General features: G+C 71.1%; 32 protein-coding genes (1 of these 32 running past the window's edge). 7 read left to right on the forward strand and 25 right to left on the reverse strand.

Annotation, left to right across the window (positions count from 1 at the left end):
• The first annotated feature begins 184 nt into the window (after positions 1–184).
• Both ABZ795_RS25090 and ABZ795_RS25095 read left to right on the forward strand, forming a co-directional pair.
• Positions 185–1,750 (forward strand): hypothetical protein, encoded by a 1,566-nt coding sequence (locus ABZ795_RS25090; RefSeq protein ID WP_357532110.1) that lies wholly within the window; start codon positions 185–187, stop codon positions 1,748–1,750.
• Positions 1,747–3,438, forward strand: a complete 1,692-nt coding sequence (locus ABZ795_RS25095) for a response regulator (RefSeq protein WP_357532111.1) — start codon at positions 1,747–1,749, stop codon at positions 3,436–3,438. Before ABZ795_RS25090 ends, ABZ795_RS25095 begins: the two co-directional genes overlap by 4 nt.
• A 172-nt stretch (positions 3,439–3,610) precedes the next feature.
• Here ABZ795_RS25095 and ABZ795_RS25100 read toward each other — a convergent pair whose 3' ends face one another.
• A complete protein-coding gene (locus ABZ795_RS25100) occupies positions 3,611–4,933 on the reverse strand; it encodes a helix-turn-helix domain-containing protein (protein ID WP_357532112.1) in 1,323 nt (440 codons plus the stop codon).
• Between the two features lie 209 nt (positions 4,934–5,142).
• Positions 5,143–8,154 carry a BTAD domain-containing putative transcriptional regulator gene (locus tag ABZ795_RS25105; RefSeq protein ID WP_357532113.1) on the reverse strand — a complete coding sequence of 1,004 codons (3,012 nt, stop codon included), beginning with the start codon at positions 8,152–8,154 and terminating at the stop codon, positions 5,143–5,145.
• 352 nt (positions 8,155–8,506) lie between these two features.
• Here ABZ795_RS25105 and ABZ795_RS25110 point away from each other — a divergent pair, with 352 nt between their 5' ends.
• Complete coding sequence (locus ABZ795_RS25110; protein ID WP_357532114.1) at positions 8,507–8,890, forward strand: nuclear transport factor 2 family protein; 384 nt, start codon at positions 8,507–8,509, stop codon at positions 8,888–8,890.
• A gap of 97 nt (positions 8,891–8,987) precedes the next feature.
• On the opposite strand, the gene ABZ795_RS25115 is transcribed toward ABZ795_RS25110, so the two are convergent.
• From ABZ795_RS25115 to ABZ795_RS25215, 21 genes are all read right to left on the reverse strand, one after another.
• Positions 8,988–10,391: an MFS transporter gene (locus ABZ795_RS25115; RefSeq protein ID WP_357532115.1), complete on the reverse strand. Its 1,404-nt coding sequence runs from the start codon at positions 10,389–10,391 to the stop codon at positions 8,988–8,990.
• The gene (locus ABZ795_RS25120; protein ID WP_357532116.1) at positions 10,388–10,861 is read right to left on the reverse strand and encodes a hypothetical protein; all 474 of its coding nucleotides are present in this window, start codon (positions 10,859–10,861) and stop codon (positions 10,388–10,390) included. Before ABZ795_RS25120 ends, ABZ795_RS25115 begins: the two co-directional genes overlap by 4 nt.
• Positions 10,858–11,697 (reverse strand): 4'-phosphopantetheinyl transferase superfamily protein, encoded by an 840-nt coding sequence (locus tag ABZ795_RS25125; RefSeq protein WP_357532117.1) that lies wholly within the window; start codon positions 11,695–11,697, stop codon positions 10,858–10,860. Before ABZ795_RS25125 ends, ABZ795_RS25120 begins: the two co-directional genes overlap by 4 nt.
• The gene (locus ABZ795_RS25130) at positions 11,681–12,835 is read right to left on the reverse strand and encodes an acyl-CoA dehydrogenase family protein (protein ID WP_357532118.1); all 1,155 of its coding nucleotides are present in this window, start codon (positions 12,833–12,835) and stop codon (positions 11,681–11,683) included. The genes ABZ795_RS25125 and ABZ795_RS25130 overlap by 17 nt, the downstream gene beginning before the upstream one ends.
• Complete coding sequence (locus tag ABZ795_RS25135) at positions 12,832–13,506, reverse strand: hypothetical protein (RefSeq protein ID WP_357532119.1); 675 nt, start codon at positions 13,504–13,506, stop codon at positions 12,832–12,834. Before ABZ795_RS25135 ends, ABZ795_RS25130 begins: the two co-directional genes overlap by 4 nt.
• Positions 13,503–14,408 (reverse strand): hypothetical protein, encoded by a 906-nt coding sequence (locus tag ABZ795_RS25140; protein WP_357532120.1) that lies wholly within the window; start codon positions 14,406–14,408, stop codon positions 13,503–13,505. The genes ABZ795_RS25135 and ABZ795_RS25140 overlap by 4 nt, the downstream gene beginning before the upstream one ends.
• 2 nt (positions 14,409–14,410) lie before the next feature.
• On the reverse strand, positions 14,411–14,677 hold the full coding sequence (locus ABZ795_RS25145) for an acyl carrier protein (RefSeq protein WP_327025671.1): 267 nt from the start codon (positions 14,675–14,677) through the stop codon (positions 14,411–14,413).
• 86 nt (positions 14,678–14,763) lie between these two features.
• Positions 14,764–16,032: a type III PLP-dependent enzyme gene (locus tag ABZ795_RS25150; protein WP_357532121.1), complete on the reverse strand. Its 1,269-nt coding sequence runs from the start codon at positions 16,030–16,032 to the stop codon at positions 14,764–14,766.
• Positions 16,025–17,407 carry a hypothetical protein gene (locus ABZ795_RS25155; protein ID WP_357532122.1) on the reverse strand — a complete coding sequence of 461 codons (1,383 nt, stop codon included), beginning with the start codon at positions 17,405–17,407 and terminating at the stop codon, positions 16,025–16,027. The genes ABZ795_RS25150 and ABZ795_RS25155 overlap by 8 nt, the downstream gene beginning before the upstream one ends.
• Before the next feature lie 34 nt (positions 17,408–17,441).
• Positions 17,442–18,365 carry a 3-oxoacyl-[acyl-carrier-protein] synthase III C-terminal domain-containing protein gene (locus ABZ795_RS25160; RefSeq protein WP_357532123.1) on the reverse strand — a complete coding sequence of 308 codons (924 nt, stop codon included), beginning with the start codon at positions 18,363–18,365 and terminating at the stop codon, positions 17,442–17,444.
• Positions 18,362–19,657, reverse strand: coding sequence for a glutamate synthase-related protein (locus ABZ795_RS25165; protein WP_357532124.1), 1,296 nt, complete (start codon positions 19,655–19,657; stop codon positions 18,362–18,364). The genes ABZ795_RS25160 and ABZ795_RS25165 overlap by 4 nt, the downstream gene beginning before the upstream one ends.
• Positions 19,654–20,670, reverse strand: a complete 1,017-nt coding sequence (locus ABZ795_RS25170) for an asparagine synthetase A (RefSeq protein ID WP_357532125.1) — start codon at positions 20,668–20,670, stop codon at positions 19,654–19,656. The genes ABZ795_RS25165 and ABZ795_RS25170 overlap by 4 nt, the downstream gene beginning before the upstream one ends.
• Before the next feature lie 311 nt (positions 20,671–20,981).
• Positions 20,982–21,188, reverse strand: a complete 207-nt coding sequence (locus ABZ795_RS25175; RefSeq protein ID WP_357532126.1) for an MbtH family protein — start codon at positions 21,186–21,188, stop codon at positions 20,982–20,984.
• 34 nt (positions 21,189–21,222) lie between these two features.
• Positions 21,223–34,770, reverse strand: a complete 13,548-nt coding sequence (locus tag ABZ795_RS25180) for an amino acid adenylation domain-containing protein (RefSeq protein WP_357532127.1) — start codon at positions 34,768–34,770, stop codon at positions 21,223–21,225.
• 220 nt (positions 34,771–34,990) lie between these two features.
• Positions 34,991–39,799 (reverse strand): condensation domain-containing protein, encoded by a 4,809-nt coding sequence (locus ABZ795_RS25185; protein WP_357532145.1) that lies wholly within the window; start codon positions 39,797–39,799, stop codon positions 34,991–34,993.
• A 142-nt stretch (positions 39,800–39,941) separates the two neighbouring features.
• Positions 39,942–41,750, reverse strand: coding sequence for a non-ribosomal peptide synthetase (locus tag ABZ795_RS25190; protein WP_357532128.1), 1,809 nt, complete (start codon positions 41,748–41,750; stop codon positions 39,942–39,944).
• Positions 41,751–41,757: 7 nt separating this feature from the next.
• The gene (locus tag ABZ795_RS25195; protein ID WP_357532129.1) at positions 41,758–42,792 is read right to left on the reverse strand and encodes a TauD/TfdA family dioxygenase; all 1,035 of its coding nucleotides are present in this window, start codon (positions 42,790–42,792) and stop codon (positions 41,758–41,760) included.
• Between the two features lie 29 nt (positions 42,793–42,821).
• Positions 42,822–43,658 (reverse strand): alpha/beta fold hydrolase, encoded by an 837-nt coding sequence (locus ABZ795_RS25200; RefSeq protein ID WP_357532130.1) that lies wholly within the window; start codon positions 43,656–43,658, stop codon positions 42,822–42,824.
• Between the two features lie 27 nt (positions 43,659–43,685).
• On the reverse strand, positions 43,686–50,018 hold the full coding sequence (locus ABZ795_RS25205; protein WP_357532131.1) for an amino acid adenylation domain-containing protein: 6,333 nt from the start codon (positions 50,016–50,018) through the stop codon (positions 43,686–43,688).
• A 143-nt stretch (positions 50,019–50,161) separates the two neighbouring features.
• Complete coding sequence (locus tag ABZ795_RS25210) at positions 50,162–50,398, reverse strand: acyl carrier protein (RefSeq protein WP_357532132.1); 237 nt, start codon at positions 50,396–50,398, stop codon at positions 50,162–50,164.
• Positions 50,399–50,496: 98 nt separating this feature from the next.
• Positions 50,497–51,549, reverse strand: coding sequence for a beta-ketoacyl-ACP synthase III (locus ABZ795_RS25215; RefSeq protein WP_357532133.1), 1,053 nt, complete (start codon positions 51,547–51,549; stop codon positions 50,497–50,499).
• A gap of 309 nt (positions 51,550–51,858) precedes the next feature.
• Between ABZ795_RS25215 and ABZ795_RS25220 the strand changes: the two genes are divergently transcribed.
• The 3 genes from ABZ795_RS25220 to ABZ795_RS25230 all read left to right on the forward strand — a co-directional run bounded on the left by ABZ795_RS25220 (position 51,859) and on the right by ABZ795_RS25230 (position 54,375).
• Positions 51,859–52,026: a hypothetical protein gene (locus tag ABZ795_RS25220; protein ID WP_357532134.1), complete on the forward strand. Its 168-nt coding sequence runs from the start codon at positions 51,859–51,861 to the stop codon at positions 52,024–52,026.
• 85 nt (positions 52,027–52,111) lie between these two features.
• Positions 52,112–52,969 (forward strand): hypothetical protein, encoded by an 858-nt coding sequence (locus ABZ795_RS25225; RefSeq protein WP_327025686.1) that lies wholly within the window; start codon positions 52,112–52,114, stop codon positions 52,967–52,969.
• A 53-nt stretch (positions 52,970–53,022) separates the two neighbouring features.
• Positions 53,023–54,375, forward strand: a complete 1,353-nt coding sequence (locus ABZ795_RS25230; protein WP_357532135.1) for an aldehyde dehydrogenase family protein — start codon at positions 53,023–53,025, stop codon at positions 54,373–54,375.
• A 33-nt stretch (positions 54,376–54,408) separates the two neighbouring features.
• Here the strand turns inward: ABZ795_RS25230 and ABZ795_RS25235 are convergent, their stop codons facing one another.
• Positions 54,409–56,133 (reverse strand): sigma-70 family RNA polymerase sigma factor, encoded by a 1,725-nt coding sequence (locus ABZ795_RS25235; protein ID WP_357532136.1) that lies wholly within the window; start codon positions 56,131–56,133, stop codon positions 54,409–54,411.
• Positions 56,134–56,199: 66 nt separating this feature from the next.
• Between ABZ795_RS25235 and ABZ795_RS25240 the strand changes: the two genes are divergently transcribed.
• The gene (locus ABZ795_RS25240; protein ID WP_357532137.1) at positions 56,200–57,144 is read left to right on the forward strand and encodes a hypothetical protein; all 945 of its coding nucleotides are present in this window, start codon (positions 56,200–56,202) and stop codon (positions 57,142–57,144) included.
• 228 nt (positions 57,145–57,372) lie between these two features.
• On the opposite strand, the gene ABZ795_RS25245 is transcribed toward ABZ795_RS25240, so the two are convergent.
• Positions 57,373–57,671, reverse strand: partial view of a hypothetical protein gene (locus tag ABZ795_RS25245; RefSeq protein ID WP_357532138.1) — the 3' end only. The gene runs 763 nt beyond the window's last position; only the last 299 of its 1,062 coding nucleotides appear in the window; its start codon lies beyond the right edge, outside the window — the gene reads right to left on this strand; it ends in the stop codon at positions 57,373–57,375.

Raw genomic sequence — 57,671 nt, forward strand, 5'->3', positions numbered from 1 at the left:
AACGGGCCGCACCCGTCCTACATGGACCCCCGAGCCTGCCCTCCTCCAAAAGAACCCAGCTCAGCCAACCCGCAACCGACTACGCAACAGCCCTGCCCGCACGGCGATGAGTAGCCGAAACAGCAGCAACTGCGCCGTCTGTGCGCTGCGCGAGCAGTATTCTTCGCTCGCTCTCTACACTCCCGTGCCCGAACTTCTGGACAAGCACCGCACCTGGCTGCTGGGCCTGCTGGCGCCGCGTACCAAGCAGGACCTGTTCGCAGAGCAGACCGCAGACCTGTTCGGCGCAAACCTCAGCCAGCCGGAGTGTGCGGAGTATCTGCGTTGGCGACTGCGCCTGCGTGACGCCGAGGTCAACACCAGGCGCCGACAGCGGGTGGTCCACTGGCTGGACATCGCTCGGACTGACCGGCGGTTCCGCGATCCATTGATACGGCTGCTGGTCGCTGAGTCGCACTGGCTCTCCTCAGCGCCGTTGGTGTTCCCGGAACACCGCGCGAAGATCGAGGAGATGGCGGTTGCGATGCTGGCGGGCAACGCCGCGTTGCTCGTCGAAGCGCGGCTGCGAGTGCAGGCTGCCGTTCTGCTGGCTCGCATAGCGCCGGACCGCTTCGCCCGCGAGTTGGGCCGGATCGTGCGCGTCAATCACGGCGAGGGTCTGGTGATCCCGCAGGTGTTTCTCGAGGCGTTGATCCTGCTTGCAGGGCCGCACAGCGCTGCTCCTCATTCACGGCAGCGGATCGCCCGGCGAATCGCCGATAGCCTCGAGCATCTCCTGAACGGACTCCGGGACAAGGACGATCTCACGACGACCCAGTCCGACTATGTCAACCTGCCGCTGATCCGCTACCTGCTGCTGCACACTCGCCGGCCACTGCAGGAGCCGCTGGCTGGCAAACAGGAGGCATGGTCACGGCTGCGCCATGAGATCAACTCCGCCGGCCATGACTTCTCCGATCCATGGTGGGCAGTCCGCACCGACATCGACCTTGCCGATGCGGGACAGCATGATCTCGATCCGGAGAAGATCTGGGAGAACTGGGCTCGCTGCGAGAGTCACCTTCAAGAAGCAGTCCTACCTTGCCTAGAGCCCATTCGCGACATTTTGATCAGTCGCAGCGTCATCGGCGACGTGGCGCGAAGCGAGGTGCCGCGCTGGGACGAAACCCTTTCCGCGGAAGGTCCTCAGGCCGTAGAGAAGACCACCGCGCGCATCTTCGATGTGGTCGAACAGCTCAGGCAGGGCCACCTCCCCCGGCCAGAACAAGCCGCGGTGTTACGCGCCGACCTTGAATGGTGGGGGCGATTCGCCCTTGATGCCAGGTCGGCACTGCTGCGCCGAATCATCTCCCGTGGCCCGGTGGATATCGTCGAGGCTGTCCGGGAATTCTTCCACGAAACCGATGACGAGATCGAATATCAAGATCTTCCAAGCCCTCTGGTCTTCTGCACCGACCGGCTGATCCGTCAGGTCTTTGAACACATCCGGCACAACGCCCGACAGACCCACCGGGACAGGGATGCCGAACAGCAGAGGTATCGGGTGGAGCTTGGCTTCGAGTCGAACTTGACGGTCGTCACGGTTCGGAACACCGCCAGCAGACCACAGGCCGGCGGCGGTGGCAGAGGCATGGAGACGCTCCGGCACCGGTTGGAAAGGTTCGGCGGGACGATTGAACCGGCGGCATCCGAACGACCCTGGACTTACGCGGTCACGGTGAAGCTAGAGAGGTGGAGGATGCCCGCATGACCAGGAAGCCACGTGGGCTGATCGTCGACGACAAACCCGACGTGGTCCAACGGGTCCGGAAGATCCTCGACTACGGCTTCTCGAAGCTTGGCGATGATTGGGAAGTTCAGTGGCACAGCGCCGGCGATCCGGTCGAGGCACTGAAGCTGGTGCGCGAGGTCAAGTTTGATTTCGCGTTGATCGACTTTGAGCTCCAGGAAGGTGAAACCGGTCTGAGCGTGGTGGAGGAACTGCGCCATCTGCGTAAGAACGAGTGCTACATCCTGGTGACGACTGCGGAGGCGAACCGCAACCCAGATTTCGAGCGCGTCTCGAGGAACGCTGGAGCGGACCACGCGATCATACGCACCAATCGACTGACTGTGAACCCTGCCCGCGGTGATGATGAGGGGTGGGACGCCTACAGCCTGGCACGCAAGATCCGCCGCCGGTTACGGGTCCTGGACCGTGCAGACGAATTCAAGATTGTCTTTGCGGAAGAGGCCGGTGTCCAGTCGATGCTGCACAGCCTGGGAGACCCGCCGGGCGAGCACCACAATGCTCGTACGCGCGGTGAACTGATCGCGCGTACCCTGATCCTGGAATGTCTCGAGAGCGAAAGCGATAATGACGCCACGCTGACCGTCCGGCATCTCGCAGCCGGTCGGTCTGGAGCCTACGTCTGCAAAGTTGTCCGGGAAGAGCCGGGCGAAGCCGTCGAGTCGTTCGTGTTGAAGATCGGGCTGGACCGAGCGGCGCTCGAGGCGGAGAAGGCCGCCAACCGTGCGGCGGCTCGAACGCTCAGGTCGCACGTGCTGGTCCGGCTCGACCGCGATCTCAAGCGCGACGAAGCGTCCGGCTACAGCGCGATCGCGGCGGAACTGGTCGACGACGCCGTAACGCTCGGCGAATGGCTGCAGCGGCCGGGAACGACTGTCGAACAGGTGATCACATTGGCCGACGAGCTGCACGGCCACCAACTGATCCATCTGCTGCAGAAAAACCTGTGCCGTGAGGCGCTCACCGCAGACTGGCTGACGATGTCTCCGGTACTTCGTCTACGAGTGTATGACGCGCTGAACGCATATGCAGAGGTGTGGAAGGACGAGCGCGGCGCGGGCCAGCGTGACACGGAAGAGATGGCGGCCGTGATCCGGGCGTTCGTCGAGTCCGGTGTGCTACCGGCAACGGCCAAGGAGCGTCTCGGTAACCGCGTCATACACGCACACGGCTTCGGCGATCTCCACTCGGCGAATGTACTGGTCCAGGTCACTGACTCCCCCCGGGCGCTGCTGGTCGACGCATCCAACTACGCCGTGCATCACTGGGCCACTGACGTGACCCGCCTGCTGGTCGATCTCGTTCTGCGGGTTCGCCGTCCCGGCATTGAGTCGATGCTGTGGTCCGAGGTGTCCGTTGAGGCCGACTTCGCCAGCGGGCTCTGCCACTGCACCGGCGAAGTCGCGGTAGGCGACGCCGCGCTTGTCGACGCCTACATCGCCCGGGTGGTGGCCGAGCGGAGCCGATATCTGAGCCTCGACACACTTCAACCCCGCGAGGTGGACTGGCATTGGCAATGGCACGTAGCGCTGGCTCGTGAATTCCTACGACAGGGATCGCGGCCCGGCCTGATACCGACACGGGCCGTTGTGGCGTTGACGGCGGCCGCGCGTCATCTCGATCAGGCAGCCGCGTCCCTGCGCGACTAGACCATGTGCCTGGTTCAGTGAGGGCTAGGTGGCGGCGGAAGGACGGAATGCGAGCGCGGGTGTCGGAGGGGTGCGAGTTCGGTACCGGTGATGCGACCCGCGACCGCAGGCCGGGGTGCGGGGAGCCGGGGGGCACGCCGGAGGGGCGTGCCGCCGCGGCCGCACCGCACCGTCAGACCCGGACGTCCAGAGCGCAGAGCTGAGCCGCGCGTACCAGGTGCAGGATCCGGAACCGGGACTGCCCGGCGGTGTACGTGGGGCGTACCAGGCCACGCAGCACCAGGGAGCGGACGGCCCGGCCGCTGTCGGGCAGGCTGTGGCCGGTCAGGGTCATCACCTCGGCCAGGTCGAAGGTCTCTCCCCGTACGCAGAGGGCGTCGAGCAGTTCGCGTTCGGGGGCGGGCAGGGTGGCCAGCCGGCGGTCCAGGGCGTCGCGCAGGTTGATGCCGCCGTCGGGGCCGGCGAGGTGGTGCAGCAGTCCGGCCGGGCCGTCGTGCAGGCACTGGTGCAGGGTCGCGATGTCGTAGACGACGAGCCAGGACGCGGCGGCGTGGATGGCCTGGGGTACCCCGTCCAGTCGCCGGCAGATGTCCGCGATCAGCGCGGCCTCCCGGATGTCGGGGTTGACGTCGGGACGGAACCGGCGGGCCCGCTCCATGAAGATCCGGACCGCGGGGACGTCCACGGTGAACGGTTCGCCTTCCGCGGGTACGGCCAGCGGGTTGAGCAGGAAGTGTCGTTCACCGGGTGCCCCCAGGGGGAATGCGGCGGTGACCAGGATCCGTAGGCCCGGGCAGTCGCGCAGCAACTGCCCGATGCGGTGGGCATGAGCGGCCTCGGTCACCCCGTCCAGCACCAGCAGCGGCGGCCGGTCGGCGACGATCTCCATGAAGGCGGCCAACTCGTCCGGCCCGTTCGCCGGGGGTGCACCACCCCCGGTGCCGAGCAGTTGATCGGCTGTGGCGCGGACCAGGGTGGAGAGGCGGTCACCGCCGGTCGGGCCGGTGAGGGGGCACCAGAGCACCGGGATGCGCTCGGCGGTGTGCAACCGAATGGCCACCTCAAGGGCCAGCCGGGTGCGGCCGACCCCGTCTATCCCGACGATGGTCACCAGCCGTTCGGCGCCGGTGCCGAGTTCGTCGACGATGACGGAGGTCTCGGCCTCCCGCCCCAGTTGTACGTCCACGGCCAGGGGTGGGGACGGCGGGTCGGCCTCGTAGCCGGCCTTCACCGCCCAACTGGTCCGTCCTTCCCCGGCGGCGGACTCCAGATCGGCGCGGGCCCGTGTTCCGAGTCGCAGGCCGTCGGCGATCAGCCGTACGGTGTCCTGCCGTGGTCGGCGGGCCCGGCCCTGTTCGAGGTCGCGGATCGCCCGGACGCTGACGGTGGACAGGTCCGCCAGTTCCCGCTGGGTCAGCCCGATGCGGGTGCGATGCCGGCGGACCAGCGACCCGAACAGCGGCACGTTATCGGCGATCGGCACGTCGATGCTCATCTGTTGTCCCACTCCCTATCACGATTGCGTGGTGACGGGGGTGGCGCGCCAGGAAGCGCCGCCCGGCGGATCTGGGACACCGGGACAACCGCCGTCACGACCCATCGTCCCGATCTCACTATCGGCCGACCATCATGGCGCCAATCGTCAGTGCGGATCTGGGCAGCGCCGTCGCCCCGGCGTGGTGATAGCGGTGATAGCGGCGCGGGTCAGGCGGTGGCGAGCTCCTGCGCCAGCCGCTCCGCCTCCCGTAGTTCCGGGCGCATGCCTCGGGCCCGGAAGGTCTCCGTGGCCTGCTCCAGCAGCCCACCGGCCTCGACGAACTGACCACTGTGGTATGCCAGCCGAGCCAGGTCGAGGCGTACCACGGCGGCGCCCCCCAGGTCGATGATCTTCTCGCGTACGGTCAGGGCCTGGGTGTAGGCCTCCCGGGCCTGGTCGTGGCGTCCGCTGGCCTCGTGGACCTCACCGAGGTTGCGCAGCAGGTGGCCCTCGCCGATGATGTCGCGGCCCCGACGGACCATCTCCAGCACCTTCGACAGCACCTGTTCGGCCTGGGCGTGCTCGCCACGGCACAGCAGCACCTGCCCCGCGCGGCGCAGGGCGTGCGCCTCTCCGTGGGCGTACCCGACGGAACGGAACACCGCCAGGGCCTCGTCGAGCTGCTCCTGGGCCATCGCGGTGTGGCCTCGGCGCATCCACACGTATGCGCTCTGGGTCAACACCGTGGCCCGACCGATCACGTCCCCGACCTGATCGAAGTCCCGGGCCGCCTGCTCGTAGCGCCCGAGCGCCCGGTCATCCTCTCCGCTCTGCCGGTCCAGCAGGGCGAGATCCCGACGGCACAGGGCCAGGCCGTGCAGATCGTTGAGCTCGTCGAAGATCTCCAGGGCGGCGTCGAGGGACTGCCGGGCCTGGTCCGGTTGCTGTCGGCTCAGGTGCATGGTGCCCAGCGAGGCCAGCACGGCCGCCGTACCCCGGCGGTTGCCGGCCTCCCGGACGGCCTCCAGGGCCCGCCGGTGGGTCCGTTCCCACTGGTCGAAGTAGCCGCGCGCCTCGAAGAGGGTGACCAGGGTGGTCGCCAGGTTCCAGGAGAGTTCGTGCAGACCCATCCGGGCGGCCTGCTCGACGGCCAGGCAGAGGTTGGGCTGCTCGTTGTCGAGCCATTCGAGCGGCTCGGTCAGCAGGTTCTCGACATACGCGGGCGGCGGAGGCCAGCGCAGGCCGTCACCGTGCAGCAGGGTGTAGGCGCCGCCGTAGATGCGGGCGTGGGCCTGCTCGGCGATCGACAGCCAGCCGCCGATCATCCGCTCGGTCGCGGCCAGTTGGACGGCTTCCCCGTCGTGCAGGGTGAGCTGTTCGCGGGCGAACAGGCGGATCACCTCGTGGAACCGGTAGCGGAACTCCCCGGTGCGCTCGATCGCCACCGCGTCCAGCATCTGCACGTCCACCAGGGGTTCCAGCAGGTCGGACGGGAAGGGGCGGTCGTCGTCGAGCAGGGCGCCCGCGATCCAGCCCGGCACGGTCGGCCCCTCCGCCAGGCTGAACAGCCGCAGCAGCCGCCGGTCCGGGCGGTGCAGGCCGTCGTGGGTCAGGGAGAGGCTGGCTCGAATGGTCATCTCGCCGTGGGCCAGTTCGTCGAGCCGGTGCCGCTCGTTGGCCAGCCGGTGCACCATCGAGGCGAGATTCCAGTGCGGCCGGGCGGCCAGCCGCGCGGCCACGATCCGCAAGGCCAGCGGAAGACCGCCGACGGTACGTACCAACGCTATGGCGGCCTCCGGTTCCTGGTTCACCCGATCGGCGCTGATCACCCGGCTCAGCAGTTGCAGGGCCTGGGCCTGGTCGAGCACGTCCAGCTCGACCAGTTGGGCGCCGGGCAGGGCGGTCAGCCGCGACCGGCTGGTGACCAGGACCGCGCAGCTGTTGCTACCGGGCAGCAGCGGCATGATCTGGGCCTCGTTCGCGGCGTCGTCCAGGACGACGAGCATCCGACGCGCGGCCAGCAGGGTCCGGTACATCTCGGCGCGTTCGTCCGTGCTGTCCGGGATGACCGGGCCGGGTATGCCGAGCGCCCGCAGGAACCGGCCGAGGGCGTCCTTCGCGCTGACCGTGTCGGCGCCGACCCCACGCAGGTCGCAGTAGAGCTGGCCGTCGGGGAACCGCTGGGCACCGAGGCGGTGGGCCACATGGGTGGCCAGCGCGCTCTTGCCGATGCCGGGCTTACCGGCGATGACCACGAGCCCCAGGGCTCGCCTCCCGTCGCCGCCGACCAGCGCCGCCTCGATCGTGTGCAGGACCGGCTCGTTGACGACGAAGTCCGCCGTGTCGGCGGGGAGCTGGTGCGGGTGCTCCTCGCCGTACGGAGACAGCGGCGCGGTGGGGACGGCGGGGACCCGCGGCGAGGCCGTCACCGGAGCCGGTGTTGCCGGCAGGTGCAGGGCGGGGTCTCGGGTGAGGATGGCGGTCTCCAGCTGGCGCAGCTCCTCACCCGGCTCCAGCCCCAACTCGTCGTTGAGCAACTGCCGGCCGGAACGGTAGACCTCCAGCGCCTCCGCCTGACGGCCGCAGCGGTGCAGGGTCAGCATCAGCTGCCCGCGCAGCCGCTCGCGCAGCGGATGTTCGTGCAGCAGTTGGCTGATCTCGCCGACCAGTTCGTGGCTGCGCCCGAGGTTCAGTTCCAGCCCCAGGTAGGTCTCGATCGCCGTCAGCCGCTCCTCGTCCAGCCGTAGGCCACGGGTGCGCAGGGTGTCGCTGGGCACCCCGCTGAGACAGGGGCCCCGCCACAGTGCCACGGCGGCGCGCAGGGTCTCGGCCGCCTCGGCCAACCTGCCCTCCTTGACCAGCACCCGGGAGGCCATCACCTGCCGGTTGAAGACCTGAAGGTCCACCGCGTCCTCGTCGGCCTGCAGCAGGTAGCCGGGGGCGCGGGAGACCACGGAGGCGTTGACTCCGGCTTCGGTGAAGCTCTTGCGCAGTCGGGACACGCAGATCTGGATCTGGGTGCGGGCGGTGTCCGGTGCCTCCTCCGGCCAGACGAGGTCGAGTAACCGGTCGGTGTCGACGAGTCGGCCCGCCTCCATGAGCAGGCAGGCGAGGATGATTTCCTGACGCCCCGGTGGGATCCGGACTGTCCGGGTCGGCCCGTCCACCTGTAGGGGACCGAGGACTCGGAAGACGATTCCAGCCTCGGCGGCCGGGCTGGTGAGGGTCAGGTTGCGCATGGTACTCCCAGGCCGACAGCGTGCTTTGTCGGAACAGTGGACTCCATTGGGGACGGATTGTCCAGCAGGCGAAAACGAATGGGACAGTATTCCATGGCTATCGATAGAAATTGCCCGTTTCATTGTATTCCTGCATCTGTGCAGGCTGTTGCCCTACGGAACTGCCGGAAGATGCAACTCCCGCCACCGCGGGCCGCCGCTGTTCGGCGCAGGGGAACCGTCCTGAAAATCTCGGCACGGATAGGCGCGTCGGTGAAGAAAGCGCCGTGATAGGCGGGAGTTGTCCGTCTCGTGGAGATTATCTTCGCCGGCCGCACACGGGTGGGGCCAGCTAGACGGAGGAGACCGCGGGATGACCTGCCATGGGGGTTCGCTGAATCACAGTGCCGCCACTGCGGTCGGGGTCGACCACGTGCGCCTGTCGTACCACTATCTCAACATCGGCGACATCGACGGATACGGCTCACTACTGGATGAGAACGTGCAGGTCCAACGACCGGACATGGCGCACGGCAGCGGGCGCAACGAGGTGTTGCGTACCCATGTCCGGGTTGCCGGGCCGCCGAGCCACCACCAGATCTACAAGGTGATCGCGGACGGTGACGGTGTCGCCGTCACCGGTCGGTACACCGATCTGCCGGGCAAGCGCGGCCAGGACTTCGTCGACGTGTTCACCCTGACCGACGAGGGGATGCTGCTGGGTTATCGGCGTTTCTACTACGTCGCGCCGGACTGACTGACAGGGCAGCGGCCGGGATCCGGGGGGTCAGCCCACGGATCCCGGCCGCTGCACCCATATGGGGGGCACCGGGTCAGGGTGCACCGGTCTGGGGTCACACGTTGCGGCTCGCGGTGACCAGAACCTGGTCGGCGGCCGGCGCGGGATCGGACCCCTCGAAGGCCGCCGGCACCGGCTGCGCCTCGACCGTCGGCTGCGCCTCGGCGGGGGCCGGAGTCGGCTCGAGATCGGTGGTCGGTGCCGCCGGGTCGGTGCCACCCAGGCTCTCCGGCCCCGGGGGCGGCTGGCGTAGCGCCTGCAGCGCCGCCACCGGCGCGGCCAGGGCGACCACCCCGCACACGAACCAGGTGGCGGTGACCCCGATCACGGCGGAGAGCGCACCGAAGACGACGATCGACACCGGAGTGGTGCCGATGCCGGCCAGCGTCAGCATCGACATCGCCGTTCCCAGCCGGGCGCGAGGAGACGCCTGCTGGTAGACGGTGACGATGGCCGGGCCGTTCAGGCCGGCCATCAGACCGACCAGCGTGCCGACCGCGGCGAGGGTGAACACCGAGTTCATCGCCGCCATCGCCAGGATGCCGAGACCGATGCCGACGCCGGTGACGACCAGGCGCACCATCAGCGGGATGCGGTGGGCGAGTAGGGCACCGGTCAACCCGGCGGCGATCGCGCCGCAGCTGAACGCGACCACGACCACGGCCACCGAACCGACACCCCAGCCCCGCCCGTCGACGATCAGCGGCAGGGCCACCTCGATCGGCCAGCCGAAGGCCATGTCGAGCAGGAACGCGCAGATGAACAGCCAGCGCAGGCGGCCGTACGTGCGCAGCAGGCGGATGCCGTCGCCGGAGCGTCGGAGCATGTTCTCGCCCGGAGTCCGGTCACCACCGGCCATACCACGGGTGACCACCCACATCGCGGCGAACGAGACCCCGCAGGTGGCCGCCACCACCGCCATCGCCTCCCACAGCTCACCGGTGGCGATCAGCCAGGCGCCGATCGGGGTCCCGATGATCGGCGCGAGCCGGGTGACCAGGGACGACAGTGAGTTCGCCCGGGCCAACTGCTCGCCCTGGGCCAGCCGGGGCATCAGGGTGCTGGCGGCCGGGCTGCCGATGCCCAGCAGCACCCCCTCGATGGCGGCGATCACCACCAGCGGCCAGAACCACGGCGTGGTGAAGACGACCACCGCGCCGGCGGTGAGCAGCACGGCGCGGGCGGAGGTGGTGCGCAGCAGGACGAACCGGGCTCCCAGCGTGTCGGCGATGGGGCCGGAGAAGATCAGGGTCAGGGCGCGGGGGACGGTGCCGGCCAGCATCAGGGTAGTGATCGCGCCGACGCCGCCGAGTTGGACCGCGGTCCAGGCCAGGGCGACGAGCAGGACGTAGTCGGCGGTCAGCGACAGGCCCTGGCTGGCGGTCAGGGTGATGACCTTCCGCCACTGGACCGCCGCCTGGACCCCGTCGGGGGCCTGGGACTTCTGCGTGGAGGTCATCGGAGTTCCTCACTCTGAATGGGGGTCGCGGGTGGGGGAGCGGACGGGTTCGGGGTGTCCGGGCGGTTGCGGTGCCGTGTGGACGGAGGGCGAGGTGGCGGGAGCAGGACGGTGCCGCAGCCGCCGTGCAGGGCGTTCTCGACGGCCCGCCGGGCGGCTAGGCGTTCGGCGGCGGCGTCGGCCGAACCGGGTGCGCTGACCCGCAGAATGCCGCCCAGATCCGAGCGGCCCAGGCGGGCCAGGGCCTCCGCCGCACCGCGTAGCGCCGCTTCATGCCGGGCGGGCACACAGCTCAGGACGGGTATCGCCGAGGGGGTGAAACGCATCCGTGGCACCGCATCGGGCGGGTACGGTCCGCCACCGCCTGGCCGTTGGGCGATGCACCGGTCGTCCGGCCCACCGCCGCGGCCCCGGCCCGGTCCGGTGGGGCCGGCCGGGCGGCGGCCGGTGGGCTCCGGATGGTGTCTCATGCGGCTCTCCTCGCTACGTGGGGCGGGGACGAGTCCTCGTCTCCGGGTGGTGGGGTCGCCTCGGGTCGCTCCGGTGGCCGGCCGGTCGGTGCCTCGGTGTGGCCGCCGTACGGGTAGGTGTGCCAGTCCCACTCGAACATCCGTAGCCGCGGGGGCCGGTCACCGATGGTGGCCAGGGTGGCTACGAAACCCGGCGGGGCGGGCAGGTCCCGCAGCGACCAGCGCTGCCCGGCGAAGGCGCCGGTGCCCTCGACGGTCCCGGGCACCAGGACGCCGAGGCGCAGCCCGTCCAACAGCCGTCCGCCGCTGGCTTTCACGCACGACTCCTTGCGCGACAGCAACCGGTGATAGGCGGCGTTGCGGGCGGCGTCGTCGGGCTGTCCGGCGACCTCGGCGGCCTCCTCGGGCGGCATGAATCGGGCCGAGAGGGCGTTGGCCTGGACGTCGTCTCTGATCTGTTCGATGTCCACCCCGACCGGGTCGTGCAGGCGGACGGCGAGCAGGGCGTGGCCTCCGGACCGGCTGAGGCTCCACTGCCACCGGCGCCACTCGCCGTCGAAGTACGGCTTGCCGTTGGGGCCCCGGGCCCAGTGCAGCGTGTAGCCGGCGACGTCGAGATAGCTGCCCAGTACCGACCGCACCGCCCCGTGCGCCGCCACGAAGCGGTGGGCCGCCTGCTCGTCGCGCAGCCGGCGCGCGCGACGCAGCTCGCCGGCGTCGAGCAGCGCGGTGAACGGGTCGACGGTCTCGCGTGCGACGTCCAGCACGATGTGCCAGACGTCGGTGCCCGGCGGCACTCCGACGTCGACCCAGACCGGATCACGCGGCGCGGACATCGGAAAGCCGTCCTTGCAGGTAGCCCTCGGCGAGGGTGAGCCGCTGAACGTTGCCGGTGCCTTCCATGAACTCGAAGGCGCGGGCGTCGCGCAGGAGCTTGTCCAGAATCGGGTGCTCCCAACGCGCCCCCGGCCCGAGCAGCCGGACCGCCGTGGTGGTGATCTCCTCGGCGAGGCGGGTGGCACGCAGCTTCGCCGCGGCGGCGAGGGTGCCGTCGCCCGGATTCGCGTCGGCGGATCGGGCGGCGGCCAGCACCAGGGCGCGGGTGCCGGTGAGACGCTGCTCCCAGTCGGTGAGCAGGTGCCGCTCGGCGGCCCGGTATCCGCGGCGTTCCGTGACGACCAGGTCGTACGCGGCCTGGGCGACCCCCAGCGCCAGGCAGGACACCACCGGCCGGTAACGGTTGAAGGTGCGGGTGGCCGCCCACATGCCCTGCCGGGTGGCGGAGCGGTGCCGGCCGAGCATGTCGTCCTCGGTGACCGGTACGTCGGCCATCCGCAACTCGCTCAGCTGCAACGCGCGTACGCCCCGGGTGGACAGGGGTGCGGCGGTGAACCCGGGCAGGTCGGTGTCGACGAGGACCGCCACCATGCCCAGCGGACCGGCGCCGCGGCGGGCGAAGACGACGCCGATGCGGGACCGTGCGCCGTTGCCGATGTACCGTTTCGTGCCGTTGAGCAGGAAGCCGTCACCGTCGCGGCGAACGGTGGTGCGCATGCCGCCCGGATCGGAGCCGTGCGTCGGCTCGGTCATGGCGAAGAAGGCCCAGGTGGGTTCGGCGGTGACCCGCTCCCAGAACCGTTGCCGCTGGTCGTCGTCGGCGAGGTCCCCGATGACGGACGAGGACATCGACGGGCCGGGCAGGGCGAGCACCGCACCGGCGTCGACGCGGGCCAACTCCTCCAGCACGACGACCCGTTCGACGCAGCTGTGCAGCAGGACGGGCCGGCCGCCGACCCGCAGCGGCTCCGGGTTGTACTCGGCGGGCAGGCCCGCGAAGGGGCGCCACGGCAGTCCGCAGCCGGGTGACGAGACCGCGAGGTCCGGGTTGCGGTCGCGGTCCAGCGCGGTGGGGCGCAGCAGGTCCGCATACGCGCGGGCATGTGCCCGCAGATCGGTGAGGAAGTCGGTGTTCATGACGCCTCCATGTCGGTCGGGGGCGGGTAGGTCTCGGCGAGCAGCTCCGACACGTGCAGGTCACCGCCGGGCCCGTCGGTCAGGAAACCGGCGGCACCGAACAGGTGCAGGCAGTTGCGGCCGCTCTCGTCGAGGGCGCGGTGCACCCGGTGCAGATCTGTCCCGTACCCGTCGGTGTTCAGCAGCGCCCGTGCCTCGGCGATCCCGGCGGCGGCCTCGGCGAGGATTCCCCGCACCATCTGCAGGTGCAGGGTGAGGACACCGCCGACGGTCCGGCCACGCAGGTGTTCGGCGGCCTGTTCGAGCAGCCGGGTGGTCAGGCCGAGCCGGATCCAGGCGATCCCGGCGGTCCAGGCCGTCGCGGTGTCCGGGTCGGGGCCGCCGCCCGGTACCCGCCAGGCGATCAGCTCTCCGTCGCCGGTGACGACGCGGTCCAGCACCGTCTGGCCGTACGGCTGGGGTCGTGGACCCTGCGGTGTGGCGTACCGGTCGCTGGCGGCGTAGACCGCGGCCGGCAGCAAGGTGTGTCCGCCCGGCCCGACCGGCACGATCCCGGGGCTGGTTTCCGCCTGGAGCGCGCCCAGCGCCGTGACCACCCCTGCGGTGTACGCGAGGCGGTGGTACCGCGCCAGGTCGGTGGCGGCGGCCGGCGTGCTGACGGTGACGGTCATCGGACCAGCTCCCTCACCTTCTGCGGACGGATGGCCAGGTGCGGCATGGCGGGTGACGCGATGTCGCCGGCCGGGTGCCGTGGTGGTTCGGGGCGCGACGCCGGCAGGGTGACGGTGACGGCGCACCGGTACGGCAGCACCGGATCGCGGTCGGCGATCAGCACCCGGCCGCCGTCCGGACGGCTGTCGAGCAGTTCGGCGAGGGCCAGCCACACCCCGGCGCAGGGGTGTCCCGGCTCGGCCCGCCGCACGGGTACCCCGGTCGGCAGGTCGGCCAGAGCGGCACCGGCGACGACCAGGTCGACCTCGCTCGTCAGCGCCCCAGCCGCCCCGGTGCGGGTGACCGTCACCGTCGGCACGTCGAGTCCGATGGTGCCCTCCGGGCCGAGCAGCAGGGCCACCGCGACGTCCCGGACGGGCCGGACCGCCGCGTCGTCGGGCGGCAACGTCGACTGTTCCATGATCAGGATCAGGGCTCGGGTGGCCGCGCCGGAGCGCAGGTACTGGTGGGCGACCCGCAGCGCGGTGTACGGGCCCGCCACCCCCTGCTCCGATACTCCGAGCATGATCGGGTCGCCGGGCAGGAGGTGTGACAGGACCGGCCCGGGAAAGCTCTGGTGCCGGCAGTCGGGACTGGCGTCCACCGTGATCGCCAGGTCGACGCCGACGAGTTCCGGGCCGAGCTCCTGGACGACCGTACGGACCATGTCGTGGTAGCTGACCATCGGACCGTCGGTCAGCCAGGACAGGTCGGTGAAGTCGCCGTAGAGCGCCTCCATGCGTTCCCGCAGGTTGATCCGGTCGGCCGGGTCGCCCGGGGTCACCGGGTGGGTGAAGGTGCGGGCGACGATGCGTTCCAGCGCCGGCCCGGCCCGTTCACCGGGTTGCCGCAGGGCCGACATGGTCAGCGGCTCTCGGCGAGGAAGGCGGCCAGGGATCCCACCGACTCCAGGTGGGCCTGTTCCAGGCTCTCCGGGTCGACCTGCGTGTCCAGGGCGTCCTCCAGGGTCATCAGCAGGGCGAGGACGCTGGTGGAGTCCAGGTTCAGATCGTCGAAGAGTCGGGTCTCGACGGTGATGTCGGTGAGGTCCTGGCGCAGCACCTCCTCGAGCGCGGTGACGATGACGGTGACGATCTGCTCGTTGCCGGTCTCGACGGTCGTGGCGTTCATTGCGGGCCTGCCTTTCGGGCGTGAGATTGGGGGAGGTGACGCGGTTGGTACGGAAGCGACGCAGGTGGTGCGGAGTCGAGCCGGGGTCAGCGGAAGTCGTGCAGGATCTGCGCGGCGAGCAGGCTCTCCACGTCGTCCCGGGTGCGGACCAGCCGGGGCTCGCCCTGGTGGATGAGCACCTCGGCCGGGTAGCCGTGGCTGAGGAAGTGCACCGGCGAGGCGGTCGGGCCGTACGCGCCGGAGCGCTCGACCCCGATCACGTCGCCGGGGCGCAGGTCGCCGGGCAGCTCGACGGCCTTGCCGATGGTGTCGTTCGGGGTGCAGAGCGGACCGGTGACGTTCCACTTCACCGGCTCGGCGGTGCTGTCCCGGTTGAGCAGCCGCATCGGGAAGTTCCGCTTGACGAAGGAGCCGATGCCGACCGCGGCCATGTGGTGGTTCGTGCCGCCGTCGGCGACCGCGAACCGCTCACCCATCGACTCCTTGACGTAGCGCACCTCGACGGCGTAGGTGCCGCTGTGCCCGACCAGGTACCGGCCCAGCTCCATCACCAGGGTGGTCTGCGGGTGGCGGTCGTGGAAGGCGGCGAAGACCGGGTTCAGCTGGTCGGTCAACGCGGGGATGTCGAGGTCCCGCTCGCCGGCGAAGTACGCCACACCGAGCCCGCCACCGACGTCGACGATCTCCAGGTCCACCCTGAGGTGCTTGCCGAGTCGTTCGGCCAGATCGAGGATCCGCCCGGTGTTCTCGACGATCGTCTGCTCGGAGAGGAACCGGGTGCCCAGGTACGCCTGGAAGCCGCACAGCCGCACCGACGGGTGCCGGCCGGTGAGGTCCGACTCCGCCAGCAGAGCTGCCTCGTCGATGCCGAACTGGCGGGGTTTGCCACCCATGGTCAGGCCGCTGCCCTTGACTGCGAAGCTCGGGTTGACCCGCAGCACCACCCGGGCGGTGGTGCCCAGCTCCGCGGCCAGCTCGTCGATGAGGGCCAGTTCGCCGAAGGACTCGCAGATCAGGGTGACCTCACCCTTGAGACACGCGGTGAGTTCGGTGCGGCTCTTGCCGGGACCGAGGAACATGATGTCCTCGGCGGGGACCCCGGCGCGTTCCGCGGTGACCAGCTCGGTCAGGGAGGAGACCTCGGCGCTGGCGCCCAGGGAGTGCAGCAGGGCGCAGACGCTGATGTTGGGGTTGGCCTTCAACGAGTAGAACATCCGCACCGCCGGGTGCAGCCGGTCACGCAGTTGCCGGTACCGCTCGGTGATGGTCGCCCCGTCGTAGACGTACAGGGGGGTGCCGAACCGTTGCACCAGCTCGGTGACGGGGACACCGCCCAGGGTGGTCGACTCAGACATGGACGGTCTCCTTGTGAACAGCCGCGACGACCGCGTCGTCGAGGTCGGTGATCTCCTGTTGGGTACGGGCCAGCAGCAGCCCGTACAGGCGCCCCACGTACGGACGGGTGTCGCCGGGTTCGGGGGTGGCCGCGTTGACGGTGGCGAAGTTGTTCACCACCAGGCCGGTGCCCCGATCCCGGTCGAACAGCAGGTCACCGAGCCAGTGGCGGAGGTCCGCGAAGGTGACCGGCCGGGTCAGCCGCAGGTCGTACTGGCGGGCCAGGGCGACGTTGTCCGGGCCCATGAAGCGCTCCTGCAGTCCGGTCTGGTACGTCGACATGTTGTTCCGGGCGTTGATCTCCAGCACCGGCAGCAGACCGCCGTCGGTGGTGGTGATGGCGTCGACCCCCACCACCCCGTGGAAGCCGTCGGCGGCCAGCCGGGCGCCGAGCCGTTCGCTGGCGATGACGAGCTGGGCGGCGTGCTCGGTGGAGAGCCGGGCGGGGAAGCGGTGTCCCTTGTGGACTCCGTTCTCGGTCAGCGCCTCCTTGACGAAGTCGAATCGGACCGAGCCGTCGCGGGCGACCGTGAAGTGGTAGTTCAGGTCCAGGGCCTTGTCCGCCCACTCCTCGATGACCAGGGCGACCCGCTGGTCGCCGGTGCGTTCGGCGCGTCGGGTGACCATCCGGACGAGCTGGTCCATCCGGCGGATGTCATCGACGACCATGATGCCCTTGCCGGATACTCCGTACGCGTCCTTGACCCCGACCCGGCGCCCGGCGGCGACGGCGCGAGCAGCCTCGCCGGCCGCGGCGACGAACTCGTCCACGGTCTCGCACTCCCAGCCCACGGCCTGGGGGAGTCCCAGGTCCGTCGCGACCCGGCGGCTGTAGATCTTGCTGTTGACCGCCTTGACCACGGACACCGCCGGCAGCGCCGGGGCGAGCCCGGTCAGCTCGCACAGCTGCTGCTCCAGCAACGACATGCCGTGCGGCAGCAGGTACGCCCCCTGCCCGGCCAACGACCGCAGCGCCGCCAGCAACCGGGGCGAGCGCAGCGCGTCCTCACTGACCGTGGCCGCTGGGTCGTGCTCGTCGGTGAGCAGGATCCCGGGAAGCTCGATCCCCAACTGCACCAGGTAGTTCAGGTAGTCGGGGTCGGGGGCGGACTTCAACACGACGTGGTCGCCGGGCCCGGCCAGCAGTACGGTGAACTCGTCCATCCGGTTGACGATCGCCGTGGACGCCCTACCGCCGAAGACCGGCAGGCCCACCTCGTCGCGGGCCCACTCGTCCTCGACCTCGAAGTTGCCCAGCAGGACGAACGGCGTGCCGGTGGCTCCGGTACAGGCACTCTTGACACCCTCTAGGAACGTCGGATCCGGAGGTGACATCGGCTGTTTCCCTTTCTGCGACGAGGTCGACGGGTCAGTGCCGCAGCACGGCGGCGGTGAACGTCGCCCCGAGCCCGACGGCCGCCATCAGGTACAGATCGCCCGGGCGCAGCCGGTCGGCCGCGCGGGCATGGACGTAGTTGATGAACGGATCGGCACCGAAGCAGTGCCCGGTGGCCGCGATGTTGTCCAGGTAGACCCGGTCCAGCGGGACGTTCAGCAGCTGACAGGTCCACGACCAGGACAACTTGTTGACGTTGTGGGGCAGCAGCAGGGCCAGGTCGTCGACGGCGACCCCGGCGTCCTGGCACGCCTGGCGGATCACCTCGGCCAGCACCTCGTTGTGGTCCTTGACGAAGTCCGGGTGCAGGGGCTGCGGCGGGACCGACTCGGCGAACTGGCCCAGGGTGCGGGTGGCCACGCCGAGCAGCCGGTCCCGATCACCGTTCGCAGTGACCAGGCAGGCGGCGGTGGCCTCCCCCATCACGGTGCTCTCCGGGATGGTCTCGAGCAGCGGCATGAAGGTCTTCTCGCCGGTGAGCACCAGGGCCAGGGCCTCCGGGTCACCGTCCGCGGCCAGCAGCCGGCCGGCGAGGTCCACGGCGAGCAGACCGGCGGCACAGGCGCGCTGGGTCAGGGTGAACGCGACCGCGTTGGGCAGGCCCAGCGTGGCGCAGACATCCTCCAGCAGGGTCTCCCCGGCCCGGTTCGCCGGAGCGATGGTCCGGCCCAGCACCACGTAACGGACCCGGTGCTCGTTTCCGCGCAACTCCGTGAGGGCTTCGGCCGCCGCGACCAGCAGCGGTCGCAGGTCCCGCCCGGGATCGCGGAGCACCTTCTTCAGCCCGAACAGCCGCCGGTAGGTCCACATCTGCTTCGGGTCGGTGTCCACACAGATGTCACCGATGTCCACGCTCAGCGCCGGCAGGTGACATCCGACGTCCAGCAAGGCGGTCATGCCGGGCTGCCGATCGAGGCGGTACGCGCCGGTGACACGGTCGTCGGGGTGGCACCCGGCCACCACAGATCCTCATCGGTCAGCGCGTCGGCGCGGTACTTGCCGACCGCGCTGACCAGCAGTCGGGCCTCCAACGCCAGCGCCTCGACCAGGCGGGTGAGGCCGTCCTCGGGATCCTCGTCGACCGCGAGCAACGCGGCCCGACCCAGACCGACGGCGGTGGCGCCCATCGCCAGCGCGCGGACCGCCCGGCCGCCCTCCCAGATCCGGCCGGTGGCCAACAGACATCCCTCGGGGCGGCCGATGCGGCGCAGGCACTCGGCCAGCGGCAGGCCGACCTGATCGAGGAACGCCCGGGGCGCCCATCCCGTGCCGCCCTGCGCGCCGTCGACGGTCACCGCGTCGCTGCCGGCCTGCCAGGCCGTGGTCGCGGCTGAGGCCACATCGCGTCCGGGGTGGAACTTCACCCACACCCGGGCCCGTGGGAAGTTGTTGCGCATGAACCGGACCTGCTGGCGCAGGATCTCCTCGGTGAAGGTGCCGGGGGTGGCGCAGCGCAGCCACCGGTCCGGGCCGAGGACCTCCCGGACGGCGAACTGACCGGCCAGCCGGGCGGCTTCCTCGGCGTCCACCGCGGTCATCCCGCCCAGTCCCGGCTTGGCGCCCTGGCCGGTCTTGAGTTCGAAGCCCAACCGACCCGAGTCCCGCAGTTCCCGCACCGAGGTGTCGCTGTAGACCAGGTTCCACACCTCGGAGTCGGCGTCCTCGGTGCTCTGCTGCACCACCACACCACCGACCCCGGGCGGGCACTCCTGCGCGTAGGCACGCAGCCGGGCCAGGATCGGCGACTGTGCGGCCTCGGCCCGCCGGTATCCGCCGACCGGCACCATGTTCTCGCCGATCACCATCGGGATGCCGAGCCGGCCGGCCTGCCGGCTGGCGGCGATCCCCGCGTCACCCGAGGCGACCCGGGTCGAGCCGAACGCGGAGACGTACACCGGCAACGGCGAGCGGAAACCGCCGATGACGGTTTCCAGGTCCACGTCGTCGTGCAGTGGTTCCCGGCCCAGATCGATCAGCTTCTCCAGCCGCCGAGGCATGAACACCGGCGGCACCAGGCGGGCCAGGTCCAGCTCGTCGGTGCACCCGGAGGGGCCGGACAGTTCCTCGTCACCGGCACCGTGCAACTGCCGGCCGTACGTGTCGACCGGCGGGAACACCGCAGCCGTGCCCTCGCGGGCCCGCTGACGGATCAGCCCCTCGGGCAGGCCCGGCGCGCAGACCCCACTCACGGGGACACCACGCCGGGAAGCTTCGGGTAGGCGCTGACCTGCCAGAGTGCGTCCAGGCCGGTCAGGAACCGGACCAGCCGCTGCAACCCCATGCCGAAGCCGGCGCTGGACGGTAGGCCCTCGCGCATCAGCCGCAGGTACCAGTCGTACTTGGCCGGGTTCTCGCCGCTCTCCCGCATCCGGGTCACGAGGGTGGCGTAGTCCGCCTCCCGCTCGCTGCCGCTGACCAGCTCCCCGTAACCGCCGTGGGCGATCAGGTCGAAGTTGCGCAGCACGCCCGGGTCGCCGGGGTTCTCCTTGTCGTAGAAGCCCCGTGATCCCTTGGGGTAGTCCGTGATGAAGAAGGGCCGGTCGGCCTCCCGGGACAGGATCTCCTCACCCGCCCAGTTGATCTCGGCGTCCGGGCTCTGCGGGTGACCCTGGTCGCGCAGCCGCTGCACCGCCTCGGTGTGGGTGCAGCTGTCGAACTTGCCGGTCAACAGTTCGGCGAAGTCGAGGGGGTCACGGCCCAGCTCCCGCAGCACGTCCGGCACGGTGTCGAACACGTGCGCGACGACGTGGGTAAGCAGCCCGGCGGCGGTGTCCATCGCGTCCTCGCGGGTTCCGCCGGCGATCTCCACGTCGATCTGGTGGAACTCCACCAGGTGCCGGCCGGTGTCCACGGTCTCCGGCGGTTCCACCCGGATGTTCGGTGCGATGTAGAACAGCTTCGGGAAGCCGCGCAGCGAGGCCTGCTTGTAGAGGATCGCGCTAGTCATGATCTTGTACGTGTGGCCGTAGAAGTCGACGTCGAGGGCCTTGGCGCCCCGGGCGCCCGGGTCGGTGACCGGCCCGATCAGCGGGGGCAGCAGCTCGGTGAAGCCCTGACCACGCAGGAACTCCCGCGCCGCGTACAACGCCTCCTGCTGGACCGCCATGGCGGCCTTGGTCTTCTCGGCGATCAGATGCTCGCCGAGGAGACCGGGGTAGGCGGCGGCTTTTCTCACCGCCACCGTTTGCTCTGCCTGGTACATCTCGCCTCCCGGGGTGGTCATTGGTCGTGTCTGGTTACGACGGCCGGCAGCGCCGACAGCACACGTGCCGGTTTTCTGAGAATCCGACCCGGTACCGCGAAGGGAAACTGCGTCCCGGTTCGCGGTCGACGTATCCGGTGGTTCCATTTCGCACAGGTCGAATATAAGAGCGGCCGATGTCGGCGGACGGTAGTTGGACGGGCAGGACGGTGGGCAGTCGGACCGGCAGTGACCGAACACCGGCACACGCCGGCGGCCCCTGCTCACGACGTGAGCAGGGGCCGCCGGCGCATGATCCGGGTAGCGGTCGCCTATGCGTACTGCTCCACCAGGCTCCGCGGTCGGATGTCGGTCCAGGAGTTCTCGACGTACGCCAGGCACTCCGCCCGGCCGGCCGGGCCGAAGGCGGTCTGCCAGCCGCCCGGCACGGCGGCGAAGACCGGCCAGAGGCTGTGCTGGGCCTCGGCGTTCACCAGCACCAGGAAAGTGCCGTCCTCATCGTCGAACGGATTCGCCATGTCATTTCCCCTCTCGAAGGTTTCCGGAGTTCTCTTATGCCATTTCGGCAAGTCTTGCGGCGAGCTTCTCGCCGATTTCCGTGAGTGGTTCCCGTTCGGTCATCCGAAGATGGGTGGTGGCCACGTCGTGCCACTCGATGGCGCCGCTGAAGTGCTCCTCCCACAGTCTCGGTGACGGGCCGTCGGCCACGCCGGCACGGCTGGCGGAGAAGAACAACAGGTCACCGGCGACCACCCCGGGCCGGTACGCGGCCATGATGTCGGCGTGGTTGACGGCGGCCCGGACCAGGGCGTGGACCTCGCCGGGGGTGAAACCGGCGAGCACCGGGTCGCGACGGCGCAGGACCTCGACCACCGCCGCCGGGTCGTACCGGTCGAGGAGCCCGTCCGGCAGCTCGCCGGTCTCTCCGTGGTCGTCGCCGAGCAGCATCAGCATGGTCTCGCGCTCGGTGCGCGGCCGGGCCGCCTCCTCGACGGACACCGGGTAGGCGTCCATCATGGCCAGCAGCTCGACCTCTTCGCCGGTCTGTTGCAGCGCAGTGGCCATCGCGTGTGCGACGACCCCGCCGAAGGACCAGCCGAGCAGCCGGTACGGGCCGTGCGGTTGCACCCGACGGATCTCCGCCAGGTACTCCTCGGCCAGCTCGGGTACTCCTGCGGCCCGGTAACCGGGCAGGCTCAGCGCCCGGGTCTGCAGGCCGTAGATCGGCTGATCCGGGCCGAGGTGCCGGGCGAGTCCGGCGTACGACCAGCTCATGCCGGCGCCGGGGTGGACACAGAACAGCGGGCGGCGTCCGCCGGACGGTTGCAGCGGCACCAGGACCTCGGAGGCCTCCCCGCGCCGCGTCCCGTCGAGCAGCCCGGCGACGGTCGGCCGGTCGAACAGGTCGCGGACCCGGATGTCGAGACCCAAGGTGTCGCGGATCCGGCTGACCAGCTTGGTGGCGAGCAGGGAGTGCCCGCCGAGTTCGAAGAAGTTGTCGTCGACGCTGACCGCTGCGACGTCGAGGGCTTCGGCGAACAGGCCGCACATGAGGTGTTCGTCGGGGGTTCGGGGGGCTCGCCCGCTGCGCTGTCCCTGCTGGGGGGCGGGTAGGGCACGGCGGTCGAGTTTGCCGTTGGCGGTGACGGGGAGTTGGTCGAGTACCACCACCGCGTTCGGCACCATGAAGTCGGGCAGGGTGCGGGCGGTGAGCTGACGTACGGTCGCCTCCCAGTCGCGTGGGGCGGCCGCCTGGGTGGGGACGATGTAGGCGACGAGTCGCTTGTCGCCCGGCCGGTCCTCGCGGACGATGACGGCGACCTGCCCGATGCCGGGGTCCTCGCCGATGGTGGCTTCGATCTCGGCCGGTTCGATGCGGAAGCCCCGGATCTTGACCTGGCCGTCGGCTCGACCGATGAAGCGGAGTCGTCCCTGGCTGGTCCAGGCGACGAGGTCGCCGGTGCGGTACATGCGAGCGCCGTCGGGGTCGTACGGGTCGGCGACGAAGCGCTCGGCGGTCAGCCCCGGCCGTCCGAGGTAGCCGCGGGCGACCTGGTCGCCGGCGAGATAGAGCTCGCCGGTGGCGCCGAGGGGTACGGGGTTGAGGTGTTCGTCCAGGACGTAGGTGCGGTTGTTGTCGAGGGGACGGCCCAGGTGGATGCCGCCGAACTCGCCCCGGTCGGTGTCGAAGCGCTGGTGGTGGGAGGCGAAGGTGACCTCGGTGGGGCCGTAGCTGTGGACGACGACCGTGTTGGGGCAGTGGTCGAGGACTCGTTGCATGGCGGCTGGTGAGGCGGTGTCGCCGCCGGTCCAGACCTCTTCGAGTCGGGCGAGGGTGTCGAGTCCTTCGTCGGCCATGATGTGGAACAGGCCCATGGTGAAGTAGGCGGCGGTGATCTGGTGCCGGGTGATGGTGTCGGCTAGTTCCGCCAGGTCGGCGCCTTCCCCGGGGGCGATGACGAGTTCCCCGCCGAGCAGCAGCGGCACCCACATCTCGTAGGTGGAGGAGTCGAAGCCGTAGTTGGAGTGGACGAGCATCCGGCGGTGGTGGTCGGCGTTCCAGCAGCGGTCGGCGGCGAGTTCGCGGACGTTGTGGTGGGTGACACCCACGCCCTTGGGTCGGCCGGTGGAGCCGGAGGTGAACATGACGTACATCAGGGACCGGTCGTCCAACGGCAGGTTCGGGTCGTCGTCGCGGCCACCGGTCGGACCGTCGAAGGGCACGATCACGGTGCCGTGCTCCCGCTCCGCGTCCAGGGCCGGGTTGGTCTCGGCGTGCCGGTCGACCAGCAGCACCGGAGCCGCCGAGTCCGCCATGATGGTGCGTACCCGGGCCGGTGGGAGGGTGGTCCCGACCGGCACGTACGCCGCACCGCACTTGAGCACCGCCAGGCTGGCCGCGATCAGGTCCGCGCCCCGGTGCATCAGGACGCCGACGGTGGACTGGGGTGTGACGCCGGCCGCGATCAGACGGTGGGCCAGCAGGTTGGCGCGTCGGTTCAGCTCGGCGTAGCTGATCCGCTGCTCGCCGAAGGTGACGGCGGTGTGGTCGGGGGTGCGCCGGGCCTGCTCCTGGAAGGCTTCGTGGACGCAGCCTCGGGTGGCGGGGACGGTGGTGTCGTTGTAGGCGACGAGGAGTTGGTGGCGTTCCTCGGCGCTGAGAAGGTCCAGTTCGCCGACGCGCTGTTCCGGGTCGGCGACGGCCGAGTGCAGCAGTCGGGTGAGTCGTCCGGCGAGGAGTGCGGCGGTGTGCTCGTCGAACAGGTCGGTGGCGTATTCGAGGGCGCCGTCGAGTCCGGCGGGTGCGCCGGTGGCGTCGGTCAGCTCACCGACGGACAGGGTCAGGTCGAACTTGACGGTACCGATGGCCAACGGGACGTCGCTGCCGGCGAAGGGTGAACCCGTGGTGTCGGTCGGAGCGGTGTTGTTGACCATCAGCATGATCTGGAACAGGGGGTGGTGTGCGGTGGTGCGGGTGGGGTTGAGTTCTTCGACGAGGCGTTCGAAGGGGAGGTCCTGGTTGTCGTAGGCGGCGAGGTCGGTGTCGCGGACGCGGGTGAGGAGTTCGGTGAAGGTGGGGTTGCCGGCGACGTTGGTGCGTAGGACGAGGGTGTTGACGAAGAAGCCGACGAGGTTGTCGAGGGCTTCGTCGGTGCGTCCGGCGACGACGGTGCCGATGGGGATGTCGGTGCCGGAGCCCATCCGGGACAGCAGGGCGGCGAACGCGGCCTGCAACACCATGAACACCGACGTACCGGTGGTGCGGGCCACCCGCAGCAGCGCCGCATGGCCGGCCGCGTCCAGGGTGAACCGGACGGCGTCACCACGGTGGCTGGCACGGGCCGGTCTCGGCCGGTCGGCCGGGAGGTCCAGCACCTGCGGCGCGTCGGCGAGGGTGGTGCGCCAGTGGTCGAGTTGCCCGGCGAGCAGGCTGTCGGGGGCGTTCGCGTCGCCGAGGAGATCGCGTTGCCAGCGGGTGTAGTCGGTGTAGCTGACCGGCAGCGGAGTCCAGTCGGGTACGTGGCCGGCGGTGCGGGCCTGGTAGGCGATGGTGAGGTCGCGCAGCAGGGGCGCCATGGAGGCGCCGTCGCCGGCGATGTGGTGCAGGACGACGACCAGCACCTGGGCAGCGCCGGTGGGTCGCAGGAGCCAGGTCTTCAGCATCGGATCGGTGCTGAGATCGAAGACGTGTCCGACAGCGGCCTCGACGGCCGCGGGTAGCTGGTCGGGGGTGAGGTCCGCAACGGTCAGTCCTGGTCCGGGATCATCGAGGATGACCTGGTGGGGTTCGCCGTCGATGGTGCGGAACACCGTACGCAGGGCGTCCTGGCGGTGCAGGACGTCGGTCAGGGCGGCGGCCAGGACGTCCGCGTCGAGGTCGTGGTCCAGTTGGAGGGCGACGGGGATGTTGTAGACAGCGCTGGGGCCGTTGAGTTCGTTGATGAACCAGAGCCGGTGCTGGGCGTACGACAGCGGCACCGGACCGGTCGACTCGGTTGCCACCAGCGCGGGCCGTACGGGCGTGCCGGCCAGCTCCCGGATGCGGTGCAGCAGTCCGGCCGGGGTCGGAGCTCCGAACACGTCCCGCACCCCGATCTCGGTGCGGAAGACCACCCGGATCCGGTTCACCAGTTTGGTGGCGAGCAGTGAGTGTCCGCCGAGGTCGAAGAAGCCGTCGTCGACGCCGACTGCGGGGACGCCCAGGGCTTCGGCGAACAGGTCGCACATGAGGTGTTCGTTGGGAGTGCGGGGCGCCCGTCCGGTGCTTTGGCCGTATTCCGGTGCGGGCAGGGCGCGACGGTCGAGTTTGCCGTTGGCGGCCAGCGGCAGCCGCTCCAGCATCACGAAGGCGGCCGGCACCAGATGGGCGGGGAGTGTCTCGGCGGCGGCGCGGCGCAGCTCGCCCTCGTCCAGCTCCGACCCCTCCGCAGCGGGCGTCAGGTACGCCACGAGCCGTTTGTCGCCGGGCCGGTCCTCACGGACGATCACGGCCACCCCGCCGACGCCGGGCTGTCGGGCGAGCACCGCCGCGATCTCACCGGGCTCGATTCGGAATCCTCGGATCTTGACCTGGTCGTCGGCCCGTCCGACGATCGCCACCGCGCCGTCGCGGGTCCAGCGGGCCAGGTCGCCGGTGCGGTACATCCGGGCGCCGGCCGGATCGAACGGGTTGGCGACGAAGCGCTCGGCGGTCAGCGCGGTCTGGCGCAGGTACCCGTCGGCCAGCCCGGTACCGGCGACATAGATCTCGCCGGTGACCCCGACCGGGACCGGCCGCAGCTCATCGTCAAGGATGTAGCAGGCGCGGTTGACCAGTGGCGCACCGACCGGGACCGGCGCATGGTCCGGCGGTGCCTGGACCTGGTGGCAGTTGGTGAAGATCATGCTCTCCACCGGCCCGTAGGCGTGGATCAGGCGCTGTCGGGGCAGCAGGCGGCGGGCCCGGGCCAGGTGCTCCACCGAGGGCGCCTCACCACCGGTCATCACCTGCCCGACGGCGGCGAGCGTGTCGGGGTATTCGTCGAGCATGACGTTGAACAGCCCGGCCGACAGCCACAGGGTGGTGATCCCGTGGCGGGTGACCAGTTCGGCGATCCGGGCCGGCTCCGGCCGCTGGCCGGGGTGCAGCACGCAGCTGGCGCCGTGCAGCAGCGGGCCCCAGAAGTCCAGCGCGAACGCGTCCCAGGAGACCGGCGCGCTCTGCAACCACACCTGATCCGGTCCGAAGTCGACGAAGTCCTGCCCGGTGAGGGTTCCGACGATGGCCCGGTGGGACGCGAGCGCCCCCTTGGGCGTTCCGGTGGAGCCGGAGGTGAACATGATGCAGGCCGGGTCGCCGGGGTCGCCGGCAGGTAGGGCGGGCACATCCGCCGGTGGCGCACCGGGGACGGCGCCCGCCTCGTCGACCAGCACGGTGACTGCGGGACGCGCGGTGCCGAGCCGACCGGCCAGGTCGTTCGCGGTGACCAGCGCGGCCGGCGCGGCGTCGTCGGCCAGGGCGGTCAGCCGGGCATCCGGAAACTCCGGATCGAGCAGGGCGTACGCGGCACCGGCGCGCAGCGTGGCGAGCACGGCGACGGCCATCGGCAGGCCACGCTCCAGCAGCACACCGACGATGTCCCCGCGCCGTACGCCGACCGTCACGAGATGCCGGGCGAGCCGGTCGGCGGCGAGGTCGAGTTCGGCGTACGTCATCCGGGTGTCGCCGTCGATCAGCGCGATCCGGTCCGGGCCGGCGGCGACCTGGCGGGCGAACACCTCGGTGACCCGCAGGTCCGGTGCGGGCGTGCCGCTGTCGTTGAAGGTGGTCAGCAGGGTGTGCCGCTGATCGGCGGTGAGCAGGTCGTGCCGCCCGACGGGGGCGTCGGGTTCGGTGGCGAGTGCGCCGAGCAGCCGGGTGAAGGTGGCGCAGAGGTCGTGGACCGTCTCGGTGTCGAAGAGGTCGGAGGCGTACTCGAGGAGGCCGTCCATCCCGTCGGGGGCGCCGGTGGGATCCTGCCGTTCGGCGACGGAGAGGGTCAGGTCGAACTTGACCGTGCCCACCTCGAAGCCGACCTCGGTGCCGGCGAACGGGGATCCGTCGGCGTCGGCCCCGACGGCGTTGCGGACCATCAGCATCACCTGGAACAGCGGGTGGTGTGCGGTGGTGCGGGCCGGGTTGAGTTCCTCGACGAGACGCTCGAAGGGAATGTCCTGGTGTTCGTATGCGGCCAGGTCGGTCTCCCGGACCCGGGCCAGCAGTTCGGTGAAGGTGGGGTCACCGGAGACGTCGGTCCGCAGCACGAGGGTGTTGACGAAGAAGCCGACCAGGTCGTCGAGGGCCTCGTCGTCCCGACCTGCCACCACAGTGCCGATGGGGATGTCGGTGCCGGAGCCCATCCGGGACAGCAGCACCGCGAAGGCGGCCTGGACCACCATGAACATCGACGTGCCGGCGGCACGGGCCACCTGCCGCAGCGCGGCATGGGTGGCCGCATCCAGCGTGAACGGCACTCCGTCGCCCTGGTGGCTGGCCCGCGCCGGGCGGGGCCGGTCGGCGGGCAACTCCAGCACCTGCGGTGCGTCGGCCAGGGTGTGCCGCCAGAAGTCGAGCTGCCGGGCCAGGAGGCTGTCCGGGTCGTCGGCCGCGCCGAGCAGATCCCGCTGCCAGAGGGTGTAGTCGACGTACCGTACCGGCAGGGGCGCCCACTGCGGTTGCTGTCCCACGGTCCGCGCTGCGTAGGCCGTCGACAGGTCCCGCAGCAGCGGTGCCATCGACATGCCGTCACCGGCGATGTGGTGCAGGACCACCACCAACACCTGGGGCGCACCGGCCGGGCGCAGCAGCCAGACCCGGACGGGGATCTGCGTGGCCAGGTCGAAGACGTGCCCGGCCGCCGCCTCCACCGCCGCCGACACCTCGTCGGGGGTCAGGTCCCGCACGGTCACCTCGGGGCGTACCCCGTCGAGAACCACCTGGTGGGGCTCGCCGTCGGTGACCTGGTAGACGGTGCGCAGCACCTCCTGCCGTTCGACGACGTCGGCGAGGGCCGCCGCCAGGACGTCCGGGTCGATCGCCTGATCCAGTCGGATGGCGACGGGGATGTTGTAGATCGCACTCGGGCCGTCGAGTTCACCGAGGAACCAGAGGCGGCGCTGCGCGTAGGACAACGGCACCGGGCCATCCGGTGCGGACGCCACCAGCGCGGGCCGCACGGGCGTACCGGCCAGCTCGCGGATCCGGTCGAGAAGCCCCAGCGGGGTCGGTGTCTGGAAGACGTCCCGGACCCCGATCTCCGCTGCGAAGACCGCCCGGATCCGATTCACCAGTTTGGTGGCCAGCAGTGAGTGCCCGCCGAGAGTGAAGAAGCCGTCGTCGATGCCGACCGTGGGAACTCCGAGGACCTCGGCGAAGAGGTCGCACATGAGCTCCTCGTTCGGGGTGCGGGCGGCACGGCCGACGCGCTGCTGCTGCTGGGGGGCGGGCAGGGCGCGGCGGTCGAGTTTGCCGTTGACGGTGACCGGTAGTTGATCGAGCACCACCACCGCCGAGGGGACCATGTAGTCGGGCAGGGTCCGTGCGGTTCGTTGCCGTACGGCCGTCTCCCAGTCGGCGTCGGGCCGGGCGGCTGCCCCGTGAGCGGGCGCGATGTACGCGACGAGCCGCTTGTCGCCGGGCCGGTCCTCGCGGACGATCACGGCGACCTGACCGATGGCCGGGTCCGCGGTGATGGTGGCCTCGATCTCGGCGAGTTCGATGCGGAAGCCGCGGAGTTTGACCTGTCCGTCCGCGCGGCCGACGAAGCGCAGCTCGCCCCGGCTGCTCCAGGCGACGAGGTCACCGGTGCGGTACATCCGCCCGCCGGCCGGGTCGAACGGGTCGGCGACGAAGCGTTCGGCGGTCAGTCCCGGCCGTCCGAGGTAGCCGCGGGCGACCTGCTCGCCGGCCAGGTACAGCTCGCCGGTGCCGCCCAGGGGCACCGGGCGTAGCCGCTCGTCGAGCACGTACGTGCGGTTGTTGTCCAGCGGCCGGCCCAGGTGCACCCCGCCGAACTCGCCTCGGTCGGTGTCGAACCGCTGCTGGTGGGAGGCGAAGGTGACCTCGGTCGGGCCGTAGCTGTGCACCAGCACCGTGTCCGGGCAGTGTGCCAGCACCCGGGCGACGGCGGCGGGGGAGGCCACATCACCTCCGGTCCAGACCTCCTTCAGCCGGGCCAGGGTGTCCAGCCCTTCGTCGGCCATGATGTGGAACAGACCCATGGTGAAGTAGGCGGCGGTGACGTCGTACCGGGTGATGGTGCGGGCGATCTCCGCCAGGTCGGCGCCTTCTCCGGGGGCGATGACGAGTTCCCCGCCGAGCAGCAGCGGCACCCACATCTCGTAGGTGGAGGAGTCGAAGCCGTAGTTGGAGTGCACCAGCATCCGCCGGTGGTGTGCCGCGTTCCAGCAGCGGTCGTTGACGAGTTCGCGGACGTTGTGGTGGGTGACACCCACGCCCTTGGGTCGACCGGTGGAGCCGGAGGTGAACATGACGTACATCAGGGACTGCTCGTCCAACGGCAGGTTCAGGTCGTCATCGCGACTGCCGGTCCGATCATCGGTCGGGTTGTCGAAGGGAACGATGACGGTGCCGTGGGCGTGTTCTTCGGCCAGTGCGGGGTTGGTGCCGGCGTGGCTGTCGACCAGCAGCACCGACGCCGCCGCGTCGGTCATGATGGTGCGGACGCGGGCCGGTGGCAGGGTGGTGCCGACCGGTACGTAGGCGGCTCCGCACTTGAGTACGGCGAGGCTGGCGATGACGAGGTCGGCGCCGCGGTGCATGAGGACGCCGACGGTGGATTGTGGTGCGACGCCGGCCGCGACGAGTCGGTGGGCCAGCCTGTTGGCGCGTCGGTTCACTTCGGCGTAGGTGAGTTGTTGTTCGCCGAAGGTGATGGCGATGTGCTCGGGGGTGGTCCGGGCCTGCTCCTGGAAGGCTTCGTGCACGCAGCCCCGGCTGGGCGGGACGGTGGTGTCGTTGTAGGCGACCAGGAGCTGGTCCCGCTCCTCGTCGCTGAGCAGGTCGAACTCGCTGACGCGTCGGCGCGGGTCGGCCACGGCGGCGGTCAGTAGCCGGGCGAACCGGTCGGCCAGCATCGCGGCGGTGTGCTCGTCGAACAGGTCGGTGGCGTACTCGAGGGTGCCGTTCAGTCCGGCGGGGGCACCGATGGTGTCCACCCCCTCGCGGATGGAGAGGGTCAGGTCGAACTTGACGGTGCCGAGGTCGAAGGGGATCTCCGTACCGTCGAAGGGCGAACCCTCGGGATCGGGCTGGGCGGTGTTGCCGACCATCAGCATGATCTGGAACAGGGGGTGGTGTGCGGTGGTGCGGGTGGGGTTGAGTTCTTCGACGAGGCGTTCGAAGGGGAGGTCCTGGTTGTCGTAGGCGGCGAGGTCGGTGTCGCGGACGTGGGTGAGGAGTTCGGTGAAGGTGGGGTTGCCGTCGACGTTGGTGCGTAGGACGAGGGTGTTGACGAAGAAGCCGACGAGGTTGTCGAGGGCTTCGTCGGTGCGTCCGGCGACGACGGTGCCGATGGGGATGTCGGTGCCGGAGCCCATCCGGGACAGCAGGGCGGCGAACGCGGCCTGCATCACCATGAAGATGGTCGTGCCACTGTCATGGACGAGTCGCAGCACCGCCCGGTGCATGTCCGCGTCGAGCCGGAACGGCACCGCACCCCCGCGGTGGCTCGCCTGGGCCGGTCGGGGCCGGTCGGCGGGCAGGTCGATGACCTGGGGGGCCCCGGTCAACGTCTCCCGCCAGAAGGTCAACTGCCGGTTCAGCAGGCTGTCGGGGTCCTCGGCGTCGCCGAGGAGGTCGCGTTGCCAGAGGGTGTAGTCGGTGTAGGTGACCGGTAGTGGGGTCCAGTCGGGTGCGTGGCCCGCCAGGCGGGCCTGGTAGGCGGTGGTGATGTCACGCAGCAGGGGGGCCATGGAGGAGCCGTCCCCGGCGATGTGGTGCAGGACCACGACCAACACCTGGGCGGCGTCGGCGGGGCGCAGCAGCCAGGTCTTCAGCATCGGGTCGGCACTGAGGTCGAAGACATGTCCGACGGCGGCTTCGACGGCTGCGGGTACCTCGTCGGCGGTGAGGTCGAGGACGGTCAGCCCTGAAGCGGGGTTGTCGAGCACGACCTGGTAGGGCTCGCCGTCGATGGTGCGGAAGACGGTACGCAGCGCCTCCTGGCGGTGGAGGACGTCGGCCAGGGCGGCGGCCAGAACCTCCGCGTCGAGGTCGTTGTCGAGTCGGATCGCGACGGGGATGTTGTAGATGGCGCTCGGGCCGTTGAGCTCGTTGATGAACCACAGCCGGTGCTGCGCGTACGACAACGGCACCCGCTCCGTCGGCGCCGCGGCCACCAGCGCGAGCCGGTCCCGACCGGTCAGCTCCCCGATCCGGTGACCCAGCGCGGCAGGGGAGGGGGCGAGGAAGATGTCGCGGATGCCGACCTCGGCATCGAGTACCGACCGGATCCGGTTGACCAGCCGGATCGCGAGCATGGAGTGTCCACCGAGGGCGAAGAAGTCGTCGCCCGGGGCCACCGTGGGCAGGCTCAGCACCTCGGCGAACAGGTCACACAGGAGCGCGGTACGGGGAGAGCCGTCGTGCCCGCCGACGAATGCGGGGACCGCGACCGGGCGGGTACGGGCGGCGCGGCGCCGCTCATCCAGGCCCGCCTGCTCGGCGGCGGTGAGCACCTCGAGGGCGCTGACCGGGGTGCTCGGGTCGGTGGCGGCGGCCCGCAGCAGCCGCAGGTACGTCTCCAGCATCAGGGCCGCGGTGTCGGCGTCGAACAGGTCCACGTCGTACTGGAGCCAGATCTCGACCTCGGCGTCGTCGGCGGTGGCGATGCAGGAGAAGCTGAGGTCGAACTTGGCGGTGTCGAGGCCGGCCGGGGCGATCCGGCCGTCGAGGTCGAGGATCCGCAGCTGGTCCGGGGTGGACGTGTTGACGGTCAACATCACCTGGAAGAACGGATGGTGCGCCAGCGACCGGACCGGGTTGAGTCGCTCCACCAGCAGGTCGAACGGGACCTCGGCGTGCGCGTACGCGGCGAGATTGTTGTCGCGTACCCGGACGAGCAGGTCGGCGAAGCTGGGGTCGTCGGAGAGGTCGGTGCGCAGCACGGCGGTGTTGACGAAGAAGCCGATGAGGTCGTGCAGCGCCTCGTCGCCGCGTCCGGCGACGGGGGTACCGACCGGCACGTCAGGGCCGACGCCGAGCCGGGTGAGGGTGGCCGCGAGCGCGGCGTGGAGGAGCATGAACGCGCTGGCCTGGTGGGTGTCGCCGAGGTTGCGCAGGCGCTGGTGGGTGTCGGCGTCGAGGACCGCGCACAGCGAGGCGCCCCGGTGGCCGAATTCGACCGGGCGGGGCCGGTCCAGTGGCAGGTCGAGCACGGCCGGCAGATCGGCGAGGGTTTCGCGCCACCAGGACAGGTGGCGGGCCATCAGGCTCTCCGGCTGGTCGGCGTCGCCGAGCAGTTCCCGCTGCCAGAGGGCGTAGTCGGCGTACTGGACGGGCAGCGGCTCGAAGTCTGGTTCCGTTCCGGCCAGGCGGGCCCGGTAGGCGATCTCCAGGTCGCGCAGCATCGGGGCCAGTGACCAGCCGTCGGTGGCGATGTGGTGCACCAGCACCACCAGCACCGAGCGCTGCGGCGTGTCGACGAGCAGCAGGGACCGCAGTGGCGGCTGCGTCGCGATGTCGAAGGTACCGTCGATGAACTCGGCCACCCGGGTGTCGACGTCGTCGCCATGGCAGTCCTGCACGACCAGCAGCCGGGGGCCGGGGTCGTCGAGGATCCGCTGGACGGGCGTGCCGTCGACCGAGGGGTACACGGTGCGCAGCACCTCGTGCCGGGTCGCCAGGTCGGTCAGCGCAGCGGCCAGCGCCTGCTGGTCCGGTACCCCGTCCAGTTCGATCACCAGCGGCATGTTGTACGTCGCCGTCGGGCCCTCCATGGCGTGGAGGAACCACAGCCGGTGCTGGGAGTAGGACAGCGGGATGAGTTCCTCGCCCGGCTCGGGCCGGTACTCGGCCGACCCCGAGCCGGCGTACGGCTCGGCGGCGGTGGGGCCACCCGGCCCGGACGCCGGGGTGGCCCGCAGCGTGCCCCGGTCGATCTTGCCGGTGCTGCTGCGGGGCAGGGCACCCACGAGCCGGACCACGCCGGGCACCGCCGCGGCGGGCAGCCGCTGCGCGAGATAGCCGCGGACCTCGTCCGCGCTGACCGTGCCGGCCACGTACGCCACCAGGCGCTTCATGCCGTTGCCGAGGTCCTGGGCGACGACGGCGCATTCGCGTACCCCGTCGAGGCCGAGCAGGACCGACTCGACGGCCGCCGGATCGATCCGGTGTCCGTTGATCTTGACTTCGTCGTCCAGCCGGCCCAGGTAGTCCAGTTGACCGTCGTCCCGGACCCGGACCCGGTCACCGGTGCGGTAGGCGGGCTGCCCGCCGAGGGTGGTGAAGCGGTCGGCGGTCAATTCCGGGCGACCCAGATAACCGTCAGCGAGCGCGCCGCCGAGCAGCCACAGCTCACCGTCGACGACGGCCGCCCGCACCCCGGGCAGGGGCAGCCCGATCGGTACCTCGTCGGCGTCGTCGTGCCCGGACAGGTCGGCCACGGTCGCGACCACGGTCGCCTCGGTCGGCCCGTACGTGTTGAGCAGCCGTACCCGGTCGCCGACGGCCTGCCGCCAGCGGGCCACCCGCTCGGGTAGCGCCGCCTCACCACCGATGATCACGGTCTGGAGGGTCGGCGGCAGCTCGGCGACCCCGGTGGCGAGAGCGTACGCCAGCTCGTGCCAGTACGCCGTCGGCAGGTCCAGAACGGTGATCCCGTGGCGGACACAACCGGCCAGCAGCGCCGGTACGTCGAGCATGTCGTCGTCGCGCAGCACGAGTGTGCCGCCGGCGGTGAGGGTCAGGAAGATCTCCTCGACGCTGGCGTCGAAGTGCAGGGGGGCGAACTGGAGCATCCGGTCGTCGGCGGTGACACCGTACCGGCAGGTCGCTGCGGCGACGAAGTGTGCCAGGGCGGCCTGTCCGACAAGGACCCCGTTGGGCGTTCCGGTGGAACCGGAGGTGTAGATGACGTAGGCCGTACCGACTGGCACGCCTGCCCCGCTGAGCACCACCTCGCCCTGCGCGATCACCTGGGCCAGGGCCGGCGGCGCCCCCGCGCAGGCGTCGGCGAGGATCGCCTCGTTGCGGGCGGCCGGCGCGGCCGGATCCAGCGGCAGGTACGCGGCCCCGGTACGCAACACGGCCAGGACCGAGACGATCGCCTCCACACTGCGGGCCCGGCAGACGGTCACCAGTCGGCCAGGTCCGGCACCCTCGGCGTGCAACAGTTCGGCGCGCAGTGCGACGGCCGCGTCCAACTCCGCGTAGCTGAGGCGGGTCGCCCCGGCGACCAGGGCCGGGCGGTCCGGGTCGGCGGCGACCCGCTGGGCGAACGCCTGCGACACGCCGACGACCGGCCCGGTGAGCGGCCCGCCGTTGAGGACCGTGCTCGCCCGGCGGTCGTCGCGGCCCGGCCCGGCCTGGACAACCGGTTCCGCGTAGTCGATCGATGGCATTGCACTTCCTCCTGCGGTATGCGGACGGGGTGAGCCCCGGACGGTCGCGTGTCTAACTCCAAAGTGGACGGAACTGGTGCCGCGTCCGGCCGTCGACTGCCGGCGGAGAGGGCCCGCCGGAAGGGAAAAGCCCCGGCGGTGCGCTGACATCAGGCTAGTCAGCACACCACCGGGGCAGCGGCAGTCGGCGCGGCAGGATGCTCCCGCCTCCGGAGCAGGTCTACCGCACGCCGGCCCGACGGCGCAGGGTCGGCCGGGCCGGCGTCACGGTGGCCGTCAGCCGTTCCACGAGCGCCGCCACGGTCGGCGCCTGGAACACGTCCCGGATCGTCACCTCGACCGACAAGGTCGACCGAATCCGGTTGACCAGTCGCACCGCCAGCAGCGAGTGCCCGCCGATGCGGAAGAAGTTGTCGTCGAGACCGACCGGGCGCCCACCGAGCAACTCCGAGAAGATGTCCCGCAGCACCTCCTCGCGCGGATCCCGGGCGGCCTTCCCGGCACCGGTGTCCTCCGGGTCGGGCAGCGCACAATGATCGAGCCGACCGTCTCCGGTGAGCGGAACCGTCGTCAACACCACGACCCGCGCGGGCACCAGGTGCTCCGGCAGAAGCTGCGCGACATGCCGCCGCACCTGCGCGACATCGACCGACGACGTCGTCGGCACGACATACGCCACCAACTGCTCGCCACCCTCGGCGGCTGCCCGGACGGACACCACCGCCCAGCGCACCGACGGATGACTGATCAACGCCGCACTCACCCGCTCCGGGTCGACCGGCACCCCGTTGCAGGTCGGCGCGGCGACCGGCCCGTGCACCCGCAGACCACCCTCGGCGGACCAACTCGCCGAGGTGCCGGTGGCGAACATCCGGCCACCACCCGCATCGGCGACGAAGCGGGCGGCGGTGGCACCGGGTCGGTCCGGGTAGCCGTCGGTGAGTCCGGGACCGCACAGGAACAGCTCGCCCCGGACCCCGGCGGGCACCGGCCGCAGTCGATCGTCGAGGACGTGACAGCGCAGCCCGTCCTGAGCCACCGGCACATCCGGGCCGGCCGGGGGTGTGTCGACCACCCGGCCCAGCGCCCACCATCCGCCCTCGACGCCGCCGTACCCGTGCACCAGGCGCAGCGTGGGATGACGATCTCGGGCCAGGGCCAGGTGGGCCGCCGCCGTACGACCGGTGACGAGGATCTGCCGTAGCCGGGCCAGCACCTGCGGGTGTTCCTCGACGAGCAGCGCGAACAGCTCCGCGGTGACCGCGAGGCTGGTGACGCCCTGCTCGGCGACCAGCCGCGCCAGCCGGGCGGCGGACGGCGGGGCCGGTGCCGGCAGCACGCAGGTGGCTCCGGTGCTCAACGCGGACCACAGCGGCATCAGGAACTCGCCACCGGTCGGCGCGGCCCACCCCAGCCAGACCTGAGCGGCGTCGGTGTCGAGGCCGACCCGTCGTGCCGCGCCGACCAGGGCCCGATGCGGGTACCGCACCGCACGCGGCCCGTCCGCGTCATCGACCACCAGTACGACAGCCCCATCGCCGGGGTCGCGTGGCCCGGGCGGTGGGGCGGCCGACCGCTCACGCCAACCATCCACGTCGGTCAGCACCGTACGGCCGACCGGCAGCCCGGCCAGCCGGGTCGCCTGGTCCGAGGTGGTGACCACCGCGGCGAGCACGACCGTACGGATGTGGGCGGCCAGCCTGTCATCGCGTGCCGCCGGGTCGAGCGGCAGGTACGTCGCCCCGGCCCGCAGCGCGGCGAGAACGGCCACCGCCAACGTCGGACCCGCCTCCAGGAGCACACCGACGGTGTCCCCCCGACGTACGCCGCGCGCGGCCAGGTGCGCGGCGAGCCGGTCGGCGTCGGCGTCCAGTTCGGCGTACCGGAACCGGTCGGACCCGGACACCAGGGCGACGGCCTGCGGGTTCTGGGCGGCGTGCCTCGCGACCAGGTCGGCGAGCCCGACCGACTCGGCCCGGCAGCCGTGGTCGGCCGCGGAGCCGTAGCGCCGGCGCTCGGCGGGGGTGAGGACGTCGAGGTCGTCGATCCGGGCGCCGGGGTCCGCCGTCACCGCACGTAGCAGCTGGACGAAACGGTCGGCCAGCAACTGCGCCGTGGCCGGGTCGAACAGGTCGGCGGCGTACTCCAGCGCACCCTTGAGGCCCTTGGGCGCACCCCCGTCGAACTCCTCCCGTATTCCCAGGGTGAGGTCGAACTTAGCGGTGCCGGTGGCGAACGGGACCTCCGTGCCGGCCAGCGCGCTCGGCCCGGCCGCACCGTTCTGCGCGCTGCCGGTGTTCTGCAGGACCAGGGTGACCTGGACCAGCGGGTGGTGTGCGGTGGACCGGTTCGGGTTGAGTTCCTCGACGAGGCGTTCGAAGGGGAGGTCCTGGTTGTCGTAGGCGGCGAGGTCGGTGTCGCGGACGCGGGTGAGGAGTTCGGTGAAGGTGGGGTTGCCGTCGACGTTGGTGCGTAGGACGAGGGTGTTGACGAAGAAGCCGACGAGGTTGTCGAGGGCTTCGTCGGTGCGTCCGGCGACGACGGTGCCGATGGGGATGTCGGTGCCGGAGCCCATCCGGGACAGCAGGGCGGCGAACGCGGCCTGCAACACCATGAACACGGTCGTGCCGCTGTCGCGCGCCGTACGCAGCACCGCACGGTGCAGATCCCCGTCCATTCCGAACGGCACCACATCACCGCGGTGGCTCGCCTGGGCCGGTCGGGGCCGGTCTGCGGGCAGGTCGAGGACCTGCGGTGCACCGGCGAGCGTGGTGCGCCAGAAGTCGAGCTGCCGGGCCAGCGCGCTGTCCGGATTTCCGGCACCGCCGAGCAGATCACGCTGCCAGAGCGTGTAGTCGGCGTACTGCACCGGCAGCGGCTGCCAGCCCGGTGCGGTACCGGCCAGCCGCGCCTCGTAGGCCACGGCGAGGTCCCGCAGCAGGGGCCCGGTCGACCAGCCGTCACCGGCGATGTGGTGCACCAGGACCACCAGCAGTTGACCGCCGTCGTCACAGCGCAGCAGCCACACCCGCAACGGGATCTGGGTGCCGAGGTCGAAGACGTGTCCGGTCACCGCGTCGATCACCCCCGGCAGATCGGCGACCGGCACTTCCAGCACGGTCACCTCGGGTTCGGCCCGGTCCAGCACCACCTGGCAGGGCTCACCGTCGATGACCGCGTACACGGTGCGCAGCACCTCGTGCCGATCCGCCACGTCGCGGACCGCCTCGGCCAGCGCTGACGGTTGCAGCGGCCGGTGCAGGCGCAGCACCACCGGGATGTTGTACATCCGGCTGGCCCCGCCCATCTCGTCGAGGAACCACAACCGGCGTTGCGCGTACGACAGCGGCAGCAGGTCCGGCCGGACCGCGGGGGTCAGCGGGGGGCGCGCCCCGGCCCCGGCCAGGGTCCCGATCCGGCGGTCCAGCCCGGCCACCGTGGGGTCCAGGAAGAAGTCCCGCAGCCCGACCTCCACCCCCAGCACCGCCCGGACCCGGTTGACCAGTTTGATGGCGAGCAGGGAGTGCCCGCCCCGGCGGAAGAAGCTGTCGTTGCGCCCGATGCGCTCCACGCCCAGTGCGGCGGCGAACAGGCCGCAGAGGATCTCCTCCCGCAGGCTGACCGGCCCGTCGTCCGGCAGGTCCGGCCGGCGTACCCCTGCGGTCTTGGCCCGGGCGATCCGCTCGGCGAACCCGGCGCGTTCGGTGTCGGTGACGACGTCGAGGGCACCGACGGTGCTGCTCGGGGCGAGGGCCACGGCCCGCAGCAGCCGCAGGTAGACCGCGAGCATCGACTCCACCGTGGCCCGGTCGAACAGGTCCACCGGGTACTGGAACTCCACCTGCACACCGGTCGGTGTGCCGCCGGAGTCACGCAGCTCGGTGCAGTAGACCGTCAGGTCGAACTTGGCCACCCCCAGGTCGACCGGGAGGGTCCGGGCGGGCAGGTCACCCAGGCGCAGCTCGGTCGGGGTGTGCGTGCCGACGGTCAGCATCACCTGGAAGAACGGGTGCTGTCCCGGCGCCCGGACCGGGTTGAGCTGCTCCACCACCAGGTCGAACGGCACCTCCTCGTGGGCGTACCCGGCCAGGTCCGTGTCGCGTACCCGGGCCAGCAGGTCGAGGAAGGTCGGGTCGCCGCAGACGTCGGTGCGCAGCACGACCGTGTTGGCGAAGAAGCCGACGAGATCGTGCAGGGCCTCGTCGGAGCGGCCGGCCACCGGGGCACCGATCGGTACGTCGGTACCCGCGCCGATGCGGGTCAGGGCGGCGGCCAGGGCGGCCTGCATGGTCATGAAGGTGCTGGCCCGCTGGGCCCGGGAGAGGTCCACCAGGCGGCGGTGGGTGTCGGCGTCGAGCAGGCCGGTGACCGTGCCGCCGGGCCCGGAGGCCCCGGTCGCGCGGGGCCGGTCGAAGGGCAGGGGCAGCGCCGAGGGGGAACCGGCCAGGTTCTCCCGCCACCAGGCCAGGGATCGGGACAGCTCGCTGTCCGGGTCCTCCACCTCCCCCAGCAGTTCCCGCTGCCAGAGGGTGTAGTCGGCGTACTGCACCGGCAGGGGCTCCCAGGCCGGGGCGGCACCGCCCAGCCGGGCCCGGTACGCGGTGGTCAGGTCCCGCAGCAGTGGGGCGATCGAGGCCCCGTCGGTGGCGATGTGGTGCAGCAGCAGCACCAGCACGGACTCCTCGGGCCCGCCGACGAACAGCCGGACCCGCAGCGGGGACTGTTCGGCGGCCAGGTCGAAGGTGCTGGTGCAGAAGCGCCTGACCTCCGCGTCGACCTCCTCCGGCGGGCACCGCCGGACCGGGACCGCGACCGTGGCCGTGGGCAGGACCCGCTGCACCGGCTCGCCGTCGGCCAGCGCGAAGACGGTACGCAGCACCTCGTGCCGGTCGACCACATCGGTGAGCGCCGCGGCCAGCACCTCGGGGTCCGGTACCCCGGACAGGGCCAGCACGACCGGCGCGTTGTAGGTCGACGAGGGGCCTTCCAACCGGTTCAGGAACCACAACCGGCGTTGCGCGTACGACATCGGAATCACGGGGGAACTCCTCCTGCTCGGCCACGACCCGACTACCGCCGCGCAGCCGTGGTACTCACGAAAGTCAGGGTCCGGATGGGGATCGGCGTGCGAGCTGCCCTAGGTCAGCTCGCACGCCGGTGGTACGTGCCGGTCAGGCCGAGGCCGGGGCCAGCCGGGTCTCGATGGCCCGGGCCAGATCCCGCAGCCGCGGGTTCTCGTAGACCGCCCGGATGGGCAGGGCCAGGCCCAGCTCCGCGCGGACCTGGGCGACCAGTTTGATCGCCAGCAGGGAGTGGCCGCCGAGCTTGAAGAAGTTGTCCTCGGCGCTGATCGAGGGCTGCCGCAGCACCTGGGACCAGACCTGGGCGATGAGTTCCTCCACCCGGCCGGTCGGGGCGGACTCGGCGGGCACCTGCGGTGCGGCCCCCGGCGCGGGGGCCGGCAGGGCAGCGCGGTCCAGCTTGCCGCTGTTGGTCCTCGGGAAGTGCTCGACGCTGACGAACGCCCCCGGCACCATGTACCCGGGCAGGCTCCGCGCCGTCCACTCCCGCAGGGCCGCGGCCTCCACCGGCGCGGACTGCCGGTAGTAGGCGACGAGCAGTTGCCCGTCCTCCTCGCGAACCAGCACTGCCGTCTCGGCCACCGCCGGGTGGGCCCCAAGCACCGACTCGATCTCGCCCAGTTCCATCCGGTGGCCGCGTACCTTCACCTGGCTGTCGACCCGGCCGAGGAACTCCAGGCGGCCGTCGGGCAGTTGCCGGCAGCGGTCCCCGGTGCGGTACATCCGGGTGCCGTCATCGGAGTCGAGGTCGGCGACGAACCGTTCGGCGGTCAGGCCGGGGCGGCGACGGTAGCCGCGACCGACCCGCGAACCGGCCAGGTAGAGTTCCCCGGCCTCACCGGGGGCGACCGGGGTCAGGGTGTCGTCGAGCACCCGCAGCCGCAGGCCGGGCAGGACGGCGCCGATGTGCGGGGCCTGGTCCGAGGTGATCCGGCCGACGGTGGCGTCGACCGTGCACTCCGTCGGCCCGTACGCGTTGACCGCCCGCAGGATCCCGGCGTCGACCAGCTCACCGAGGCGACCCCACAGGGTCGGGCTGATCGGTTCGCCACCCACGATCAGGGTCAGCGGCCGGTCCTCGGCCCCGCGCGGGGAGGCGGCCAGGTGTTCCAGCAGCGTCTCCAGGTGCGAGGGGGTGATGTCCAGGTCGGTGAGGGGATGCCGCTCGACGAGGGCGCCCAGCAGGGCCGGGTCGGTGCGGGTCTGCTCGTCGAGCACCACCACGGTGTCGCCCCGGCACAGGCGGATCCACTGCTGCACGGAGGCGTCGAAGGAGGGCGAGGCGTTCCAGCCGACCGTGCCGGGACCGGGGCGTACCACCCCGGTGGACTCCAGTTCGGCCAGCAGCGACGCGAGCGCGCCCCGGCTGATCTCGACGCCCTTGGGGCGGCCGGTGGAGCCAGAGGTGTAGATGACGTATGCCAGGGTGTCCGGGCCGACCGGCACGGGCGTGTACCCGGCGGCCGGAGCGTCCTCGTCGGTGGTCAGCGCCGCCAGGGACACCTGCGGGGTCTGCGCGGTGCGGGGCTCGGTGTCCCCGTCGACGATCAGCAGGTCGGCGCGGGCGTCGTCGACCAGGTAGCGGCGCCGGTCGACGGGCAGTTGCGGGTCGACCGGCAGGTACGCCGCGCCCGCCGTCAGGGTGCCGAGCAGGGCCGCCACCAGGTCGAGGCCCCGGGGCAGGCAGAGGGCTACGACGCTCTCCGGACCGACCCCGCGGGCGGCCAACCGGCCGGCGACGAGGCCTACCCGCTCCCGTAGCTGCCCGAAGGTGAGGCTGGTGTCGCCGCAGACGACGGCCACCCGGTCGGCCGGCACCCCGGCCAGCCGATCGAGCAGGTCCGGTGCCGCCGTGACGCTGGGCTCGGCCACCCGATGGTTGATCAGCGCACTGGTCATCGTCGTCTCACTTCCCGTCCGACACGGTGGTGGACGGGGGAGTCTGCGGGGAACAGTCGGCCAGGGCGACCGGGTCACCCATCGCCACCAGGATCTTGCGGGCGCCGGAGAAGGCCTCCCGCCCGTGGGCGTTGAGGATGTTGTCGACCATCAGCAGGTCGCCGACCTGCCAGGTTTCGCGGACGGTCACCTGCTCGTACACCGAGGCGATGGTCTCCACCTCCTCCCGGGTCAGGGCCGAGCCGTCACCGACGTAGGTGTCGAACGGCAGCCCCTCGTCGCCGTAGGTGTCCAGCAGCACGTCGCGCACGTCGGCGTCGAGGGTCCACCGGTTCCAGAAGGCGTAGTGGTTGAACCAGCTCTGCTCGCCGGTGACCGGGTGGGTGATGATCGCCGAGCGGCGCTGCCGGGTGCGCAACTCCTCCTCGTCGAGCCACTCGTAGCCGATCACGTTCTCGTCGCAGTAGGACTGCACGTCGGCCGGGTCCTCGCTGGCGAAACTGGTCTGCCAGGGCAGACCGGCCAGCTCGGAGTAGTTGCGCACCAGCAGCCAGCCGTGCGTGGCGAAGCGCTCCCGCAGCTCGGCGGGCATCAGGCGCAGGGCCTCCCGCATGTCGCCGACGGTCGTCGCACCCCCCTCCTCGGGCGCGGTCACGCACCCGAACAGCAGGGTGCCGGGGAAGTCGAGGGTGTAGCTGTTCTCGTTGTGCAGCCGGATCGGCTGGGCGGCCGGCAGGTCGGTGGAGGAGAAGACCCCCTGACCGAAGTCGGTACGCGGAGTGGCCTTCTCCCGGTAGCCGGTGCGCTGCGGCATCAACACGTCGCGGACCCGGGCGAAGTCGGTGGTGTCCCCGACGGACAGGCCACGGATCATCAGGCTGCCGCAGTGCAGCAGTTCGGCGCGGATCGCCGCACGGTTTGCGGTGAGCCACGCGACGGCCTCGTCGAGGTCGTCGAACGACGGGGTGACGAGGATGGCCGGCTTACCCGGTTCGTGACGTACGTCGAGGTGGGCTACGGGCGCTTGGACGGTGAGGGACATCGAGATCCTCCTGAGCGAGGTGGAGTGGGTCAGGCGAATTCCGGCCGGACGGCGCAGCCGTCGAGGACACCGGTGACCAGGGTGAGAAAGGCTTCGAGTTGGTCGTTGAAGTAGAAGTGGCCGCCGGGCAGCACCTGGGTGGTGACCGGCCCATCGGTGATCTCGGTCCAGCGGCTGAGGGCCTCGGCCGGCACCACCGGGTCGGTGCTGCCGCCGAAGACGACCACCGGGCAGGTGAGCGGTGCCGCCGGTGGGCTGTGGTACGCGTCGTCGATGGCGAAGTCGGCGCGGATCGAGGGCAGCACCAGCTCCCGCAACTCCGGCTCGTCGAGGATGCCGTTCTCCGTACCGCCCCGTTCCTTGATCGCGGCGACCAGCTCGTCGTCGTCGAGCTGCTCCGGGTGCACCGGGCTCGGGTTGACCAGGAACGGCGCCCGGCAGGCGGAGACGATCAGGGCCCGGGGCGGGCGGCCGGCCTCGGTCAGGGCCCGGGCCACCTCGTACGCGACGAGGGAACCCATGCTGTGCCCGAGCACGACCAGGTCCTCGGTGTCGGCGGGCAGGCTGGCCAGGACCGGGCCGACCAGGTCGGCCATCGTCTCGGGCAGGGGCTCGCTGAACCGGGCGCCCCGGCCGGGGTACTGCCCGACGAGCAGGCGTACGCCCGCCGGTAGCAGGTCCCGCCAGGGTGCGTACGCGTGCGCGTTGCCGCCGGAGTGCGGCAGCACCAGCAGCGAGGTGTGGTGCGGGGCGTCCCCGGCGTCGCCGGGCAGTACCCAGACGACGTCGTCCGGGGCGGGCGACGGATGCCGGTCCGGCATCGCGCCGGCCGGGTCGAAGGGGGCATGGTCCACGGTGCGCTCCATTTCTGGACTGCTTCAGGGGCGGATGGGTCAGGTGCTCTGCGGGCCGGTCGGCAATGCCTTGCCCGCCTCGGTGCGTCGCCGCAGGGTCGGGCGGCTGCGGGCCGGTGCGGCCGAGGGCAGCTGCGCGGCGAGGGCGGCGATGGTGGGGGCCTGGAAGATGTCGCGGATGGTGAGTTGGGTGCCGAGGATCGCGCAGACGCGGGCGGCGAGTTTCGCGGCCAGCAGGCTGTGGCCGCCGAGGTCGAAGAAGTTGTCGTCGATGCTGACGGTCGGCACGCCGAGGATCTCCGCGTACACCCCGCAGAGGATCTCCTCGCGGGCGTCGCGGGCCGCCCGACCGGTCCCGGCGACGGCGGTGAACTCCGGCTCCGGTAGGGCCCGCCGGTCCAGCTTGCCGTTGGGGGTCAACGGCATCCGGTCCAGCGCCACCACGGCGGCGGGCACCATGTGCTCGGGCAGCCGCTCCCGCAGCCAGGGTCGCAGTCCGCTCGGGTCGGCGTCGCCGACGACGTAGGCGATCAGTCGCATCGTCCCGGTCGGGTCGGGTCCGGCGACCACGGCGACCTGGGCCACCTGGTCGTGGCCGCGCAGCACCGACTCGATCTCGCCGGGCTCGACCCGGAAACCCCGTACCTTCACCTGGCCGTCGAGGCGGCCGGCGAACTCCAGTTGCCCCTCGACCGTCCACCTGGCCAGGTCCCCGGTGCGGTAGAGCCGGTCGCCCGGGTCGCCGAAGGGGTCGGGCACGAACCGCTGCGCGGTCGTGCCGGGCTGGTTGAGGTAGCCGTGCGCCAGGCCGATCCCCGCCAGGTACACCTCGCCGACCACACCGACCGGTGCCGGGCGCAGCCCGTCGTCCAGCACGTACGCCCGCTTGTTCGCCACCGCCCGACCCACCGGCAGGCTGCTCGCCTCGGCGAGGTCGCCGGGCACGGGGTACACGGTGCTGAACCCCATCGACTCCGCCGGCCCGTAGGCGTTACCGACCCGCAGGTCCGGGTAGCGGGCCAGAATCCGGGCCACATGCCCGACCGAGGAGGTCTCCCCGCCGGTGAAGGCGTACCGGACCCCGTCGAAGGCCTGCGGATACTCGTCCACCAGCAGGTTGAACAGGCCGGAGGAGAGTTGCAGCATGGTGATGCCGTGCTCGCGTACGAGGGTGGCGATCAGGGCGGGTTCGGGGCGTTGCCCGGGTTGCAGCACACAGGTACCGCCGAAGAGCAGGGCTCCCCAGAACTCCAGCGAGAAGGCGTCCCAGGACACCGGTGAGCACTGGAGGAACACCTGATCCGGGCCGAAGTCGGTGTAGCGCTGACCGGCGAGGGTGCCGACCAGGGCGCGATGCGAGGTCAGGATGCCCTTCGGGGTACCGGTGGATCCGGAGGTGAACATCACGCACGCCACGTCGTCCGCGCCGACCGGGGCACCGGGGTCGGTGGCCGGCCGGGCGGCGATCAGCGCGGCGTCGGTGTCCACCCGCACCACCGGCGCGTCGGTGGTGATCCGAGCGGCCAGCGCGGCGCGGCTGACCAGGGCGGTGGCGCCGGTCTCGGCGACCGTGCGGTGCAGCCGCTCGTCCGGGAACTCCGGGTCCAGCACGGCGTACGCCGCACCGGTCTTCACGACCGCGACGACCGCTACCGCGAACTCCATGCCCCGGTCCAGCAGGATCCCGACCACGTCGCCACGACGCACCCCGGCCGCGCTCAGGTGCCGGGCCAACCGGTTCGCCGCCGCATCCAGCTCGTGGTAGGTCAGGGCGGAGGTTTCGTGACGCAGCGCCACCGCGCGCGGGTCGGCCGCCACCCGGGCGGCGAACCGGGCGGCCAGCGAGTCGTCGTCGACCTCGACGGCGGTGGTGTTCCAGTCGTGCAGCACGGCCGACCGCTCCACCGGATCAAGGGCGTCGACCTCCTCGACCGGGCGGGACGGATCGGCGAGCACCTGCCGCAGGGTGCGTTCCAGGGCGGCGAGCAGCCGTTGCACGGTGGCCTCGTCGAAGATGGCCGTGCGGTAGATCAGGCCGCCGCCGATGCCGTCGGCGCCCTCGTCGCGCAGCAGGAACTCCAGGTCGAACTTGGCCGCGCCGGTGACGACGACATTGCCGCGCTCACCGCGCAGACCGGGCAGGTTCAGCTCGGCGTCGGTGGCGTCGTCGAAGCCGAGGCAGATCTGGAACAGCGGGTGCCGGGCCAGTGTGCGTACCGGGTTGAGCTCCTCCAGCAGCAGGTCGAACGGAAGCTCCTGGTGGGCGAAGGCGTCCAGGTCGGCACCGCGTACCCGCACCAGCAGGTCGGCGAAGGAGGGGTTGCCGGAGGTGTCGGTACGCAACACGACCGTGTTGACGAAGAAGCCGACCAGTGGGGCCAGGGCTTCGTCGGAGCGGCCGGCGACCGGGGTGCCGATGGCGATGTCGGTGCCGGCACCGTAGCGGCGCAGGGTCAGGGCCAGTGCGGCCTGAAGCACCATGAAGGCGGTGCAGCGCTGCTCCCGCGCCACCTCGCGGATCCGACGCGCCAGGGCAGGGTCGATCCGTACCGGCACGGCCCCGCCGTGGTGGTCGGCGACCGCCGGCCGGGGCCGGTCCAGGGGCAGCAGGGTCTCCTCGGGCAGCCCGGCGAGGGCCTGACGCCAGAAGCGCAGATCGGTGTGGTGGGTGCTGTCCGGGTCGTCGCGGTCGCCGAGCACGGCCCGTTGCCAGAGCGCGTAGTCGGCGTACTGCACCGGCAGGGGGGTCCAGTCGGGGGCCTGGCCGTGGCATCGGGCGGCGTACGCGGTGGCCAGATCATCGAGCAGGGGACGCAGCGACTGACCGTCGGTGGCGATGTGGTGCAGCAGGATCAGCAGCACGTACCCGTCGTCGCCGCGCTCGAAGAGGGTGACCCGCAGCGGCGGTTCGGCGGCCAGGTCGAAGACGTGTCCGGCGGCGGCGGCGAGCTGCCGCTCGAACTCGTCCGAGGCCACCGCGCGCCGGGTCACGACCACCGGCGCCGATGCCAGGATCCGCTGGTACGGCTGGCCGTCGACCGCGGTGATGACCGTCCGCAGCACCTGGTGCCGGTCGACCAGGTCGCCGACCGCCGCGGTGAGGGCGTCGACATCGAGGGCCCCGCGCAGGTGGAAGGCCATCGGCACGTTGTACGTGGTGCCGGGCCCCTCCAACGAGTCGATGAGCCAGAGGCGGCGCTGGGCGTACGACAGCGGCGGCTGGTCGCCGTGTGCCGTGGCGACGAGGGCGGGTCGGGTGCGGGCCGTACCGGTGGCGGGCAGGCCGGCGGTGAGGGCGGCGACCGTGGGGGACTGGAAGATCTCGCGGATGCTCAACTCGACACCGAGTACGGCCCGCGCCCGTGCGGCTAGCCGGGCGGCGAGCAGCGAGTGCCCGCCCAGGTCGAAGAAGCTGTCCTCCACCCCGACCTCGGTGATTCCGAGGACTTCGGCGTAGAGGCCGCACAGGATCTCCTCCCGGGCGTCCCGGGGGGCCCGCCGGGAGGTCGTCGGGAGGGCACCGAAGTCCGGCTCCGGCAGGGCCCGCCGGTCGACCTTGCCGTTGGCGGTCAACGGGATCCGGTCCAGCAGCACCACGGCACCGGGCACCATGTGTTCCGGCAGCCGCTGGCGCAACCACCCCGTCAGGGTGGCGCCGTCGACACCGGTGGTCCTCGGCACCACGTACGCGACCAGGCGCAGGGTGCCGTTGCCGTCCGGCGAGGCCAGCACCACGGCCTGCGCGACGTCGGCGTGACCCAGCAGGGCCGCCTCGACCTCGCCGGGTTCCACCCGGAAGCCACGTACCTTCACCTGGCCGTCGATCCGGCCGACGAACTCCAACTGCCCGTCGGCCGACCAGCGGGCCAGGTCGCCGGTGCGGTACAGCCGTTGCCCGTCGCCACCGAAGGGGTCCGCGACGAACCGGTGTGCGGTCAGCGCCGCCTGGTTGAGGTAGCCGTCGGCCAGCCCCACCCCGGCCAGGTAGATCTCGCCCGCGACACCGGCCGGCGTCGGCCGTAGGTGGCGGTCCAGCACGTACGCCCGCTTGTTGGTCACCGCCCGGCCCACCGGGACACCCACGCCGGTGAAATCGGTCGGTACGTCGAAGGTCGTGGTGAAACCCATCGACTCCGCCGGCCCGTAGGCGTTGGCCACCCGCAGGTGCGGGTGACGGGCGGCCACCCGTTGCACGTGCGGGCCGGAGGAGGGTTCACCTCCGGTGAAGGCCACCCGGACCCCGGCGAAGACCTCGGGGTACTCGTCGACCAGGACGTTGAACAGTCCGGAGGACAGTTGGAGCATGGACACCCCGTGCTGCGGCACCAGGGCGGCGATCACAGCGGGGTCGGGTCGCTGCCCGGGATGCAGGACGCACACCCCGCCGAACAGCAGGGCCCCCCAGAACTCCAAGGAGAAGGCGTCCCACGACACCGGTGAGCACTGCAGGAACACCTCGCCGGGGCCGAAGGTCGCGTACCGCTGACCCTGCAACGTGCCCACCAGGGCCCGGTGCGGCGCCAACACCCCCTTGGGGGTCCCGGTCGACCCGGAGGTGAACATCACGCACGCCACGTCGCCCGGGTCGATGTGCGGCTGCGGATCGAGGGTGCCGCGACCGGCGATGGTCGCGGCATCGGTGTCCACCCGGACCATCGGGCAGGCCACGTCGACCCGGGACGCCAACGCCTCGCGGGTCACCAACGCCGAGGCGTCGGTCTCCCGCAGGACCAGGGCCAGCCGCTCGTCGGGAAAATCAGGATCCAGGATCGAGTAGGCCGCACCGGTGCGGGTCACCGCGATCACCGCGACCGCGAAGTCGATGTCGCGCTCCAGCAGCACCCCGACCACGTCACCCCGGCGGACCCCCATCGACCGCAGATGGTCGGCCAGCCGCCCGGACCGCTGTGCCAGTTCCCCGTAGGAGAGCACGTCCTCGCCGCAGACCAGGGCCGGCTCCTGCGGGCACGCCGCCGCCTGCGCGGTGAACAGGTCCGCCAACGACCGGTCCGCCACCGGTACGGCGGTGGTGTTCCACTCCCGCAGCACCAGATCGCGTTCCGCCGCGTCCAGGGCCTCGATCTCGGCGACCGTGATGCCGGGGCGGGCGGTCATGTTCGCCAGGACCCGGTGGAAGGTGCGCTGGTACGCGTCGAGGTCCAGCGTCTGGATGAACGCGGTGTCGGTACTGACCTCGATCCGCAGACCGCCCTCGGGATGGTGGGTGACGGTCAACCCCACGTCCTCCATGGTGCCGCCGGTGGACAGGTGGTGGTAGCGGGTCGGCAGGCCCGCGAAGTCGTCATGCTCGTCCCCGACCACAAAGTTGATCACGGGTCCGAAGTGACGCCCCTGATCAGCGGGCCAGTTCAGGTCGCGTCGCAGGTCATCGGCGGAGTATCGCTGGTGCCACTGGGCGCGCAGGGCCTGCTTGGCGACCCGGGCCGCCAGGTGCTCCGCGGACCGCGTCGGGTCGACCCGGTAGTAAAACGGGAGGATGTTCGCCATCATCCCGGGGGTGACGGTCGACCGGGGGTCCAACCGTCCCGGCAGCGGCAGGCCGAGCAGCACATCGTCGTCACCGGTCCACATCCGCCGGTGCAGCACCGCGGCGGTGATGAGGGCCTGAGGCCAGGTGGTGCCGGCCCGCTGCGCGAACTGGCGGAGGCGGGCGAATCCCGGCTCGTCCAGCCGAGTCACCTGCCGGGTGACCCGGTTGGCAGGTTTACCCGCCGGGGTGGGCGGCGCGTGCGCCACGTCGGCCATCAACGTGCGCCAGTAGGCGGCGTCACGCTGCTGTGCCCGGGAGCCGACGTACTGCTCCTGGCTGTCCAGCACGGCGGTGAACGAGCCCATTGGCGTGCCGGTGCCGCCACCGTCGGTCACCAGCCCGGTGTACAGCTCGGCGGCCCGCCGCCGGATGATCGTCGCGCTGTAGCCGTCCTGGATGAGGTGGTGCGCCCGCAGATACCACAGGAAGTGCTCCGGGCCGAGCCGGTAGATCTCGTGCAGGAACAGGCGGTCGTGCTCCAGGTCGAGGGGTCGGTTGAGGTCCTCGTGCATGTGCCGCAGCGCCACGGCCCATGGATCGGGCTCGGCGCTCAGGTCCACCAGCCGGGGGGTGAAATCCGGTACCGGTCCGACCTGCTGCCTCGGTGCGCCGTCGACCTCGGTGAAGCGCAGCCGCAACGTCTCGTCCTCGCGGACCATCGCGCACAACACGGCGATCAGTGCCTGCGGGTCGAGCCGGCCCTGGATCTCCAGATAGCCGCCCATGTTGTGGACCGGATTGCTCGGATCGATCCGTTGGGCGTACCAGACGCCCAGCTGCGCCGCGTTGAGCGGTCGCGAGCCGGTGGACGGATCGGACATGGTGGAACCCCCATCTGGACGCGCTGCGCGGAAACGGACGGACGACCCGGCGACCGTCCACCGCGACCGCCTTTGTGTGCGGAGACGCGCGGTGGGTCACCGAGGGAACTGCGGCCTGCGGTGGACGGTGCCGGGAAACCAGGTCACACCGTCTTCTGTTCCACTAGATCGAGGATGTCCTGGACGCTCTGCATGGAGGCGAGTTCGTTGTCGCTGAACTCGACCTCGAACACCTTCTCGATCTTGACGAGGATGTCGACGAAGGTCAGGGAGTCGATGCCGAGGTCCTGGCTGAACCGCAGGTTCGGGCCGATGACGACCTCGACCTCCGGCGCCTCCTCCAGGAAGATTTCGCTGACCTTCTCCAGGGTGGTGGGCATGATCTGTTCCTTTCTCGGGCAACTGTGGGGAGTTCCTGCTCATGTGTCAGGTGCTGTGGTGGTACGACTGCCGATGGCGCGACAGTCCTGCGGTCGGCTCAGCGGACCGCCTGCGTCGGGGCCAGGGTCAGCTCCGGCCAGGTGAGGCCGGCCGCGGCCCAGGTGGCGCCGCCACCGAACGCCGCTAGCAGTACCTTGTCGCCGGCGGTCAGCGCGCCGGACTCCACGGCGTCGACCATGGCCAACGGAATGGAGGCGGCGGAGGTGTTCGCGACCCGGTCCACGTTGATCACTGCTCGCTCGGGTGCGATCCCGATCTCTTTGGCGGTGGCGGTGAGGATGCGCCGGTTGGCCTGGTGGGCGATCAGCCAGTCGACGTCGTCGGGGGCCCAGCCCAACCGCTCCAGCACGGAACGGGAGACAGTGCTCATCCGGTTGATCGCGTGCTTGTAGACGGCCCGGCCGGACATGGTGAAGTAGCTGTTGGCGACGTCGACGGGGACCCCTGCGGCGCGTTGGCGTGAACCACCGGCCGGCGTCTTCATGATGTCCAGCAGGTCACCGTCGCTGCCGAGCTGCTGCACGGAGACACTGCCCGTCTCGCCGAGGTGGCCGGCCCGCACGACCACGGCGCCACCACCGTCACCGAAGATCGGCCCGGTGATCTCGTCGTCGTGGTTGAGGATCGACGAGATCGCGTCGGCGCCGATGACCAGACCCGTGCGGTACGCCCCGGTGGCGAGCATCCCGGTGCTGACCGACAGCGCGTAGACGAACCCGGAGCAGGCGGCGTTGAGGTCGAAGGCGGCGATCCCCTTGAACCCAAGCCGGGTGGCTACCGACGGTGCGGTCGACGGGAACAGGTGGTCCGGCGTGCAGGTGGCCAGGATCAGGAAGTCGATGTCCGGGTTGCCGCAGGAGTCGAGGGCCCGTCGGCCCGCCTCCACGGCCAGATCCGAGGTGGCCTGACCCGGCTCCAGGATGAACCGTTGCTCGATTCCCGTGCGGTCGCGGATCCAGTCCGTGGTGACGCCGAGCCGGTCGGCTATCTCCTCGTTCTTGACCACCTGATCCGGTACATACGCACCGAGTCCGGCGATGACGGCCGTCCTGGTGGTGCTCTCGTACTCGACATTCGCCGACAAGGTCACCCCTCCTCTTTTGTCGTCCGGTGAGCCAGCCGGCTACCGGCGGCCACGCCCTGCTGGGTCGTGTTGCCAGTGAACCCGCGGTCGGCGCTTCCGAGCGGCAGTTGTCCCGGCACCCTCGCAGCAGCTACATCACCGTCCTCGTGCGACCGCAGCGCCCGTGTCCCCGGCGTTCCGGTCGGCGACTCCCCGCAGCTGGTCGCCGGGAAAGGAGGTGATAGCGCCGAGATAGCCGCGGAGATAAGGCCAGGATTCCGCCCGTCGTTAGCTTCATTTCAACGCCACAGGGAAACACCGAAAAAGGAGCCGACAATGGGCCGCACCGTCAAGCTTTTCGCTCTCGCCGCCACGACCGCAGCCCTCGTCCTCTTCGGTGCCTCGATGGCGCAGGCCGACACCACGACCCCGGCCTCCTCTCCGGTCGCCACCTCGTCCCCGTCGCCCACCACCAGCACCGCCGGCAACAACCCCTGGGACTGATCCCCCGGGCGCCCCGCACCGGATCACCCCCACCCCCACCCCCTGACCGACCCCCGTCGTCACCCACAGTCGAGGAGTAAGAACAATGACGAGCTCGCTGGGCCTGCGGCCCGTTACCGGCTGGTCCGGAAACAAGGACTACTTCACCTTCCGGGAATACGACAGGTTCGACCCGGAAGCCGTCCTCGACGTCCTGGACGGCAAGGTCGCCGGGGTGATGTTCCGTGGCATGGTCCCGCCGGAGGTCGCCGAGAACATCTCCCAGCGCTTCTGGAACAGCCCCGACCGTAAGGTCCGCGGCGTCGAGGCGCCCGGCTACTACATCGGGGCGTACACCTGGAACAAGCCCACCAAGCAGTACCTGGACGAGGCCGAGGAGGCCAACCCGATCCTGCGTGACCTGCTGGACGTGCCGAACGACCCGATGAAGCAGTTCTACGCCGGGCTCGGTGCCTCCCTGGCCAGGCGCGGGGCCGTCGTCCGGCCCGCCGAACACGAGGGACGCAGCGCCGCGATCGCCCTGTTCCGCTCCTGGCACGGCCGGGGAGCCTTCGCCCTGGAGCCGCACGACGACGACTCGCAGTGCTCCGACCCGCAGATGGCCGACTTCGAGCGCAACAAGGTGTTCGGCAACCCGATCGCCGCGCTGAACATCTGCCTGGAGAACGAGGGCGGCGGGGGTCGGCTCGTCTACTGGAACATTCAGCCGGACCTGGAGAGCAAGCGCCGCCTCGGCGTGGAGTACACCGGTTCGCCGTACCCGGCCGAGTGCCTGGTCGATGTCGAGTCCAAGTGGATCGACGTGCACGCCGGTGACGTGTACGTGTTCAACGGCGCCCACGTCCACGCGGTCGAACCGAACACCACCGAGCGGCAGACCCGCACCACCCTGGCCGCGATGATGGCGTACGCAGACCCGCAGAACGTGGTCACCTGGAGCTGACCCGAGAGCCGGTCCCACTGTCCACAACGGTCGTCGAAGAGGTGAGGAAGACGATGTCGGCTGTCCACGACCCCCGAACCGGTGAGGTGGTCGGTCACATCCCACTCCTCACCTCGCACGACGTACCCGAGATCGCGCACCGCGCGACAGCGGCGCTGCCCGGGTGGTCCGCCGTCCCGGTGGACACCCGGTGCGCCATCCTGACGGAGTTGGCCCGACTGATCGCAGCGCGCCCCGCCCACCTGGGGACGCGGTTCGCCCTGGAGACCGGCAAGACCCTGGCCCAGGCCGAAGCCGAGCTGGACCGGGCAGCGGAGACCTTCGGGTGGACCGCCGCCGCGGCCACCGAAGCGACCGCCGGACGCACGATCTCAGGCGGCGACGGACTGCAGCGACAGGTCCTGGTCGACCCGGTCGGCCCCGTCCTGGCCATCCTGGCCAGCAACTTCCCCGCCGTCATCCTCGCCCGCAAGCTGGCACCCGCCCTGGCGATGGGCTGCACCGTCGTGGTGAAGGCGCCGGAGACGACCCCCTCGGTGGTACGCGAGATCGCCGACCTGGCCACCAAGGCCGGCCTGCCGGCCGACGTCGTACAGGTGGTCTTCACCGACCCGGTCGGCTCGGCGGCCCTGGTGGCCCGACCCGAGTTCCCGCTCGTGAGCTTCACCGGCTCCCACCACACCGGCCAGTTGGTCGCCGCCGGGGCGGCTGGGCACCTGGCCGACTGCGTCCTGGAACTGGGCGGCCATGCCCCCGCCATCCTCCTCGAGGATGCCGATCTGGCCACCGCCGTACCCGCCCTGGTCGCCTCGAAGTTCAGCTCCGCCGGGCAGAGCTGCGCGGCTCCGAGCCGGTTCCTGGTCCATGAACGGATCCACGCGGAGTTCGTCGAGCGGTTCCGCGAGTCGGTCCCGGCCCTGGACTGCCACCTCGACGGCACGATGGGCCCCCTGCACACCGAGGCCCGCCGCGACGAGGTACACGCCCTGGTGCGCGACGCCGTCGAGCGCGGCGCCACCGTGGTCACCGGCGGTCGGGTGCCACCCGGAGCGGGCTGGTACTACCCGGCCACCGTCCTGACCGAGGTGCCGGCCGAGTCACGGGTGCTCCACGAGGAACCCTTCGGCCCGATCGCCCCGATCCTCAGTTTCACCGACGAGGATCAGGCGGTGGCGACGGCCAACGGAACCCCCTTCGGCCTGGGTGCCTTCGTCTTCGGCGACCAGGCGCGGGCCACCGCCCTGGCGGAACGACTGAACGCCGGTCGGGTGTCGGTCAACTGCGCCACCGGCGCCGACCCGATGTCACCCCTGTCCGGGCGGGGCCTCAGCGGGTACGGCTACGAGGGCGGCCTGGAAGGCCTGGCCGCCTTCGGCCGACTAAAGGTGATCCAGCAGCCCTTGTGACCAGCGCCGCAGACCACCCACGGCCGTCCCCGGTCATCCCGGCCGGACACACGGGCGGGCGACCGGGTAGCTCGGGCTCTGCGCCGTGCGGCCGTCCACCGCCGTCGCCCGCACCGACCAGGTCAGCGCCGACGCGCGCAACTGTCCGACGGTCCCCTGCGCGACCGATCCGTCCACCGTCAGGGCCCGGACCGACGTCCTGCCCCCGTCGGGTGTCCAGCTGACCTCGGCGCCGCGCAGCGCGGCACTGCCGGTGGCCTGCACCACGAGGCTGTACGTGTCCGAGCCGCACCGTACGTGAGCGGTGACGGAGACCGTCAACGGCGCGGCGATCCGCGTTGCGGCCGTCGGCCGGGGCGCGGTCGGAGGTCTGGTCGGTGCCACGGTCGGCGCCGGTGCGACGCCACCGAGCGCGGCCTCGGGCGCATCGGTCCGGGTGGCCTCGGCGTCGTCCGACGGCACGATCCGGTTCCCGGCCCCCGGATCGGCGGCGGCGGTCGGTGGCGGATCGGCGGCCGGCGTCTCGGCTTCCGCAGCGGACGGCGGCGCGGAGGCGGATGCCACCTTGCCGGTCGGTGATTCGAGCGTCCGGGACGCCGGTTTGCCGGCTCCGTCCCGTACGGTGGTCCCGCGTTCCGACAGCAGCGCCCAGGTGCCGAACGCGGTGAGAAGGGCCAGCAGGGCGGTCGCCCCGGCCAGCCGCCGACGGCGCCGGTCGCGCTTCGCCGACGAGGTCGGCCGTACCGCGTGCGCAGCGCCATGCGGCACCGCAGCCCCGTCCGACGCTACGGCACCGCCGCCTGCCGTCGTGGGCCCCTCGCCCTTACGACCCGCCGGCCCGGATGGTTCGTCGGCTACCGACGCCCGCTCGGTTGCCGGGCCACCGTCTTGCGACCCGGATGGTTCGTCGACCACCAGCGCCGGATCGGCCGTCGGGCGGGCCGTGACCGCACCCGCCGGATCGGTCGGGACAGCGGTCCCGTAGACCTCTGCCAGTCTTGGCCACACCGTGTCGGTGACAACCAGGAAGGCCGGTGCCGTGTACGCCGACAGCAGGGCGGCCGGGTTGAGGTGTTCCCGCCGGAGCAGGCCACACACCGCGCAGCTCTCGATGTGCCGCGAGACCCGTTTGCGCAGGGTCGGGGTGAGCCGACCCTGCCAGCCGTCGATCAGGCCGGCGAGAGTCGGGCAGTCCCGGGCTCCGGTGCGAGCCACCAGCAGCGCCCCCAGCGCTCGTTCGAGTTGCGAGCGGGCCCGCGACAAGCGGGCGTGCGCATGGTTGGCGGGCACCCCGAGAGCCGCGCCGATGTCGGCGGTCGACAGGTTGTGGCGGATGGCCAGGTGGACCACTTCTCGGTCGCCGGGGTTCAGTGCGGCGACCGCGGTGTGCACCAGCGCGCGTACCTGCTCGGCGTTCACGCCCGTGGCCGGGTCGTCGGCGTCGACCACCGGCTCATCGGCTTCGTCCAGCGGCAGGGAGCGGGACCGCTCCCGGAGCTGCCGGAGACATTCGTTGCGCACGATCGCGTAAAGCCAGGAGCGTAGCCGGTCGGACTTCCGGAGCTGGTCGATGCGTTGGCCGGCGGTGAGGAACGCGTCGTGGACGGCGTCTGCGGCGGCCTCCGGGTCGCGCACCATCGTTCGGGCGTACGTGTACAGCCGGTCGGCGTACCGCCGGTACATGCCCTCCAGCCCGGCCCGCTCACCGCGGCGCATCGCCTCGACCAGTGCGGTGTCCTCGCACGCCGCCGTGTCCAACCGTGTCTCCCGCTGCTCGTCGACGGGTCAATTAGAACCGCAGAGCTTTTTTCTTCGAACTTTCTGTTGGCATCCCGACCCGACGGCGCTCCTACCGATGTCAATCGCAGCCGAACAGCCTCACGTGAGGAAGACATCATGCGAAAAGGATCGAACCGGAACCCGTGGTCGCGTCGGACGTCCGTCGTCGGCGGAGCCGCGCTGAGCGCGCTCGTACTCGGCCAACTGGCCCTCACCGTACCGGCGGCGGCGATCCCCGGCCTGAGCATCAAGACGACGACCGGACTCAGCAACAGCGTCGCGAAGTCGCAGAGCGCGACCTGCCCGGCCGGCACCAAGGTCATCGGCGGTGGCGGCGCGATCACCGGTTCGGGCCTCGGGCAGGTCGGCATGGACATCATGCGGCCGCTGATCGGCGGGGACGCGTACTCGGTGACCGGCCGCGAGGACGAGAACGGCGTCGCCGGCAACTGGGCGGTCACGGCGAGCGCGGTGTGCGCCACGCCGCCCGCGGGCCTGGTGACGGTCTCCGGCAGCTCGACGCCCAGCTTCGGTATGTCGAACTGGTTCGAGAAGTCCTGTCCGGAGGGCAAGCACGCCATCGGCGTCGGTGGCGCGGTCGTCGGGGCGTCGAACAGCGAAGTCGTCCTCGAGGATCTGCGCATCCACCAGAAGAGCGTCGTGGTGGCGGGTGCCGAGGACGGCACCGGCTTCACCGACACCTGGTGGCTGGACGCCACCGCGATCTGCGCCGACCCGCTGCCCGGCGAGCAGCGTGTGATCAACGACAGTGTCTACAGTTCCGAATCCGTCCGGTCGGTCACCGCCACCTGCCCGACGGGCACCCGCGTGCACGGGGTGGGCGGCGAGATTCTCGGCGGCGATGGCCAAGTGCGCCTGACCGAGATGCGGGCCACGACCTCGACCGTCGTCACCGTCCGTGCCATGGAGGACGAGGACGGCTTCAGCAGCAACTGGAAGGTTCGCGCGTACGCCGTCTGCGCGAGCTGACCCTCCGGTACCCCTGGTCCCGCGCCGGCTTGCCCGGCGCGGGACCGGCAGGTCGCCGGGCTGCCGCTCGGTGAACGACGGCTGCGCCGCACTGGGCAGTGTCGGCCTGGGCCGGGACACACCACCGAGGCAACCGTGCAGGACCGCTGCTTCACCCTGCCCGATCCGGCCCCAACGACCATCTGCGGGTATGGCCTGTCGGGAGTCCGGCTACCGGGTGCTGCGCTGTCACGGCGTTGCGGCATCGACCGGGTGAGTCTTCACCACGTCGGTGCCGCGGAGCTTCGTCAGCACAGCGTCGAAGGCGAGCCCGGCAACGAACCCGACTGGCACGACGAAGTATCCGAGACGAGCGGCGCTGTCTCCCTGAAGCAGATTCGGGTTGGTGGTGAGCTGCGCCGCGAGAAAGAGGACAGCGGACAGCCCACCAGCGGCAGCGCCGGACACCGCAGCGCGCAGCCACTCGCCGACCTCGTCGAAGACGTTGCGGATCAGCGCCCCGGACACCGCCGCGCACAGCGGTCCGA

This window comes from Micromonospora sp. NPDC047134, assembly GCF_040643455.1.
Classification (GTDB): Bacteria; Actinomycetota; Actinomycetes; order Mycobacteriales; family Micromonosporaceae; genus Micromonospora.

Excerpts from the sequence above, each read along its gene's own strand:
- ABZ795_RS25095 (WP_357532111.1), top strand. The coding sequence starts at position 1,747 with ATGACCAGGAAGCCACGTGGGCTGATCGTCGACGACAAACCCGACGTG.
- ABZ795_RS25100 (WP_357532112.1), bottom strand. The coding sequence starts at position 4,933 with ATGAGCATCGACGTGCCGATCGCCGATAACGTGCCGCTGTTCGGGTCG.
- ABZ795_RS25105 (WP_357532113.1), bottom strand. The coding sequence starts at position 8,154 with ATGCGCAACCTGACCCTCACCAGCCCGGCCGCCGAGGCTGGAATCGTC.
- ABZ795_RS25110 (WP_357532114.1), top strand. The coding sequence starts at position 8,507 with ATGACCTGCCATGGGGGTTCGCTGAATCACAGTGCCGCCACTGCGGTC.
- ABZ795_RS25115 (WP_357532115.1), bottom strand. The coding sequence starts at position 10,391 with ATGACCTCCACGCAGAAGTCCCAGGCCCCCGACGGGGTCCAGGCGGCG.
- ABZ795_RS25120 (WP_357532116.1), bottom strand. The coding sequence starts at position 10,861 with ATGAGACACCATCCGGAGCCCACCGGCCGCCGCCCGGCCGGCCCCACC.
- ABZ795_RS25125 (WP_357532117.1), bottom strand. The coding sequence starts at position 11,697 with ATGTCCGCGCCGCGTGATCCGGTCTGGGTCGACGTCGGAGTGCCGCCG.
- ABZ795_RS25130 (WP_357532118.1), bottom strand. The coding sequence starts at position 12,835 with ATGAACACCGACTTCCTCACCGATCTGCGGGCACATGCCCGCGCGTAT.
- ABZ795_RS25135 (WP_357532119.1), bottom strand. The coding sequence starts at position 13,506 with ATGACCGTCACCGTCAGCACGCCGGCCGCCGCCACCGACCTGGCGCGG.
- ABZ795_RS25140 (WP_357532120.1), bottom strand. The coding sequence starts at position 14,408 with ATGTCGGCCCTGCGGCAACCCGGTGAACGGGCCGGGCCGGCGCTGGAA.
- ABZ795_RS25145 (WP_327025671.1), bottom strand. The coding sequence starts at position 14,677 with ATGAACGCCACGACCGTCGAGACCGGCAACGAGCAGATCGTCACCGTC.
- ABZ795_RS25150 (WP_357532121.1), bottom strand. The coding sequence starts at position 16,032 with ATGTCTGAGTCGACCACCCTGGGCGGTGTCCCCGTCACCGAGCTGGTG.
- ABZ795_RS25155 (WP_357532122.1), bottom strand. The coding sequence starts at position 17,407 with ATGTCACCTCCGGATCCGACGTTCCTAGAGGGTGTCAAGAGTGCCTGT.
- ABZ795_RS25160 (WP_357532123.1), bottom strand. The coding sequence starts at position 18,365 with ATGACCGCCTTGCTGGACGTCGGATGTCACCTGCCGGCGCTGAGCGTG.
- ABZ795_RS25170 (WP_357532125.1), bottom strand. The coding sequence starts at position 20,670 with ATGTACCAGGCAGAGCAAACGGTGGCGGTGAGAAAAGCCGCCGCCTAC.
- ABZ795_RS25175 (WP_357532126.1), bottom strand. The coding sequence starts at position 21,188 with ATGGCGAATCCGTTCGACGATGAGGACGGCACTTTCCTGGTGCTGGTG.
- ABZ795_RS25180 (WP_357532127.1), bottom strand. The coding sequence starts at position 34,770 with ATGCCATCGATCGACTACGCGGAACCGGTTGTCCAGGCCGGGCCGGGC.
- ABZ795_RS25185 (WP_357532145.1), bottom strand. The coding sequence starts at position 39,799 with ATGTCGTACGCGCAACGCCGGTTGTGGTTCCTGAACCGGTTGGAAGGC.
- ABZ795_RS25190 (WP_357532128.1), bottom strand. The coding sequence starts at position 41,750 with ATGACCAGTGCGCTGATCAACCATCGGGTGGCCGAGCCCAGCGTCACG.
- ABZ795_RS25195 (WP_357532129.1), bottom strand. The coding sequence starts at position 42,792 with ATGTCCCTCACCGTCCAAGCGCCCGTAGCCCACCTCGACGTACGTCAC.
- ABZ795_RS25200 (WP_357532130.1), bottom strand. The coding sequence starts at position 43,658 with ATGGAGCGCACCGTGGACCATGCCCCCTTCGACCCGGCCGGCGCGATG.
- ABZ795_RS25205 (WP_357532131.1), bottom strand. The coding sequence starts at position 50,018 with ATGTCCGATCCGTCCACCGGCTCGCGACCGCTCAACGCGGCGCAGCTG.
- ABZ795_RS25210 (WP_357532132.1), bottom strand. The coding sequence starts at position 50,398 with ATGCCCACCACCCTGGAGAAGGTCAGCGAAATCTTCCTGGAGGAGGCG.
- ABZ795_RS25220 (WP_357532134.1), top strand. The coding sequence starts at position 51,859 with ATGGGCCGCACCGTCAAGCTTTTCGCTCTCGCCGCCACGACCGCAGCC.
- ABZ795_RS25225 (WP_327025686.1), top strand. The coding sequence starts at position 52,112 with ATGACGAGCTCGCTGGGCCTGCGGCCCGTTACCGGCTGGTCCGGAAAC.
- ABZ795_RS25230 (WP_357532135.1), top strand. The coding sequence starts at position 53,023 with ATGTCGGCTGTCCACGACCCCCGAACCGGTGAGGTGGTCGGTCACATC.